This window comes from Thiomicrorhabdus marina (assembly GCF_017571465.1).
In the GTDB taxonomy this organism is placed as follows: Bacteria; Pseudomonadota; Gammaproteobacteria; order Thiomicrospirales; family Thiomicrospiraceae; genus Thiomicrorhabdus; species Thiomicrorhabdus marina.
The window spans coordinates 57,672-115,342 of the sequence record NZ_JAGETV010000006.1 but is presented as its reverse complement, the minus strand read 5'-3'; the positions used below and the strand labels follow the sequence as shown (position 1 = coordinate 115,342).

Here is a 57,671-nt window from a genome sequence, read left to right as displayed (position 1 = left end):
ACGCTTGAACAACCAACTAGCGATATCTGGTTAATTGAATGCTTTAAAGAACAACCCAGCTTACACCAATTTAAACCTTATCTGGATGCGCACTCTGAATTGCGAATCTTGTTGCTCAGCCAATGTTTACCGCAGAAGAATCGACGCCGCAATAACCGTAAATTGCATGAACGCCTATTCCAATCTGACGGCAATGTATTAACTCGTAATCGACTACTGCGTTTTGTCGCCTTAGGTGCGGGTTTAATCGAGCTAAATATGCAAGAATTTACCGAGGCTTCCAATCATCGTGTGATTAATATTCCTAGCCGCGAGGAAGCCATTGCTAGAAACCAGCTTATTCTGGTTGCTGAGGATAACGAAGTAAATCAAAAAGTCATCCAGCGTCAACTCGCCCTATTAGGCTATGCTTCAGACACGGTTGAAAACGGTCTACAGGCATTAGAAAATTGGCAGAGCGGCGACTATTCACTGCTATTAACCGATTTACATATGCCTTCCATGGATGGCATGCAGCTAACCCAAGCGATTCGAGAGCTCGAACGAAACAGCGTAACCGACGCAGAATTACCGATTATCGCTTTGACCGCAAATGCTCTAAAAGGTGAAGCGAAAAGATGCATTGAGATCGGCATGAACGATTATCTAATTAAACCGGCACTGATTTCCGAAATACAACAAGCTTTGCAAAAGTGGCTGCCAACGCCGGTAGACTTTGCACCTCAAGTACAGATCAATAACGCTAACGAAAAGCCAAACCCTACCCACTTTGACAGTAATGCTTTACGTCAACTGGTCGGCGATGACGAACAAGTCATTCGTTCCCTGCTCCAGGATTTCGAGGTCAATGCCAAACAAACCATCAATGAAATTCAAGCGGCGCAAGAACAAGCTAATTACCAACAGATCGGGCTTCTCGCACATCGATTAAAATCTTCCAGTGCCTCGGTAGGCGCACTTAAATTACGTTTAATCTGCATCGAATTACAGCAAAAAGTAGAAAACAATCAGCTGAATCAGATACCGGAATTAACTCGACTACTGGAAGCGGAAGCGATTGAATTACTGGAAGCGATTAACGAATATCTGCAACAAGAACAGCAGAAAGCTTGAGTGCCAAACTCTGATAAAGGGATAAAAATGCTCGATAAAAACCTCAACATTATGGTTCTGGACGACGACCCCTTTATTCTGAAAATGATGCAATTGATGCTGCAACAACGCGGTCTAACGAAAGTACGGACGTTTGAGCTGGCTCGCGATGCCTTAGAGGAATGTAACACAGGAATTCGCCCCGACATTCTGTTTTTAGATATAAATATGCCAGATATCGATGGTATTCAAGTATTGCGATTAATGCATCAGTCTAACTTTTCCGGCAGCATCATTTTCTTAAGCGGAGAAGATGAACTAATGCATAAAACCTTATTCAAACTCGCTAGTTTGCAAGGTTTGAATGTTATTGGTTCGTTACATAAACCCATTCAAGCAGACGCTTTGAATCATCAATTGGCTCGCACGCAAAAACGTTTTCTGCACCACTTACAATCATCGCATCAACGACGCCAAGCACTGAAATTGGATAGCAGACAACTCGTGATGGCTTTACATCATCGCGAACTGACTAATTTTTACCAACCGAAAGTCAGTCTACGAACCGGACTCTGGCTCGGTGTAGAATGCTTGGTACGCTGGCAGCATCCTGAACTGGGCATGATTTCCCCTAAGCAATTCGTTCCACTTGCCGAAGAGTCGAACTTGATTACCGACATCACTCGTCAGGTTATTAAACAAAGCATTGAAGATTTTCACGATTGGGATCCTGAACAAATGCCAAAAATTTCCATCAATCTGTCGATGCAAGATCTGACTGATGTAAATTTCTCGGACTTTCTAATTCAGACCACTCAGATGCAACACTTTTCTCCGCGACAGATCACTTTTGAAATCACCGAAAGCCGTTTGGCAAAAGATTTAGCGCCTGTGCTCGATATATTAGCGCGTCTAAGGCTACATCGTTTCAAACTCTCGATTGACGATTTTGGAACCGGCCATTCATCGCTCCTACAACTTAGAGATTTGCCTTTTGATGAACTGAAAATAGACCAAGGATTTGTCCACGATGCTCATAACGAGCACCGAATGAATGCGATTGTTAAGGCCAGCATTGCACTGGCGAAACATTTAGAAATGGAATCAGTCGCCGAAGGCGTAGAAACGATTGAAGACTGGCGTAACATGCAAACTCTCGGTGCCGACATTGCGCAAGGCTACTTTATCGCAAAGCCGATGCCTTTTGCAGAACTGGAAAACTGGCACCAACAATGGCGGCAACGCATTCAGCAAGAAAACCTGCTCACGCCCCTTATCTGAGAAAACACAGAATAAGCCCACATTGACTTCAGCAAGAAGTTTATCTCTTCAAACGAAGAACTCGACACTCAAAGGGGTAAGTCGAGACAGGGGCTTTGGAAAATTTGGACTTGTTCTACGTTTCCCTAAAAAAATCTTTAACCGCGCGCCGAGATTAGCCACGCTTGGTGAATCTTACTATTGCGCTTAAAATCTTGCGGCATGGTTGCAGCAGTAATATCTTTCACATCAAATTGCATCTCGACCAACTCGTCCATTTTGAACTTACGCAAATTGTTCGAGAAAACCATCACCCCGCCCGGATTCAATAGCTGCATTGCTTTACGAATCATCCAGCCGTGGTCACGCTGAATATCCAACACGCCTTCCATTTTCTTCGATGACGAGAATGACGGCGGATCGATAAAGATAACATCGAATTTTTGTTTCGGTGCTTCGGCCTGCTCAGCCAACCAAGCAATGACATCAGCGCGCTCAACTTGATGCTTCTGTTCGTCAATCTTATTCGCCCAAAAGTTATGCTGCGCCCAGAATAAATAAGTCTTTGACATATCCACGCTCAAACTCGACTTAGCACCGGCCATCGCCGCCTCGGCACTGGCTGTAGCGGTGTAACAGAACAGGTTCAATAGACTCTTACCTTGGCTCAGTTCGGCCACCTTAGCGCGCACATCGCGGTGATCCAAGAACAGACCGGTATCGAGATAATCGGTAAAGTTAACGCGTAACTTGGTGCCGTTTTCGATAATGGTAAAGAACTCTTTCTGTTCGTCCATACGCTCGTACTGCGATGCGCCCTTCTGGCGTTCACGCACTTTGAAGATAATCTTATCGGCGCTGATTTCAAACACTTCCGGCAGTACCGACATCACTTGATACAAACGATTCTTAGACTTACCACGATCAACCGATTTTGGTGGCGCGTATTCATTTACTACCAGCCATTCACCTTCTTCAATGGTGTGGTAATAATCGATAGCAACGGCATATTCCGGCATATCGGCATCATATACACGGTAGGCGTAAACCTTGTTTTTATTGGCCCACTTACGCAATGTCTTCAGATTTTTGCGAATACGGTTAGCCACCATCTGCGCACCGTCACTTTCCGCCATTTGCGGCAGGAATTCTTGCACCTGTGATGCCAGTTCCATACCACCTTTTAAGGTCGGCTCACGATGTGCTTCTTCTGTAATATCGAAGCGCAATAACTTACAGCTTAACGGACCGTTGGCAAAATTATGCGAACGTTTCGCCTTTAGACCAAGATACATTCCTAGCTCAGGGTTACAAGTCAGCAGCGCTGCCTGCCAGCCGTTAAATTCGTTTTTCAGGTAGTCTCCCAGCTCGGCATACAGATGCTTCACTTCATCGATTTCCCCAAGGCGCTCGCCATACGGCGGGTTACAAATTACCAAGCCCGGTTGCCAATCGCCCCAACGACGTCCCTGCTCCACCGTCATCTGTTTAACTTCAATCGAATCCGAATAACCGGCTGAAGCAATCGCTTCTTCGGCAATATCCAAGGATTTATGCGAAGCATCTGAACCGTAAATATCCGGCAGATTACGCAAACCTTCCTCTTCACGGCGTTCGGCTTCTTCAACCAACTGCTTCCACAACGCTTTGTCGTGCTGCTTCCAGAAGTTCAGCTGCATCTCATCGGCTTTAATCAAGCCCGGTGCTAAGTCCGAAGCAATCATCGCCGCTTCCACCAAGAAAGTCCCTGAGCCGCACATCGGGTCATACAAAACACCACCCTGCTTGGCGATTTCCGACCAACCGGCACGCAATAAAATTGCTGCCGCGACATTCTCTTTCAGCGGTGCTGTCACTTGCTGCCCTTGTCGATAACCACGTTGATGCAGGCTATAGCCGATTAAATCGATACTCAGAGTCAATTGGTTACGGTTCAGGTGACCGTGCACTCGGAGCTGAGGATTCTTTTTATCGACAATTGGACGATCATCACAATGCTCACGGAAATAATCGACGATGCCGTCTTTGATTTTCAAAGCACCATAATGCGTATGGTCGATGCCCATGCCTTTACCGGAGAAACTAACCGAGAAAGAACCGAAAGCATCCATATGCTGTTGCCAATCAATCTTGGCCACTTCGGTAGTTAAAGCTTCTTGGTTTTCAAGCTTGGTTTCCAAAATCGTTAAAAAAATACGGTTGGCGGTTCGCGACCACAAACAACAACGGTATAGGGTTTCAATATCGGCAATAAAGGTCACTCCACGCGGTTGCGCCTTAGCATCAGTCGCCCCTAAACTGATAAGTTCTTCACGGCAAAGCTCATTCAAGCCTTCGGCAGTGGTGGCAAAACAGGTAAACTGATCGGCGGTCGTCATAGGAGATTCCTTATCATTCTTAGTGCCGCTCATTTTATCCGCTTTTGGCTTTTCCTTTAGCCTTGTTTGAGTAGAATAGGAAAACAATTTGATAAATATAAAATAGCAATTAGAGGTCTCAATGACTCAAGCGGTAGCAACCTTTCAGAAAGCATGGCATAAATTCACCCAACCGGTTCTTAGCATCGGTAGCATTTTACTCATTAGCAGTGCCTTATTCAGCACTCCTTCGCATGCAGAAACTGAGCCGAGTTTTACTGCCCAGCAACAGCAAGAATTCCAGATTTGGCTACAGGACTTTTCGAAACGCGCTATGGCTGAAGGCATCTCCAAAGCCACACTGGACAAAGCCTTTACCAATATTCAACTGAGCAACAAAATCTTACAGATGGATCGCAAACAGCCGGAGTTTACGCGAACTTTTTTCGAGTATCTTAGTAGAGCCGTATCAAAAACTCGCATCGAAAACGGTCGTGAAAACCATGTGCAAAACATGAAACTGCTTAAAGCGGTCGAAGACAGATATGGCGTGCCAAGCGCCTATCTAGTCGCATTTTGGGGAATGGAAACCAACTACGGTGGCTATACCGGCTACGATCCGATTATTCAGTCATTGGCGACGCTGGCTTTTGACCCTCGTCGCAGCGAATTCTTCAGTAAAGAGCTCATCGCCGCTTTGACTATTCTTGACCGAGGCGATGTCTCTTTAAGCGATATGCAAGGCTCTTGGGCCGGAGCAATGGGACAAGTGCAATTTATGCCAACCAACTATCTGCGTTACGCAGTGGATGGTGATGGAGACGGTAAAGTCAATCTATGGACTAGCACAGCTGACGCACTATTTTCGGCTGGTAATTTCCTCAACCAACTTGGCTGGCAGCGCGGCCAAGAATGGGGCTTGGAAGTTAAACTGCCGAAAGGTTTTGATTTATCCTTAGCCGATAATAAAACCAAACGTTCTATCAACGAATGGCAAGAATTAAACATTAAGACTACCGAAAATCAAACACTCCGCAACGCTATCAACCCTGCAATACAGGATGCAATCTTGGTTTTACCGAGCGATTATCGCGGCCCGACCTTCTTGGTTTTTGATAATTTTAAGGTGATTAAACGCTGGAATAATTCAACGAACTACGCCATTGGTGTTGGCTACCTCGCCGACCAAATTCGTTATAAAGCGCAATTGACTAAAGGTCAGCCTGCTGACGACAAAGGCCTGAACCGTAACCAGGTGATTGAAATTCAATCTCTTCTCAATGAGCTAGGCTTCTCTGTTGGTAAAGCGGACGGAATTGCCGGCGGTATGACTCGATCAGGGCTACGCGCTTTTCAAAAATCAATCTCAATTCCTGCCGATGGTTACCCATCAGTGCGGATGTTGAATTATTTACGCTCTGCATTAAAACAGAGTAATAACGACAGTTAAGGAAGCGCAGAACACGTCCCCATTGACGTCAGCGAGGAGTTTGAAGCTTCGCCCATAGGAGCTTTGCAATAATGAATCGATTACCCGATAGACCGAATAAAACCAAGATAAAGCCGGTGGCTTTTATCTTTTGGTTATTACAGGCACGTCTGCTGATTCTAAGTAATCAAATTCAGCGAGAAAAAACCGAAAAAAAATAAGCAATAAAAAAAGCCTTCAGAATGAAGGCTTGCAAGAAAGAACGATCGTCTTAGATTTGTTGGTAAGGAGAATCGCTCACAACAAAATCGTCATCATCAAGATTAAGCCCAATTTCTAAGGACGAGAGGCTAGCAAAATTTTCTCCGCCACTAGAGAAATGTTTACTCAAATCCATCACTTGTACCAGCTGACCGATTAAACCGTCAAATTCCATTGAATCTTGACTTGTTTCCAAAATATGTACTAAAGCTTCCGTATTCCCTACTGAGAAGGTTGCTTCGGACACATCAGCTTCAGCAGAAGCGGTCAGCTCACCGGTTAATGCTTCCTCTAAGCTCAACTCACTAACTTGCTCGCGTGCAGCATTAAGGCCTTCCGTTAGTAAATCCTGACTTTGCATCTGTTCAGCTTCAACTTCCAAAAACAACGAATGATCCTCCAAAAGTGCAGAATCTACAAACGGTGATGTGTCCATTGATTGATTAAGCAAGCTATTAAGGTTCGTTAAAAGTTGACTTAAAATATGATCTGGATCTGCCAACGCAATCTGCACGACAGCATGCTGAAAACTGGATTGGCTTACTTGCGCTTCAGAGAGAGGATCTACCGACACGCCAAGAACATCCTCGTCAATAAGCAACTTTTGCTGAGCGGCTATCAATACAGATCCGTGCTCACACTCCAGCATACACTCTGAGTTTTCAGCAGCGACAACAACCGCATTCAATGCAACTTCGTCACCGACTTGCGCCAGATATGCTTTACCTTCAGTAACAATGGTCACCGAGCCAGAAATGGATTGTACCGTTGCGGACTGCATGAGCATCTCCTTAATCTCAAACATAGCAAGTAAGCTTTATTTACTGACAATAGTACGCAAAAGACAAACAAATTAATATTGTCCCCAAGTACAGTAAAGATAAAAAACGAGAGCAGATAAGCGCTGATTTATATAGAAAAAATCGTAAGATAAGAAAAGACGTTAAGTTACAAAAAAGGCTCCACAAGGGAGCCTTTTTCAAAATCAAATAGAAATTATTCTATTGATTACAGACCTAGATCTAGCATGCTACCCAGATCAAGTGCATTGCCGCCTAAATCAAGGATTGCCAAAATACCGCCATCAGACGCAGACGCTTCAGCAGATGCGCTTCCAGAACCACCAGTTAGGCCACCTAGAAGACCGTCTAGCGGGTTAGCGCCTCCAAGATCTAGCATATCAGTTAGACCAAGACCGCCTAGATCACCAAGGCCGCCTAAACCTCCAGCAGGAACCATAGAACCAATAATTCCAGTATCGGTATCTAAAAGACCATTGAAAGTAGTATATGCAGGCACTACGTCATGCGCGATACCAGCGATTGCGATTACGTCATCACCAAGCATTTTAGGGAATACACCTGGAATAATTGCACCTTCTGTACCTGTAACGTGGTTGAACAGTTGAACCACTTTATCCACAGAGTCTTCACCAGCACGATCAGCCATTTCTTCTGAACTTAGTGTTGTTCCAGCAGGAACAGTACCTTTAAGCAGGTGGCCACCTAGAGAGATTTCGTGAAGCAGGTTAGTTACTGGGCTAGCAATACCGTCATTAGCAACAAAGTTAGCAATGAAAGCGTTAATAACTGGCTCAGTCAACGGAATAGTTTTCAGATGACCAACAACAGCACCTAGTGCATCACCACCCAATTCAGATTCCGAATTAGCAGGTGCAAGAGCACTAATAAATGCAGCAGCAGTAGGCGAACCTAATAGTTTACCTTTAACAATCTCAACTGGATCAGCAGCAGGAGATAGAGTGTGAGCAAGATCGATAATTGAGGAACCAGCTGGTACATCGTTTTTAACAAAGCCAATGATGTCCATGATGTTAGTCGAATTTTCACCTTCGAAACCGAAAGCAGAATCTTCGAAACCAGTAGGCGCTTTAGTTTTTAGAATATTTACTACTGAGAACAATGCGTCTGAGTTGTCAGACTTATCTTGGTCGATAAGAATATTTAGTGCCATCTTTTATTTACTCCGAATATCTTTTTGAAATAAGAGTTTCATCTGTTTTGTTGTAAAACGAGCTATTTAAGTGCTTTTATGCTCGCTTTCAGATTTAACGGAGGCCATATTAACCAATGAAGTAAATATTCTCTACACCATTTACCGACTTTTTTTACTCACAAAAAATAAATCAAAATAATATTCTTTAATTTCAACAACTTACAACAAAAAAAGCTTAATCATATTTTTTTATAGAAACATTAAAAATGCATTTTTCAGTCAATACTAATATAGACTTTAGGCGCATTAAGTTCTCGATCTTGCAACAAATACGTCTTGATAAGGAAACATAAACTATTCAATATCGAGCAAAATACATCACTAGGTTGCAAAAAAGGATATTCTAGCTCTAAGCAGAAGTTTTATTCTCTTTACGAAAAAAAAGTTCATAAATAATCAATAACACAGCGCCAAGCGAAATGGCTACATCAGCAATATTAAAGGTTGCGTAATGCCATGTACCGATATAAAAGTCGATAAAATCAGTAACACGCCCTTCTAAGATACGATCAATCACATTACCAATTGCCCCGCCGATAACCAAATTCAGCGCTACGACTTCAGTCGTTATTTTTGCCGGTAACTTTTTCAGCCACCATAGCATGAAAGCCGTCATAACAAAGGCAAGCCCGACAAAGAACCAACGCTGCCAACCACCGGAATCCGCCAGAAAACTAAAGGCCGCGCCATAGTTATACGCCAGTGTCCAATTAAGGTGATCAATCACCGGTACCGGCTCACCGAAAGTCAAATTGCTGACTGCAAGATATTTAGTGATGTGGTCGATAACGATTACCAGAACGGCAATCCAAAGGGTTTTTAAAGCAGTCGAAGTCATTATCGTGAGCCTTTAAAAGTTATAAAAAAACCACGCAGATTTCTCTCGTGGCTTTACTAAAATCTTATTTATAGAACATCTATTGTATTCATAATTTTCTATTTAGGTTAGCGGATAGATTGAGGCAATTCTAGGCGGGAAATGTGAGGCTACAAATTGTAGCTGACCATTTTCCAACAACGAAGTGTCCAATCTAGTCCTAAGATAAATCTGAAAATTAAGCGAAATGACGCGTCTCGCCATTACCCTCGGTATTATCAACACAACGCTGACATAAATCTTCATGCCCTTCAATTGATCCCACTTCTTCACGGTGATGCCAACAACGCGCACATTTTGCATGCTTAGTTGCTTCTGCTTTGATGAATACATCGTCACAGTCAGTCCCTTGAACAAAACCAGGTTTTGTAATAGTGGCATCTTCAGCATACGCAACTAGCTTTGCTTCAGAAGTTAACAATACAAAACGTAATTCATCACCTAGTAGCACTAATTTTTCATAAAGAGTTTCATAGCAAGAAAGCGTAACTTTAGCTGTCAAAGACCCTTTAATCACTTTTTCGTTACGAAGTTTTTCGAGCTCTCTTGAAACATCAGAGCGAACTTTCATGATAGTGCTCCAAAACTCTGAATTCATCTCAGCCGATTCATCAAGTAATTGGAAACCATCATTTTCATACCACTTTGTGACAAACACGGTTTTCTCATGTTGACCCGGTAGCTCTGCCCAAATTTCTTCAGCGGTGAAACTTAAGATTGGCGCAATCCAACGCGTCATCGCTTCAACAATGTGATAAAGCGCAGTCTGTGCAGAACGACGTGCCAGGCCATCTGCTTTACAAGTGTATTGGCGGTCTTTAATCACATCCAAGTAGAAAGCACCCAGCTCAATCGAGCAGAAATGCGTGACTTTTTGGTAAATATCCAAGAAGTTATAGCTGTCATAAGCCGCAATAATCTCATCCTGCAATTTAGCGGCAAAACCAATTGCCCACTTGTCCAGCGGTAGCAAATCTTCGTAAGCGACCATATCGGTTGCCGGATTAAAGCCGTTGATATTCGCCAATAAGAAACGCGCAGTGTTACGAATACGGCGGTATGAATCCGCAGTACGGTTAATAATTTCATCAGAAACCGTCATTTCATAACGGTAATCCGCAGCTGAAATCCATAGACGAAGAATGTCCGCACCATATTTATTAGAAATATCTTGCGGTGCAACCACGTTACCTTTCGATTTCGACATTTTCTTACCGTCTTTATCAACGGTAAAACCATGTGTCAGCACCTGCTTGTAAGGCGCTTGACCATCAGTCGCCAACGCCGTTAACAATGAAGACTGGAACCACCCCCGATGCTGATCGGAACCTTCAAGATACAAGTCCGCAGGCGCAGAAAGTTCTGCACGCTCTTTTAATACGGTTTGATGCGAAATCCCTGAGTCAAACCACACATCCAAAATATCCGTCACTTGCTCGTAATCATCGGCTTCGGCGCCCAAGAACGCATCCACATCCAAGTCATACCAAGCATCGATTGATTTCTCTTCAACCAGATCCGCCACTTTTTTCATTAGCTCAACGGTATCAGGATGCATTTCTCCAGTAACTTTATGCACAAAAATTGCAATCGGCACACCCCAGAAACGCTGACGCGAAATACACCAATCAGGACGCCCTTCAATCATGCCTTCAATGCGGTTTTGACCCCATTCAGGAACCCACTGAACAGATGGGATAGCTTTCATAGCGCCATCACGTAAACCGGCTTGTTCCATAGAGATAAACCATTGCGGCGTGGCACGGAAAATCAATGGCGTTTTAGTACGCCAGCAGTGCGGATAGCTGTGCTCGATAATTTCAATATGCACCAAGGCCGCATGTTCTTTTAGTACTTCTAGCACATGATCATCAACCTTAAGCACATTCTCGCCTTCAAAGATTGGCGTGCCGGCAACATAGTTACCGTTATTGTCTACCGGACAATCCACTTCTAGGTCGTATTTCTTACCGACCTCGAAATCCTCAACACCATGCCCCGGTGCAGTATGCACACAGCCAGTACCCGCATCAGTGGTTACGTGCTCACCTAAAATCAGCGGCACGATTCGCTCATAGAACGGATGTTGAAGACGAATCAAATCAAACTGCTCACCACGACCGTAGGCAATCACTTTATATGTATCAAAGCCCCAACGATCCATCGCATCTTTAATCATCGCTTCCGCTAAGAACAGACGCTCCGGACCGTTTTCACCTTCGACCTGAACCACGGAATATTCCAATTCAGGATTGATTGAAACCGCTTGGTTAGCCGGCAAAGTCCAAGGCGTAGTGGTCCAGATAACCACCGACAGCGGCCCTTCACCTGTGTGGTCTTCAACATGATGACAACGCTTAAAGAATTGCTCTTCATCCACCACTTTAAAACGAACATCAATCGATTTAGAGCGTTTGTTTTCGTATTCGACTTCCGCTTCCGCCAGTGCAGAGCGTCCGCCGACAGACCAATAAACCGGTTTGGTGCCTTTGACTAAATGACCGTTTTCGATGATTTTCGCCAAAGCACGGATTTCGTCCGCTTCGAATTTAAAATCTTTGGTCAAATAAGGATTACTCCAATCTGCCATCACACCCAAACGCTGGAAATCAGCCATCTGACCGTCAACTTGCTTTTGCGCGTAGTTACGGCATTCTTGGCGGAATTCAGTCGCGCCAATCTTCTGACCAACCTTACCTTTTTTCTTCTCGACATTCAGTTCAATCGGCAGACCGTGACAATCCCAACCCGGTACAAAAGGCGCATCAAAACCGCTAAAGCCTTTCGACTTAACAATCATGTCTTTGAGCACTTTGTTTACTGCATGACCGATATGGATATTACCGTTCGCATACGGAGGACCATCGTGCAAAATAAATTTTGGTCGCCCAGCCATGTGCTCGCGCACGGTTTGGTATAGATCATCCGCCAACCATTGTTCTACCTGCTTTGGCTCACGATTCGGCAAGTTGCCGCGCATCGGAAAACCGGTTTCCGGTAGGTTCAAAGTTGGTTTATAGTCTTTCTGATTGCTGTCTTTGCTCATGCAATTCACTCTCTAAAACTTAGCGGTCATACCGCGACTCAAAATAATTAAATACTAAAAAACTTGCGCGCTTGTTGCGCATCTTGACGAATCTGAGCAGTCAGCTCGTCAAGACCATTAAATTTCATTTCCGGACGGATAAATTGGCACAGCGTCACATTAATATGGCGGCCATACAAATTCTGATCCCAATCGAAAAGGTGCACTTCAATCGACGGGCGAATACCGTCCACCGTCGGGCGCAAACCTAAATTCGCCACTGCGGGCCAAGGTTTATCGGCAATGCCTTCCACCGTGACCGCAAATACGCCTTGCACCGGCATCTGAATGCGCTTTGGGTTGATATTCAAGGTCGGAAAGCCGATGGTTCTGCCCAGCTTTTGCCCATGAATCACTCGGCCGTTAAAGCCAAACGGCGCGCCCATTAATTTCTCGACGACAGCCAAATTCGGTTTAGCAAGCTCGGCACGAATGCGGGTGCTGCTGATACGCTCTTGTCCTTTGCAATGGGTCGGCATATCGGTAACGCTAAAACCATGTTGCTCACCTTGCGACTGCAAAAACGCATAGTCACCCTTACGCTCTTTGCCAAAGCGAAAATCATCACCGATAACCACATGCTTGACCGATAAGTCTTCGAGCAAAATCTGCTGTACAAATTGCTCGGCACTTAAATTGGCAAACTCAGCATTGAAACGCACACACAATACATAATCGATATGGGTCGAATCGAATGCCTGCAACTTTTCACGCAGGTTCATCAATCTAACCGGCGCTTTTTCCGGCGCAAAAAACTCAATTGGTAGCGGCTCGAACACCATGACCACGCTTGGCAAATTCAAATTTTGTGCCTGTTCGCTCAATGCCTGCAAAACCTGACGGTGCCCTAAATGGATACCGTCAAAATTGCCGATGGTCAGCACGCAGCCTTTCGCAAAAATGTCTTTAAAGCGTTTTAAATTGTGCAGTCCGCGAATCAGTTGCATGGTTTTCTATTCAGTTACGGCGCCGTTCGCCTTGTTACATTGCATCGGCGAAGAATCGATTCATTTTCGCCGGAAAAAGTAAACAGCAGATTATAGCCGATAGCCCCACCTAAGTCAGTGCTAAGTCAGCGGTTTATTTACCTTTTTCAGTCAGTAAGCAATTCACTTAGCTACGCAAAAGACGTTTTGGGTTAACCCCAACCGCAATCAATGCCACAACATAAACAACAATAGAACCGAACACCAATCCCAATAACCAGCCAAGTCGATGCCAAACATCAAACTCCAGCCAAGCACTAACGTCTGGATTGAGCCATAATAAAAAGCCGATTAAGGCAACATTGGCGGCAATAATTTGCACCGTCATTTTCGACCAACCTTGCAATGGTGCAAACACGTCTTGTTTACGCAGATACCAATACAGCAGACCGGCATTAATAAAGGCGGAAATAGACGTTGCTGCCGCCAGACCAACGTGCGCAAAGGGGCCGATAAGTAACAGGTTGAAAATCATATTAGTAACCAAAGCGACAATCGCCACCTTAACCGGTGTTTTCATATCTTTACGCGCATAGAAAGCCGGTGCCAAAATCTTCACTAAAATAAAACCGAGCAGACCGAAAGAATAGGCCATTAAACTGGCTCCTGCCATGGAAACATCATGAGCGGTAAAGGCCCCGTAATAGAACAGACTGATAATCAAGGGTTCGGCCAACAGGAGCAGCCCGAGCATAGCCGGCACGCCAATCAAAAACACCAAACGCAATGCTGAATCCAAATCTTGCTGAAACCCTTGCCAGTTTTCGTTGGCGGCTTTTTTTGACAGTCCCGGCAATACCACCGTCGCTAAAGCGACACCAAACACCCCTAACGGAAATTCCATCAACCGGTCGGAATAGTACAGCCACGAGACCGAACCGGTTACTAAGAACGACGCCAGAATGGTGTCCACCAAAAGATTGATTTGCGCGACAGAAACGCCAAACAATGCTGGAATCATTAAGCGTTTTACTTCGCTCACACCTGGATCGCTTTTGCGGGTCGGGTGCGGCAATAAACCAAGTTTATATAGAAACGGCAGATGAAATAACAGCTGAACCACACCAGCAACCAGAACCCCCCACGCCAGCGCCATAATCGGCACATCCAACAGCGGTGATACAAATATCGCAAATGCAATTAACACCAAATTCAAAAATACCGGCGTAAAAGCGGGCACGGCAAACTGATTATAGGTATTAAGAATCGCCGAAGAGAAGGCAACCAACGAAATCAGTAAAAGATACGGAAAGGTAATTGCCAACATATCCGCAGCGAGCTGAAACTTCTCCGGTTCATCCATAAAGCCCGGGGCAAACACCATCATCCACAAAGAAGAACCAAAAACCCCAAAAGCGGTCAATAACAGCAATATTCCACCGAGCCGATAACTAATGGCATCGACCAATAACTTGACCGCTTCCTTACCGCGCTTCTCTTTGGCTTCCGCCAACACCGGAACAAACGCTTGTGAGAAAGCCCCTTCAGCAAACAGACGGCGGAAAAAGTTGGGAATTTTAAAAGCCACAAAAAACGCATCCGCACCGGCGGTTGCCCCAAAATAGCGAGCGATGACAACATCACGAACAAATCCGAGAATGCGGGAAATCATGGTCATACTGCCGACGGTAGCCGTCGCCTTTAGAATCTTTTTCAACTCAATCGCCTAGAGAATAGTGGTTAATTTTAGGGAATTTTAGCAGAGCTCCGCTCGGCAATTAATGCCATCCTGACATCAATCTAGTTTTTTATTGGATTCAAGCAAAAATTAATCAATATTGAAATCAAAAACTCTTGGGTTTTATGCACTGTCATCTACCCTTAAGTTGTGCCAATATAAAGCCTAAGGAAGTTGTTTCCGACTATGAAAATTTGACTATTCTCTTTGCCGAGATAAAGGAAGTCCTATGAAAGCGGCAGAACTGTTCGTACGTTGTTTGGAAAACGAAGAGGTTGAGTATATTTTTGGCATTCCCGGCGAGGAAAATCTCGACCTGATGGATGCCCTACTCGATAGCGATATCCAATTTATTCTCACTCGCCACGAACAAGGCGCCGCTTTTATGGCAGATGTCTATGGTCGCTTAACCGGAAAAGCCGGTGTCTGCCTGTCAACGCTCGGGCCAGGCGCAACCAACCTGGTTACCGGTGTGGCCGATGCCAATATGGATCGTGCGCCAGTGGTCGCAATTGCCGGTCAAGCAAGCTCCAACCGCCTGCACAAAGAAAGCCATCAAGTATTGGATTTGGTCAACCTGTTTGAACCAATCACCAAATACAGTACGCAGATTCTGACACCGGAAGTCATTCCAGAAGTGGTTCGCAAAGCCTTTAAAGTCGCCGAAGCGGAAAAACCTGGTTGTAGCTTTATCGATTTCCCGGAAAACATTGCCGAAAAACGTCTCCATAAAAAACCGCTTAAACGCCAAAGCCCATTGCCGTCTTTTGCGCACAGCGCCAAAATCACTCAAGCAGCCGAACTTGTCAGCGCGGCTAAGTTCCCGATGATCATCGCCGGTAATGGCGTGATTCGCTCTAACGCCAGTCACGCGCTGGTAGAATTCGCCACCAAGTTAAATATTCCGGTCGCCACTACTTTTATGGCTAAAGGAGCGCTACCTTGCGATAATCCGTTGTCTTTGGGAACCATCGGCCTACAAGCACACGACTATATTTCTTGCGGTATTGACCGCGCCGATGTGGTGATTTGTGTTGGTTACGACATTGTCGAATATCATCCGTACCTATGGAATAAAAACCCAGACCTGAAAATTATTCATATCGACTCCAAGCCGGCCGAGGTAGACGAATTCTATATTGTCGAAGCCGGTCTAATTGGCGATATCGGTAATGCACTGCAAGGCATTGCCGCGCAGAGTAACCGCCACGCCAACAGTCCTTATCTACCAATTAAACGTGAAATTGAACTGCATTTCCACGAGTTCGATAAAGACGACAGCTTCCCGATTAAACCGCAGAAAATTTTGCACGACCTGCGCCAAGCATTGAATGCCGAAGACATTGCTATTTCCGATGTTGGCGCGCATAAAATGTGGATGGCACGGATGTATCAAACGCTGGCACCAAACACCTGCATTATCTCTAACGGCTTCGCATCGATGGGCATTGCGTTGCCTGGCGCGATTGCTGCCAAACTGGCTAAGCCGGAACGCGTTGCACTTGCCGTGACCGGTGACGCCGGCTTTATGATGAATATGCAAGAAATCGAAACCGCGGTGCGATTGCAGATTCCTATTATCGTGCTGATTTGGAATGACGCCAGTTATGGACTGATTAAATGGAAGCAAATGAATCAATTTGGACGCGAGAGCAATATCGCTTTCACCAATCCCGATTTCATCAAATTGGCGGACGCTTTCGGCGCAAAAGGCTATCGTATTGAATCGGCGGAGCAACTGCTGCCGACACTACAGCAGGCTATCGAAGATAACTGCGTGGTATTGATTGATTGTCCGGTTGACTATTCAGAAAACCTTAAGCTAACTGAAGAACTCGGTAATATGACTTGCCCAGTGTAACCATCGATTTTATTACAGGCATAAAAAAACCGAGCATGAGCTCGGTCTTTTTCAAACGCTTGTTAAGCTAGACAATTAAGCCATTGCTTTGATGCGAGCGTTGATACGGCTTTTGAAACGCGCAGCTTTGTTCTTGTGGATGATGCCTTTACGCGCCATACCGTCAAGTTTAGATTGAGCAACACGGAAAAGTTCGTTTGCTTTATCTTTGTTACCAGTTTCGATTTCCGCTAGTACTTTTTTCACTGCAGTACGCATGTCAGAACGCATTGCTACGTTATGGATACGATTCTTTTCTGCTTGGCGAGCGCGCTTAGTCGCTTGTGCTGAGTTTGCCATGTTTTAACTCCATGTGGTTTTACGTGTTAACGATCCGTAGACCTATCAATAACAATTAACACAACATCTAAATCTTATTCGAAGACGCGATTCAGATGACTATTGTGACTGCACAAATAGATCACGTAAATTTGAAGAATCGGATTATCCACTTTCTTAACACAAAGTCAAGAAAATCATAGACACGCTAAATAACGAAGGCGCAAACGCGCGGCAATATGTTTTGTTTTGGTAAAAACTGTTGGAAATCATCTTAACCTTTGCATTTTTCTGCTGTAATCTGAGGACATAATCTCACAGACTTTTGGACAGCAATGAATATCTCGGTCAGCGCATTATTTGGTTTTATTCTAGGCATGGGGCTGTTCGTTGCGGCTGTCATCCTGAATACGGATAACTATCTAATGTTTTTTAGCCTGTCGAGTTTACTAATGGTTGCCGGCGGCACTATTGCCGCAGCCATGATCTCTTACGACGGTCGCTATGTTGCGCTCGCCTTTAAAGAAATGGGATCAACCCTGCTCACTTCCAAGGTCAACCCGGTCAAACTCTACGAAGATGTCGGTATTCTTATCGACTGGTCAAAAATCATCCGCAGCCAAGGCTTAATTCGTCTGGAGCGTGTTATCGAAATGCCCGAAGAAGGCCAAAGTTTTCTTAATCAATCTTTTGTATTTTTACTTTCCGGCTATAAAGGATCCCATCTAAACAACCTTCTGCAACATTCCAGAGCATCGATGTATGAAAGTAATATGCGCCCGGCTAAAGTTTTACTGACTATGGCAGCGACCGCACCGGCTTTCGGCATGGTCGGTACCCTAGTCGGCTTGATTATTATGTTGAATTCAATGGAAGGTGATCCATCAAAAATAGGCGGCGGCTTGGCAGTGGCATTATTAACAACACTATATGGTGTCTTAATGGCACAACTGATTCTAAAACCAGCCGCCAGAAAGCTGGAACACAAACAAGATCTGGAAGCGCAACGCAATCTGATTCTGACCGAAGGTATCGTGCTACTTTCCGAAGGCGCATCGCCAACCTTAATTGAAGACACCATGAACTCCTATCTGCACCCTAGCTTTCAATTCCGACGCGCAGATCGATAGGACCAATAATCATGCGCTATCACGACCACGGCTCCTATAAAACGGCGAAATTGAAAAAGCCGACAGAGGAAGAACAGAGCGACTGGCTCATCACCTATGCCGATGCCATGACCCTGATTTTAGGGTTCTTCGTGCTGATACTGTCGATTTCGATTATCAACCAAGGCAAATTTGAAGAAGTTTCCGAAGCCCTTAATCAAGGCTTGCTAAAAAAAGAGCAGGAAAACCAACCCTTAAAAGACCTTAACGCCAATTTGAAATACACCCTAATAAATCACGATATCGCGCCGGAAGCGGCATTAGAACTTGGTGACAACTACCTGAAAATCAATCTACCGGGAAATGTGCTATTCGCCACCGGCTCAGCCGAACTCGGTAAAGATTCCACACAGCTACTGGCTGATATTGCCAAGAATATCCAAACCTTCGAATTGCCCGACTACAATATCGAAATCGAAGGCCACACCGACAATATTCCGATCAGCACCACTCGTTTTCCATCCAACTGGGAACTTTCCTCCAGTCGTGCCATTAGTGTTTTACGGGTATTTCTAGAGCAAGGCATCGACGGCAATAAACTCAAAGCCATCGGTTATGCAGACACCCGCCCGAAAGTCCCAAATCTCGATAACACCGGCAATGGCATTCCAGCCAATCAACAACAAAACCGCCGCGTAGAAATCAAAATTACTCGTAATTTCTGATTATCAACCACTTGTGATTTTTAACCACGAAGATCACGAAGAGTTTTGAATTGGATTAACTGCCATAAAAAAGGCACAGAGTTGCGGAAACGTAGTCTAAGAAATAAGACTTTTAGCCAAAACATTCAGTGTTAAAACTAGCCACACTAAAAAACGAGATTTTTATTTCAAGGTCAAGGCAAGTTTTAGCAACTATTTATAGCTTAGGTTTTAAGCCAGAATTTTTCTTCAGCATCGCGGCAAATCTAAGCGAGACGCAAGAAAAAACAACCACACAAAGAAATGAGATTTTTGCCTCAAGGTCAAGGCAAGTTTTGGCGACGTGTACAAGTAGTACACGAGCCGAAACTTAACGCAGAGATTGGGTCAAAAAGACATTTCCCCAACTATTCTCTATGATAGGGGTGGTTATTGATTACCGACCACGCTCGATAAATCTGTTCGGCAACCAGAATCCGTACCATCGGATGTGGCATTGTGAGTTTCGACAATCCCCACTTCCACTGCGCTTGTGCTAACAGCGAAGCGTCTAGACCATCCGGCCCGCCGACAATCAAAGCAATGTCTTGTCCGCCGCCAAGCCAGTCTTCCATTTTATCGGCTAAGCCTTTGGTGGTGACTTGCTGACCATGCTCATCGAGCGCAATCAACCTCGCCCCTTTCGGAACGGCATCCAAAATACGTTTGGCTTCTTCCGCTTTCATCTTGTCAACGGAATTAGTCTTACCGCGATTGGCCATTGGCAATTCAACCAGTTTTAAACTGCATGCTTTCGGTAGACGCTTGGCGTATTCGTTATAGCCGTCTTGCACCCATTTCGGCATTTTCTGACCAACGGTAATAAAGTGAATAACCATAATCGAACGTGATTATTCTGCCGAACCGGTTTGCTCTGAAGCAGATGCTTGCGATTTGATATCCCAAAGCTTTTCCAACGCATAATGCGCACGCGCGGCTTCGGTCATGATATGGACAATCACATTACCTAAGTCGACCAGTACCCAATCCGGCTGAGGGCCTCCCTCAACACCTAATGGCGGCTCTTCGGCTTCTTTAAACGCCTTCTCTAAATGTCCGCCCATCGCTCGCACGTGCGTAGTCGAAGTACCGGTACAAACAATCATCAAATCGGCAAACGAACTAACACCTTCGATGTCAATTACTTGAATATCACGACCTTTACTGTCATCCAGAGTGGTCACCGCCAGCTCTTTAACTTGTTCTAACGACATAGCCATTATTATTGTGTTCTCCTTGAACGTTAAGAATCTTTGGCAAGCGCGCCGTAAAGACCCTGTTTCTGAATATATTTACAAACTCGATATGGCGTCAGATAATCCGGTAACACGCCCTGCTCAATATCCGCACGAATCGCCGTCGAACTGATAGCCAACTGAGTTATCGCCAATTCCATTACCTGACCGCACGCTTCGCTAAACTGTTTAACTTCTCTCTCAGCAAATAACTTAGCTTCAGCGCCATGCAAATCGAGCTTTTCGCCCGGACGGTGCATCACGACCAAATTGGCCAAATTGAGAATCTCTTGCCAGTTATGCCACGAGCAAAATTTAGCATAAGCATCAGTGCCCATCATCAATACCAGACTGGTCTGTTCATCGGCAAATTGCTGCTTTAACTGCGCCAAGGTATCGACCATAAACGACGGGCCGCCACGGTCAATTTCAATGCTATCGAGTACAAACTGCGGTTGCGCTTCGATTGCTAATGCAATCATGTCACAACGCTGCCTAGCGGATACACTCGGTGTACCGCGATGTACCGGCTGATAGCAGGGTACAAAACGCACCTGCTCCATACCGACCTTTTGCATTACTTCCAAGGCAGCACGCAGATGACCATAATGAATCGGGTCAAAAGTACCGCCATTAATGCCAATAAAACGCATTTTATTTACGGATGGTTCCATCGCCTAAAACGATATATTTTTGCGAAGTTAGACCTTCCAAGCCAACCGGTCCACGCGCATGGAACTTGTCGGTACTGATACCGATTTCCGCCCCCAAGCCGTACTCAAAACCATCCGCAAAACGCGTTGACGCATTGACCATTACCGAACTGGAATCGACTTCCGCCAAGAAACGACGCGAGGTGCTGAAATTCTCGGTAATAATCGATTCGGTATGCCCTGAGCTGAATTGTGCAATATGATCCATTGCTGCATCGACATCAGTCACCACACGAATCGACAAAATCGGCGCAAGGTATTCGGTTGCCCAATCATCCTCAGTTGCTGCCTTGGCATCGATAATCGCACAAGTCTTTTCACAACCGCGTAGTTCAACCTCTTTAGTCGCATACAGCTCTGCAAGCTTAGGCAGGATTTCTTGAGCACGTGATTCAGCGACCAGTAGCGTTTCCATTGCATTACAGACACCGTAACGATGCGTCTTAGCATTGAACGCCACATCTAGCGCTTTCTGCTCGTTGGCATCAACATCGATATAAACGTGACAGATACCATCCAAATGTTTGATAACCGGCACACGTGCGCCCTGCGAGATACGCTCAATCAGCCCCTTGCCACCGCGAGGAATAATCACATCGACATATTCCGGCATGGCAATCAGATGACCAACCGCTTCACGATCTGTGGTTTCCAAAACCTGAACCGCCGTTGCTGGCAGGCCGGCTTTTTCCAAGCCGGCAGCGATGCATTTTGCCAAAGCTTGGTTAGAGAATTTCGCTTCTGAACCACCGCGCAGAATCGCGGCATTTCCCGATTTCAAGCATAAGGCAGCCGCATCAACCGTTACATTTGGACGTGATTCGTAGATAATCCCAACCACACCCAAAGGCACGCGCATCTTACCGACCTGAATCCCCGAAGGACGGAACGACATATCGGAAATTTCACCGACTGGATCTTGCAAACCGGCAATTTGACGCAAACCTTCAGCCATACCGGCAATCACGCCGTCAGTCAGAGCCAAACGATCCAACATCGCCGCATCCAAACCATTCTCTTTACCGGCCTGTAAATCCTTAGCGTTTTCCGCTTGCAAGGTTTCCGCCTGAGCTTCAATCAACTCCGCAATCGCCAGTAAGGCGCTGTTCTTCATATTGGTATCGGCACGTAATAGTTGACGCGAAGCCGCACGGGCTTGTTGCCCCAAATCGATCATGTACTGTTCAATATTCATCTGTAAACTCTATTTTCTATAATCTCTTAAGAAGCAATCTTAATCACTAAATCTTTTAAGGCCGACCAGACTTCTTGGTCGCTATTATTTGGGTCGATACCTTTGATTTTTAAATCCACTTGCAAAGCCAACTGCAAATACGCCTGCCAAGCTTGATAACCTTGTCGTTGCATAGCTTGACGATATTGCGCTTGGTTAACCTGCCAAACCCCACACTGCTTAAAAGCTTGCGGCAAAGAAACCTGCTGCGCCAACAGTTGTAACTCTGACAAGACGCGCAATTCACGGCTTAACAGCCACAATATAATCGGCGCTTCAATACCTTCTTGCTGCAAACGTTGCAGAATCTGCAAACTGCCGTCACGCTGCCCTTTTAGCATCGCGCCACTCAAAGCGAACAATTGATAATGCGCCTGATCGACCACATTTTGCAGAATCATCTGCGCATCAACCAATTGTAACTGGCCGCTACTCGGCGGCAGTATCAACGACAACTTAATCAACTCTTGGTCAGCCGCCAACAGATTACCTTCGGTACGTTCCGCCAATAAGCTAGCTGCTTCTTGATCAAGCTGTAAGCCCAAAGTCTGCGCTCGCTGCGCGACCCATTTCGGCAGAGCATCTTGTGTTACCGGTTTGGTTTGCACTACCAATCCAGCAGCCTCAATCGCTTGTACCCATTTGCTCTTCACCTGACGGTTATCAAGCTTTTCGCAAAACAGCAAAAGCACCATTTCTGCCGGCAAATTACTTTGGCTATGATACTGGCAAAACTGCTGAATAAAGGCTGCGCCATCTTTACCCGGCGATCCTTTCGGCATATTAACCACTAAAAATTGGCGGTCGGCAAACAGCGAACCCGATTGAGTCTCCATCTGCAAGGCTTGCCAATCGAAACCGGCATCGACTTCAAATATTTCGCCGCTGATAAAACCTTCCTGCTTTAAACGCTGACGAATGGCATCACTGCAATCACGCAAGTACAGCGGCTCTTCACCATAAAACAGGTAGATTGGCGCAAGATTGAACTGTGCACTCTGGACTTGGCTTAGGAAAGCTTGAGCAGGAATCAAACAGCGTTACCTTGGTGTAGCCATAAACTGAATGCGACGCACAATCTGCTCGGCGATTTCAGTCGCCATCTGCTGATTGATTTCATACAGCTCTTGGTTAGCCGCCATCAATCCTTGTGGATCCATCTGACGGTCACGATAAGCAAAGGCTTCATCGCTAAACAGCACTTCACCTTTCAGGTTCAACACTTGGTATGGCTGCACCCAACGGATGAATTCTGCGGTGGTTTCACCGACCACAGAAATCGCAGTACGTTTGTTCTGCTTCTGGGTGCTACTCAATACCAAAAACACTTCTTGAGCCATCTGCTCATTAGAAGCATTTGTTAGCGGCACAACCGTCTGTACACTTTGCAAATCAATGGTTTTAGGCAAAAGTTCGGCGATGCCTGACTTAATACCGCTGTCGGCATCCGGTTCGGCGCGTAACGAAATCAATTGCAACTGAGCGTTGGCAAACTCACCATCGCTACCACGCAATTGAAAACTACAGCCGCTAAGCTGGACACTTAACAAGATTGCCAGAACGGCCAGCAATCCGGTTTTAAATAGGCTTGTTCGCATTTTATTACCCTTTTACCACCAAGTTGACTAAGCGTCCCGGCACATAGATTTCTTTCACGAGATCTTTACCCTCAATGAACTTTTGCACCGCTTCATCGGCTTTCGCTGCCGCAAGAATGCTGTCTTTATCGGCATCGGCCGCCACTTCGATTTTACCGCGTAGCTTACCGTTAACCTGCACCATCAATTCGATTTCCGATTTAACCAGCGCTGATTCATCAACATCCGGCCAGTTAACATCAACCACAAGTCCGTCATTACCTAGCGATTCCCATAGAGACTGTGACATATGCGGAGTCATCGGCGACAGAATCAGCACCAAAATCTCAATCGCTTCTTGCATCAAGGCTCGGTCAGCATCATCATTCACATTAAACTTGCTGATGTCATTCAACAGTTCCATACAGGCAGCAATCGCGGTGTTGAATGTCATACGACGACCCATGTCGTCAGAAACTTTCTTCAAGGTTTCATGCAGTTTCAAACGCAATGCTTTGGCGTCTTTGCCTAGACCTTCCGAGCTCGTACAAGCGGCAACCGGACCGGCTTCAACATGGCTATGCACTTGACGCCAAACACGGTTGATAAAGCGCGAACAGCCTTCCACACCTTTATCCGACCATTCAAGCGTTTGCTCCGGCGGCGCCGCGAACATAATGTACAGGCGCAACGTGTCTGCCCCATATTGTTCAATCAGTGTTTGCGGGTCAATACCGTTGTTCTTCGACTTCGACATTTTAATAATGCCGCCATACTGAACCGCCGTACCGTCTTCTTTCAGCTTACCGCCGATAACTGCACCTTTGTCATCCATTTCCGGCTCGACATCCAGTGGCGAATACCAGGTCTGTTTGCCAGACGCATCTTCTGTGTACCAGCTGCTTGCCAAAACCATTCCTTGCGTCAATAGGTTCTTGAACGGCTCGTCGGTGCTCACCAAACCTTCATCACGCATAACCTTGTGGAAGAAGCGCGCATACAACAAGTGAAGAATCGCGTGCTCAATACCGCCGATATATTGATCAACCGGTAGCCAGTGATCGGCAGCTGCTTTATCCAACATGCCAGTCGTACAATCTCGCGACGTGTAACGTGCGTAGTACCAAGAGGATTCGAAGAAAGTATCGAAAGTATCGGTTTCACGCTTCGCACGACCGCCACACTGCGGACAAGTACAGTTTTTGAATTCTTCCAATTTTGCCAACGGTGAACCAGCACCATCTGGAACCAAATCTTCCGGCAGACGCACCGGCAATTCTTCTTCCGGAACCGGCATGACGCCACACGCCGGGCAGTAAACCGCAGGAATCGGGCAGCCCCAATAACGCTGACGAGAAACCCCCCAATCACGCAGACGGTAGTTGGTTTTCTTCTCGCCCATCTCTTGTTCGTGTAGCACTTTCGCCATCGCTTCCAGCGCGTCGTTTGACTTAAGACCATCAAACTGACCAGAGTTGAACAAGACACCTTTTTCGGTCATCGCGGCTTCTGAAACATCAACCGACTCTTCACCTTCCGGCAGGATTACTGCATTGATTGGCAGATCGTACTTTTTCGCGAATTCATAATCACGCTGGTCGTGCGCCGGAACCGACATGACTGCACCGGTACCATAGCTCATCAAGACAAAGTTAGCCGCCCAAACCGGAATGATTTCGCCGGTAATCGGATGACGAACACGCACGCCGGTATCGACGCCTTTCTTCTCCATAGTCTCGATATCCGCTTCCGCGGTCGAAGTATGGGTACACTCTTCCATAAAGCGCTCTAGCGGCTCGTTATGGATTGAGGCTTTATGCGCTACCGGATGATCCGCAGCAACCGCAAGATAGCTAACGCCCATCAAAGTATCCGGACGAGTGGTATAAACTTTCAAAAACTGGTTTTCTTTGCCTTCAATCGGGAAAGAGATTTCCAAACCGGTCGATTTACCAATCCAGTTTTTCTGCATGGTTTTAACCTGTTCCGGCCATCCTTCAAGCTGGTCGATGTCTTGCAACAGCTCTTCTGCGTAGTCGGTGATTTTCACAAACCACTGCACAATGTCTTTTTTCTCAACCGGCGCGCCTGAACGCCAACCTTTACCGTCGATAACCTGTTCGTTTGCCAGAACACACTGGTCGACCGGATCCCAGTTAACCTGAGACATCTTGCGGTAAACCAACCCTTTCTTCATTAACTGAGTAAACAACCATTGTTCCCAACGGTAGTATTCAGGATGACAGGTCGCCAGTTCACGGCTCCAATCAAAACCAAGACCCAAAGACTTTAGCTGGTTACGCATATAGTCGATATTCGAATAGGTCCACTCCGCTGGCGCACGATTGTTTTGCATCGCCGCATTTTCTGCCGGCAGACCGAATGCATCCCACCCCATCGGCTGTAGAACATTTTTGCCTTGCATACGCTGGAAACGTGAAATTACATCGCCAATCGTGTAGTTACGCACGTGCCCCATATGCAGCTTTCCGCTTGGATACGGAAACATTGATAAACAATAAAATTTCTCTTTGTTATCGTCTTCCTTAGCAACAAAAGTTTCGTTGTCATCCCAGACTTTCTGAATTGCGGCTTCCAAATTTTTAGGTTGATATTGCATGTCTGCCATGGCTTGTCTTGTAGTCCTTTTACCGATTTTATGCTGTTTGGCGGCACTGAAAAAAACATGCGCTCACGCAAACAAATATGTCGTAGCTATGTAAAAATTAATAAGTTCAGTATTATATGGGAATAAGTTCAAAATCTGGGAGAAAAAATGAGCGTCAATAAAATGTTAAAGGCGTACCGTACTCTGTTTAATTACGCCAAAGAAAAAGCAATCATTGCCGAATACCAGACTTGGCAGCATTTAGGGCATGCGATTGAAAAAGCCGAACAGGCCGACCACGATTTGGCGGACTTAACCGACAAAGAATTCAACCAAGTCCAGAAAGACCTGCACGCCGATATGATGCAATTGGCGGAATACTTAACCGATGTTGAACAAGGCGTTAAAGAGTTCTTGTATATGGACTTGCCGGTACTGGAAAAACTGTTAATCGATAAAGCTATGAGCCTTTCCGATCCGACCGCGATAACTGTTTTGCGTATGCGTATCGCCGCAGCGATGGACGAAAACCATCCAATGTTTGATAAACCACATTAAGGATAAAAGCGACTCACGTCATTCCGCGCTTGACGCGGAATCCCGCAAAACTCAGATGCCGGATCAAGTCCGGCATGACGCAACAGTGGCAATCCAACATTCATTTAAACCTTGCAAGATCGCCGTACTTCGCTCGCGATGACGAACACCCGCAATTATCTACGCTTAAAAAGCAATCTTCCACCAAGCGTAAACAGCAATAGCAAACCAACCAGTAATAGAATCGGTAGCCACTTCCATTCTGCATAAGGCGTTAGGCCTTGATAAGGCTGTATTTCACTACGCAAAGCGTCCAATTCATACGGTGGAATTTGCGCTTTGATTTTACCATCGACACCAACTATCGCAGTATAGCCGGTATTGGTTGCACGAGCGATTTCTCGCCCTAATTCCAGCGCACGCATCTGCACATCTTCAAGCTGTTGATGCGGCTCTAAAGTATGCGCAAACCAAGCATCATTGGAAACGGTAATAAAGTAACTTGCTTCCGGCAACTGTCGAGCCAACTCTTCACCAAACGCCATTTCAAAACAGATGCTTAAACCAGCTTTTTGTCCACCGATTAATAATGACGGCTGGTTCGGATCACCGTGCGAGAAGAAAGAAAACGGGATATCAAACAAATTCGCCAAGGGAGCAAACAGATTATGAAACGGGAAATATTCACTAAACGGTACTAGGTGACGTTTGTGATAGCGTTGCTCCAAATTCCCAAGATTAACGATTGCGTTATAGACTTTTTCATCGTCCGGCTCTCCATCAACCACACCGGCAACAATGTCTTTTTTAAACAATTGCGCATCACGGATAAACGTACTGAGCGCACCTCTTTCAACAACAGACAGATAGCTAGCGATAGCGGTTTCCGGCCAAACAATGACATCCGCATCAAGATTGGCTTTAGTCAAAGTCACGTAACGCTCCAAAGAAGGCGTTAGTGCCTTAGAACTCCACTTAATCTGTTGCGGGACATTGCCTTGAATTAACGCAATATCAATCGGCTTGCCCAATGGCTGCACCCATTGAATCTGTTGCAAGAGACCGCCGACCGACCACAACACACAGATTAAAACGCTGCTTAAAATCCAACTACGCTTTACATATAACAGAACCAAAGCGCCGGCTGTCACCGCGACCGCCCAACTCATGCCCCAGACACCAAACACAGGCGCATAGCCATCCAGCCAAGAACCTAAATGACTAACCCCAGCAAGCAAAAACGGGTAACCGCCAAACAGAGAACTGCGTAATAACTCAAACAATACCCATAACACAGGGAAAAGCCCAATTAGAGCGAGGGTTCGACTACGCTTAAGCTTGACAGCCAAATAACCGGCAGCAGTCAAGAATAGCCCGTGATAAACCACCCAACCCAAAGTTAATAACACCGAAACCGGTAGCAACACTTCGGAATAGGAGTACATACTTTTGAACAACCAGCTCAAACCGAAGCCGAAAAAACCAAGCCCGAAGTAAAACCCTATTTTGGCGCCATCACCTGCCGCTGGCGACTGTTGCCATAGATAAAATAAACCGGCTATCGTCAGCAACATCAGCGGCGAGAAATTCAGCGGCGCAAAAGCGGTGACCGATAAAGCACCAAGAAAAAAGGCGATTAAATGCGATTTATTTGGCTTCAGTTTCGAACCCGCTCTAACAATCGGTGCCAGCACACGCTTTAACAATTTCACTGTATCTCTCTTTTCTGAATTTCAAAAAAAACGGCCAGAGATTATCTGACCGTTTTCGACACGAACCAGCTCGGTAATCAAACCGCCTGTTGGACAATATCGTCTTCGCTTTCTTGTTCGGCTTTAGCCGGGCGGACTTCAAACATTTCAACACGACGTTCGCTTGCCTTGGTAACGCGAATCACTATCCCATTCACAGCAAATTCTTCATCAACCATTGGCACATGACCAAACTGGATTGCTAAGAAACCACCAATAGTTTCCGATAACTCTTCGTCCAAATCCAACTGAAAGAACTTATTAAACTCTTCCAAAGTGGTTAAGGCACTAACCGAGTAAATTTCACCGGCACGCTTCTGAATGTTGGCACTCTCTTCTTCATCATGCTCATCTTCAATTTCACCGACAATCTGCTCAATCACATCTTCAATGGTCACCAATCCGGCTAATTCACCGTATTCATCGACCACTAACGCCATGTGATTACGACTCTCTTTAAAATCACGCAGCAAAACATTTAGACGCTTACTTTCCGGCACGAAATTCGGTTCACGATAAATGGATTTCAGGTCATCCTTACTCGCCAGCTCACCTTTAACCACTGCACGAAAAACGTCCTTCGCCAATAGAATACCGACGATTTTGGTATCCAAAATCACCGGATAACGCGAATGCGAGCTTTCCAGCATTTTATCCAGAATCTCTTCCAGCGTTTCTTCCGCATCAATCAATTCAATCTGCGGACGTGGAATCATAATATCGCGAACGCGAGATTCTGAGACTTCCAAAACACCTTGGATCATCGCTAGAGCATCTCCATCGATAATCCCCTGATGATGCGCATCTCGCATCCCTTCCACTAAATCTTCTCGACTCTCCGGTTCATCCGAAAATACTTTACTCAGACGTCCTAACCACGAAGAGCCGCTACTACTGTCACTCATTAATGAATGTCACCTTTTATTAAAAAATTACTTTTATACGCACGACTTTTGGTCTTGCGCATAAGGGTTTTCATACCCTAAATCCTGCATGATTTCGCACTCGAGACTTTCCATCTCATGCGCTTCTTCATCCTCTATATGGTCAAAGCCCTGCAAATGCAAGGTGCCATGTACAATCATATGTGCCCAATGCGATTCCAATGATTTATTTTGCTCTTTTGCTTCATCAATAACGACTTGTGCGCAGACAACTAAATCACCTAAATACGGCAGTTCTTCACCCAATTCCAACAATCCAGGCGGCTGCTCAAATGGGAATGACAACACATTGGTTGGTTTATCTTTACCACGATAATCACGATTCAATTGCTGACTTTCGTTTTCATCAACGATGCGCACCACCATTTCCACTTCCTGATAGGCATTGTCATTTTGCAGAGCAGCTTGCGCCCAACGTTGGCATTGCTCTAATGTCGGCATAGGCTGTTCGTCAATCGCCCACTGCAAATCTATTTCTAACATGACCGCCTCCGTCATTCCGGTGATTTCGCTAAAGAATTTTCTTTCTGCTGTTTGGCTTTACTCTGCTTACGGTCATAACGGTCGTAAGCATGCACAATTTTCTGCACCAGACGATGACGAACAACGTCTTGTGTCTGATAGAACGTAAATCCAATACCTTCTACCCCTTCTAGCACTTCAATTACATGACGCAAACCGGACTTCTGATGTCGTGGTAAATCACACTGGGTAATATCCCCAGTAATCACCGCAGTCGAACCAAAGCCAATCCGCGTCAGAAACATTTTCATCTGCTCTGTGGTAGTATTTTGCGCTTCGTCGAGAATAATAAAGGATTCATTCAACGTTCGGCCACGCATAAAAGCCAAAGGCGCCACTTCAATTACGTTCTTTTCCATCAAACGTTCGACGGTTTCAAAGCCCATCATTTCAAATAAAGCATCAAACAGAGGACGTAAATATGGATCAACTTTTTGCGTTAAATCACCCGGCAAGAAGCCAAGTTTTTCACCGGCTTCAACTGCCGGGCGTGTCAAAATAATACGACGGACTTTTTCGCTTTCTAGCGCTTCAACCGCGCAAGCGACCGCCAAATAGGTTTTCCCGGTACCGGCCGGACCAATGCCGAAATTGACATCGTGCTCCTGAATGGACTCAATGTAGTCGCCTTGATTCTTATTACGGGTCTTAATGGTTTTGCGGCGCGTCTTAATCAAAACCTCATCACCAACCGCTCGCGCATGGTCGTGCCCATGTTCATGTAACACCATATGGACCGCTTCCGGCACCAAGGTCTCTTTTTCAGTAATCTGGAACAACTCGCGAAGCACTTCTTCCGCTTTATGCACGCGCTCTGCCAAACCGGTAATGGCAAAGAGAAATCCACGATTATTAATTTCCACGCCTAAGCGTAATTCAACCTGCGCAAGATGCTCATTTTGCCAACCGCATAAATTTTGCAGGCGCTCGTTGTCTTCAGGTTGAAGCTGAAACTGAATGGTGTGCAGTGCTGTCAAAAACCGACCTCATGGTAATGAAATTCAGAAAAATAAATTTAAAAAGCGTGTAGAAATAAACAACGCCCAAAACTGGGCGCTCAATCATGCAAAACGGGATTCGACTTGCTATGGATTTATTAAATACGTATTTACATCAATTTACAAGGCATGAAATTGTTGAGTTTCGTATTTATCTGCTTCCGGGGTAGCAACAATCTCACCTTTCAACGAGTTGGTGTAGGCTTCAGTGATTTTGACATCGATAAACTGACCGATTAAATCTGGCGAGCCTTCAACATTTACCACTCGATTATTCTCGGTACGGCCGGCAATTTCAGTGAACGAATTACGCGACAGACGCTCTACCAGAATGCGTTGCGTTGTACCAACCATCGACTCGGAAATTTCCGCTGTCTGTTTGTTCAGCAATTCTTGCAAGTGATAGAGACGACGCTTTTTCTTTTCCATCGTCTCCTCATCAGGGAACGCCGCCGCCGGCGTGCCTGGACGTGCAGAATAAATAAAGCTGAAAGAGCGGTCATAATTCAACTCTTCAACCAGCGCTAAGGTTTCTTTAAAATCATCACAAGTCTCACCAGGAAAACCAACAATAAAGTCACCCGACAGGCTTAAATTTGGTCGCAAAGCACGAATTTTACGAATCGTCGATTTATACTCAATCGCCATATGATTACGCTTCATCATCGCTAAAACACGATCCGATCCGGTTTGAATCGGCAAGTGTAAATGTGAAACTAATTCCGGTACCTCGGCATAACAATCAATCAATGACTGGGTCATTTCATTCGGATGCGACGTAGTGTAACGAATACGGTCGATACCGTCGATTTCACGCATCGCATGAATCAATACCGCTAAATCAGCAATCTCACCGTCTTCCATTTCTCCGCGGTAGGCATTCACGTTTTGCCCAAGCAGGTTGATTTCACGCACACCTTGCTGCGCAAGGGTTTCAATTTCTCGCATCACATCTGCGAACGGGCGACTAACTTCTTCACCACGAGTATATGGAACCACACAGAAAGTACAGTATTTAGAACAACCTTCCATCACCGAAACCATTGCTGAAACACCATTCACTTCCGGTTCCGGCAAATTATCAAACTTCTCAATTTCAGGGAAGGTAATGTCGATAACGGCTTTTTTCTTCTTGATGGAATCATCACCACGCACACGCAAGGCTTCATCAATCATTGCCGGTAAACGGTGCAAGGTTTGTGGCCCGAAAATGACATCAACACTCGGCGCTCGCTGACGGATTACATTCCCTTCTTGCGAAGCGACACAACCGCCCACCCCAATGACACGATTCGGTTTTTTCGCCTTCCACTTCGACCAACGACCTAATTCAGAAAATACTTTTTCTTGCGCTTTTTCACGCACTGAACAGGTGTTCATCAAGACAACATCCGCCTCATCCGGACTATCCACCAACTCAAGACCGTAAGTCTTCTGCAATAGACTTGCCATCTTGTCGGAATCATATTCATTCATCTGACAGCCATAAGTAATGACATAAAGACCGCCATCAAAAGGGGTATCGGTTTGAGAAGCGTGCGCCATGAAAAAACTCTCGTAAGTTAGCCAGCCGCCTAATTTCGCTACTAAAAATGCAAACTAGGTGATTGAAATTACACTAAAAATTAAGGACGCGTATTTTAACACAGCGAAAGCGAAATACTAAAAATTAGAAGGGGGTTTTAATTGCCAATAAAAAACCCGCCAAAGCGGGTTCTGAGTTATTTTGATTTAATCAAAATTTAGATCTCTAGACAAATATCCAAATCAACATTAGTACCTGAGCCATAATTATCAAACCTTACAACGCCAGTAGTTCCATCACCATCATCAAGTTTAGAATCCATACCAGTAGCAATTAACTCTGCATCCTCGTCTGTAATATTAGTAATACAAACTTGGTTTTTTCCAGTAATAGTTCCAGATCCATTTGCAGCGCTTGCTACGTAACCAGCTGCAAAAATTCCACCCCACTCTGTAGAAGGATCTTCGGACTTTAAAAAACCTTGTTGTGCTAAATCATAGAAAAAATCAGAACCATCTGTTGAAGCAGCCGTGCCAGCTACAACTGTCGAAAAATTAATTTGCCCGTCTTTACCATTCGTAGCATCACCATCCCCAGGATAATAGCCTGTTCTATCACGATATGCATAGGCTGCGGCCTGGAGCCCTACCAGTGCATCAGTATCAGCTTTAATTTTTGCTGAGTTAATCATTTCCTGCCCCTTTAGAACACCACCGAGTAGCAAACCGATAATTACCAATACAATTGCGATTTCAACAAGTGTAAAACCCTTTTGGGCATTTCTTTTCATCTTCAATGATTCCATTGTCCAATCCTCACTCAATTTATAAGCATTTCCCTTGCTTTGACACCAACCCAATAAAATAACGAAACGCATCTCGGCAAGAAACTTACATTCAATTAAACATAAACAAACGATTTAAAACAAGCACTATTACTTAGACCGTAGCCAAAAGTTAATTCTAGATAACAAACCTAAAAACCACCTGTTTATCTGATCATAGAACTGGACGCTTAAACAGGTAAATTTCTTTTAAAAAACCACAGAAATTCGAACTAAGCTTGCATTTTTGGAAGAGACAGTATGAAACCAAAGTGTTGACTGCCTTGTTGAAACTTAATTTCTCCTGAAACCTGCTTCAACAATTCACGAGCGAGAAACAGTCCCAAACCTAAACCACTTTCACTTGTTGTCCAAAAGGGTTCAAACATACGTTCTGGAAGAAGCGTCACTCCTGGAATATTACGGTTTTGAACTTGAATCTCAACCATATTAGGCTGCGCATTGTCCGCTACATAAACCGTTAAATCATTACCAACATTATGATCACGGAAGTTACCCAATACATTTTTAAAGATTTCAAGCACAAGCTCTTGACGCATAGTCACTTCCGCAGAACCCAAAACTTTACACGGCAAATCATACATATGCACCACTTCGTTCAGAACCTCACTAACATCAAAAGTCGCTTCTTTTTCTTGAGAAAGGCTCGGGTCTTTCATGGTTTGAATCGTTTTTTGTGCGCGCTGAGCCATAGCCGGCAAAGTCTTCTTAAGACGATCTGCTAAGCGGATTTTATCCTTATCTTCTTCGATCCTCTCGACCTGCGTACTGAGTAAATTGATAAACTGGGCAATATTTTTAATTTCATGCTGGACAAACATTTGGTACCGTTCCAAGCGCTTTTGCGTGGAGGTTACTTGTTCTTCTTTCAAAATCATGTCTTGTTCAAGAATATTGAAAAAGGTCTGTAGAACTAAATTTTCCATTGAGCCTTCTCGCAGAACTTTCTTAGGCAAGCGTAAAATAACATCAAACGCCATCTGCCCGTACTCAAGCTGCTTAAACTCCTGCGTGCACTTACATTCAGTAGACTCACCTAAAAGAATTTGCTTATCTTCACCAAACCATCGAATTTTTGCCGCCAATTGGCTCACACCGATGGAATTAAGAATTGGCCATGCTTTGCGAAAGAAATTAATCGAATCATGTTCAAGCTTGTGATTTAAGGAATGAAGTTCACTTAGGGCAAGACTTAAATTACGAATTTTGCGAATATAAAGAAGGCCAAGAACGGCACTGGAAAGGAGAATAGCGGTACCAAGTACCGCGCTTGCAATCTCGACTGAAGTCACTAATTTCGCCCAATGTATAGAAAGGTTTACTGCCCTTCGTATTCAGGGCGCTCGATATTGTATTTCTTGATTAGATAATACACGTTTTCGCGTTTAAGTCCCAGACGTCGCGCAGATTCATGCACATTAAAATTAGTATCTGCCAGAACCTGACGAAGCATTTTTTCCTCCGCCTGATTACGAACAGGCTTAACACCTTCACCCATTGGAGCATTAATCTGCATTTTTTGAATGCCTTCATCACTACGCAATTTTTGATTCTGCTGAAAGAACAGTCTTGCACGCTTAACGGCTAGTACCAAAGCAGACTCACTGATGGGCTTCTCAAGAAAGTCAAAAGCGCCTTCTTTTAACACTTCATAAGAGGTTGCCTGAGCATCCTGGCCAGTCAAAACAATGACTAGCGTCATTGGATGATAAATGCTGATCCAATTAAGAACATCAACGCCCTCTTTGGTCGTATGTTCGTGTGGAGGCATCCCCATATCTAGAATCACAATCGGATATTCAAAATTGTCAAAGGCTGCTTTCGCCGTCGCCTGCGATTCCGCTTCATCGACTTCATAACCTTCTGACTCTAGTGCAAAAGCTACCATGCCGCGCAATGCTGGATCATCATCCACTAATAAAACTTTAATTGATTCGCTCACACGAATTCTCCAAATTTTTAAAATATTTACAACTAAGTAGTTTAACCTAAAACTTTGAGCTTGCTAGCTATTTAATAGCTTGGCCTATGGAATCGAAGAATAAGCTTTTTAGTTTTTCAATTGAATTTCATTGAAGTTTCTAAATTTACCTGAATTATCCGATGCACTTTCACCTATCAGAGTTTCAAACTCTTCTAAAGTCATATTTTCTACCTCTAAGGTGTTGTTACCAGACTCACCATCAATTATCGCATTAACTCCAAAACTTAACTCGCCAGAACTTGCTGTAAAACGCATCGTATCATTACCATCCCCCATATCAATTTCACCGTCCATTACGGAACCATGAAAAGTCAGAGTATCGTTATCGCTTTCTTTGTTATCCTTTCCTCCGGAAGAAACCACGGCACCATCAGAAATAGTTCCGTAAATATCAATCGTATCATTCCCATCACCGGCATCAAATGTACCAGAAACACCTGACTGAATAATAGAAATATCAGACCCCGTTCCCATGGTTACAATTCCAATAATAGAACCTTCCACTGTTAACCGGTCATCACCATCACCTAAGTCGGCATTACCTCCTGTAACGACACTGCCTTCCAAATACAGCCGGTCATCACCATCTTTTAAGTTGACTACAGCCGACAAATCTCCTGCTTCATCCGCTACCCCATCACCATCTACATCCAATATCTCTCCATCTTCACCCTGCTTAGCTCCGATATAAAATGAGTTATCTTCACCATTACCAACATTCAAATCATTTGCATTATCAACATTTCGTAAATAGATGACCTCATAACCTCCATAGTTTGGACCATCCTTACTTTCTAAATTGAAGCTATTAAGACGATCAAGTACTTGCTGCTTAATTTCATAAGCTGAAATTGTGACCATTTGATCATCGTAAACACCATCCGAAAAATAATTTTTTAACAGATAGAGATCATCGTTACAATTTTCCTCTTCCAAAGCTCCCCAATTACTACCATTACATGAGGATAGAGTTATACCGTTGCCATTTTCATTAAAAGCAACAATCACAGCTGGAATATCTTCAACTTCAATATCTACTGCGGGAGAAGCGCTTGAACAAGACACTGCCGTTTTCTTACAAACTACGTAATTTTTATTTGCCGTTGCAGGTGTCTGGCTAGTTGGAGGAGTATCTAACCCAAACAAGGGAAGAATAATTGGAATTTCATAATTACTAGGTTTATTTGTATTTGCTTCCGATGTCACATCCTGATTAGCAAAATAGCTAGGCTCAAATTCACCATACAGTTCATCAGTCGCGATCCCTGTTACAGCGACAATTTGAGCTTGATCAGTGACATCTAAAGTCACTCCATATGCGAAGACATTTCCGTAATCGTCACTAGAATCAGCCAATGACCGACCAATATCAACATAAGGCACTGTTCCTTTCGCTGAACTACAGGCCTTATTGTCTGCGTCACGATTCTCCCGACCATCTCCATCCGTGTCAGGACAAGGCATATGATAATTAACCATCACGAAATCGAGAGTTGCTCTCTTTGTTAACTCAAGGTTATTTTTGGTATGGTTTTGCCTTGCGTTATCTAAATATGCTCCAATTGTTGAAACGCCTCCACCAATAAGCAATCCAACAATCATTAATACAATAGCAATTTCCACCAAGGTAAAACCCAACTGCATTTTTTCTTTAAATTTAAACGAAATCATTTAAACCTCCTTGATGTAATCATTGCTTTTTTAGCTTGATAGATTGTGATCGGGGTTATGTAGTCTCGATTCAAACCTTTTTCATTTTTAATAAAAGCATTGTCATCATTACAATTTTCCACTTCATCGCCAGAACCTCCGATACAACTTGTAACGTTAACTGAATCACCGTTAGCGCCCCAAGAAATAAAAACTGCAAGAACCCCTGCATCTTCAACATCACCATTCTCGGCGACCAAAGACAGTTCATCAGTTAAAGGAGTGTAAATCGTTCCAAAAGGTGCATAGTCACCATTTAAAGATGCCCCTGACCAAGAACCAGAAACTGAGCCTGATGCAGCAACAAGATCGGCACAGTAACCTAAAGTATCACAAGAAAACTCATTAGAAGTGTTACATATTTGCAAACTCGAATCATTGAGAGTACCACTCCTTCCAAAAAAACTGGCTGTTTCGCAGATTGCAGATGTTTTCGTAACATCCGTTGCCGTTGAAATTACTCGGTAATAATAAGAGTTACCCCAGGCATCAACTGATTTTGTCCCCAACTCTTTAAACGGTAAACCGCCACTTTGCACCGTGCAAGCAATACCGCTTGGTGGATCTTCGAATCCATCACCATTAACATCTGGACATGGAAGACGAAAATTCACTGAAATATATGTTTCTAAGGCTCCCTGTATTAGTCTATTTTCATTAATCTGTGCAATACGTTTATCAGTATCAAAAACAAGCTTAAATAAACCATTAAACATGACAATCAGTATGCCGAGGACGACCAGAGCAATAGCAAGCTCAAGTAAAGTAAAACCTCTTTGCCGACTTGATCTTATGGGCATACTGCACTCCATTCATACCAACTATTGGGATTGCCTTCCCAAAAAAACCAATTTTGTGCGTATTTCCAATCATCAACATTAATTACACCATCAACGGGGTCTACATCTAAGCTAAGGTCAACCGAATACCCCTGATAAATGGGGTCTATATCAGTCGTTTCATCATTATCTGAATCAGCATTATCATTATCAATGTAGCCAGCATAATTTCGCGTAAAACGTGCCCGCTCTCGACAAACCCTTCGCGCAACAAGAGGGAGCCAATTTTGTTCATACGTTAATACGACTAGCTTATCGATAGTTGGATCTTCAGAGGTAATACTCGAATTTGGAATACTGTAAAAGAAATTTCCGTCAACTCTAGTAACCTCATTCAATTTATTGTCGCTACCAGGATCAACAAGTATTGCAACAATCCCTGTCGCCCCATTGAGGGTTAGAGAACCCGAACCGCCAATTGCTATCGTTTGAGGTGTTAGAGGAGCAAACCTGCCAGTTTCATCAATTACGCTAGTAGCGTTAGTGGCGGGGAGGCTTTCATTATCACCATAATCCTTACTTGGTAAAACAAACCTTCTATCCACAAAATACAAAAGCTTCCTCTCTGCACCAAAAGCAAATAAATTACCAAGACTAGTATTACTTGCAATTCTTGGCAAATACCCCCATAGCAACATATTTGCATCACCAACAATACTTCCCACTGGATCAGCACCAGTACTGCATGTATCCCAATCAGCGATACCATCGGTTGCGACTGGCTCTGTGACACTACCTCCAACCGCACCATCTGGACAAGGGAAGTAACCTGGTCCAATAATTGGTTCATCAAATCCGGATAATGACTGGAGGTGGTATAACTCTGGAGTCAAGAGGGCGAATTGCATGAGTCGATCTTTTGCCTGCTTCAATTCAATAAATTCTGACTCAATTTCTTTACTCTTAAAATTTCCGATTATTGTCCCATGCTTGGAAGAAATCCATAAAGCGGCAACAATAGCAATCACAGTAACCACTAAAATCACAGCAATGCCGGACTGAGACGTTAGAGACTTACCTTGAATACGTGCGCGCATAAAAATGACCATACAGAAAATAGCGTAATATTCATAAAGTATAGTCCATTTCACAATAAAGCGAAATTGACCTTAAATATCAACTCTGGCATTTTGTAAATTTTCATTCAAATGCGCCGCGTTTTATGAGAGCCATTTTGGCTTGATTGACAGTGATCCATTGAACATAATCTTTGTTTTCACCAGACGGGTTGAAGATAAAAGTTCGGTCGCCATCGCAATTTTCATGCTCTTCGACCGGTTGGCTTTGGCACAATTGGTCATTCATTAAATCTCCATTTTCACCCCAAGAAATAATGACAGCAATAACCCCCTCTTCCACCAAATCGCCATGCTTATCTTCAAGAACAAGATTATAGCTACCAAGCCTTGTACCATATGGCGGAGTATTTAGATGAAAATATGGAGCAAGTGAATTGGGATTACTATCTACGAATAATATTGGTCGAGGATCAATATCATTAACACAAGCTTGCTCACAAACATCATCACAAGTAGAGGACGCCGAATTATCTGCACAGTAAAATTGATGGGAACTGGGGCAAAACCATAGGTCTTCAAAGCCCCGCAAACCATGCCGCCCAAAAACACTGGCTGTTTGACACATTTGATTAATATAAATATCCGATTCCGCTCGTTGGTGCACTCGATAGTAATAAGGTCGACCCCATGCATCTGTCGCCGATAAATCTAAATCCAAGTATGGCAAACTACCTTCCCGATTTGTACAGACTGAAACACCATTACGGATTTGGCGATCTTCACGACCATCACCGTCAACATCAGGGCATGGAAGATGTAAATTAACTCTTAGATAAGTCTCCATCCTCTTTTCAATTGCAATTTGTTTAGCATTTTCAAGACGTGGCGCCTGTAATTTTGCGTCAAACTCAAAACCGCTAACAAGAAATGAAGAGATAACTGACAACAAAAACAAGCTGATCGCTAATTCAATCAAGCTAAAACCGTTAAAACGTTCTACATTCTGCATGAATTTCGCCAGCCTGAACCGCTCGGATTATATAAAGCATGGTAGTCATTCAGCCAATGCTTTTGATCATTCGCCAACTCTGGATAGTTATTTACCGTCTCGTTTCGACGCATCAAACTGGAACATACTCTGGCAGACATCAAAGTATTCCACTCATCTAATGTAATACCTATTATCCGATCTACCTCCTTATTTCCATTCAGCATATATTTTGGAGAAACAAAATTAAAATCCCCATCGGAGTTTCTAACATCCAGCCCATCACTACCTGCATCGATAATCAATAGAACATATCCAACCACACCGTTTAACGTTAATCTCGGTCGATCTTGTAGCAATATAGATTTATTCAATGGAGCAAAGCGCTTTAATCCATTATTTACATAATAGCCATTTTGAAAACTAAACCTTTCATCAAGAACGTAAAAGTAACGTTGTGCAGGTGCAAAGTAGAATTGACGACTGACAATTTTCTGCGGCACATATCCCATACAAACAGATGAACCATTGCAACTTTCACCACCGCTATTATTAAGAGGGTCAGGTACAAACCCGGTTTGATGTGAATTGCTCACGAGAGGTAAGTAAACATTACCGCAACTCGTCTCACCGCCCAGCAATATTCCATCTCCATCTAAATCAGGACAAGGAAAATACCCAGGAGCAGGAATTTCCGAAGAATCAAGTAACTGAGAAGCGCTATTAGTGAGATAAATTTCAGGCTGGAGAACGGCAAAGCGTAAAAGTCGTTCTTTTACTTGCTTGAGTTGATACAACTCATGTTTAAGCTGCTTACTAGAATAATAGGAAATTGCGCTTTTGAAATAGTTAGTAGAAACCAGTCCAGCGACAATCACCAATACAGCAACAATGAGTAATAGCCCATAACCTTTTTGCTTCAAACAACGCATAACAAAACCCGAATCAAAACTTTAATACAGTTATAACACGCGTTTTATAAACAAATAATTAGAGTTTTTTATTCATAAAAGGATATAAAAATTTATATTAGTTTTTAATGAGAAAATGAAATAATGCCAAGCAACTTACATAAAGACTTCTGAACATTTCAATCTAGATACCCTTAGCCAGACAATCATCAAATAAAAGATCGCCGCGCTACGCTCGCAATGACTCTGCCTCGTCTATATTTCAGGCAATAAAAAACCCCGCAAGGAAAACCTTACGGGGTTTTAGCACTAGGCTAATTTAACCTTGCTACTGCAAGTAATTAAATTAGAACTTGTGAACCATACCGATAATATATTCAGCATTAGCGCGACCCATGTCTTCACTATCTACAGTATAGATATAGGCAGTCGTTTTCTTACCTAGAGAGTAATTAAGACCAACTGCTAGAGCAGATTCGTCGTCTGAAGCATTAACGTTTCCGGCAACAGCGTATTTGATTTTTGGCATGAATTTACCGATTTTATAGCCCAATTGACCATGCGCAAAGCTACCTGAAGTTCCGGCAATTTTAGCGTCATCACCAGAAACTTCTTGATACATTGCAGAAGCAATTAAACCACCAGTTTTATATTGCGCAGATACACGAATAACATCCATGTCCATATCTTGAGCATCTTGCCATGCAGCACCTAAGTACAAACCTTTTTTAGTTGAACCATAAGTCGCAGCAATGTTAATCCAATCATCATTACCCGCACCCGCACCTTCTCCAGGCTCTTCATCAATTACTGCAGCCGCAAGGATTTTGACCCCGCCAAAAGATGGAGAAACATAAGCTAGTACATCATCTGCACGCGTTTCACCATCATAAACACCATTTGTTAATTTATTAACATCAGCCGCGCCATCATTGAATAAATCAGTTGGCTGAATCATTTTAGTCGGCGTGTCATGACGACCCATAAGCACTGTACCGAAACCGCCAGCAAGACCTAGATATGCATTACGCTGTGAAAGGATATTATCGCCTTTACCGTCAGAATTGTTATCAGCAATAGCATCTAAACCAAATTCAATACCGTAAACCGCTTTAAGACCGTTACCTAAATCTTCAGAACCTTTAATACCAAGACGTGAAGCGGTCGAGTTAATGGAACCATCAACATTATCTGTTTTATTGTAGTTTAGATTTAGTTGACCATAAAGAATTGGAGCACCAGCCATTGCTGATGGAGCAGCAACTGCGCTAGCAACGGCTAAAGCAAGAATATTTTTTTTCATTTTTAATTCCTTAAATTTAATTCAAAACGCGCTTTAAAGTAAAAATTGAATTTACATAGATTGTAATATAAAAAGATTAAAACCTTCTCGCAAGTCCGTTTGCCTTGATTTACAACAAAAAAGTTAAAAAGTTGTTTTTTTGCACTAAACCGAACTAAAGCATAACTTCCATAAATAACTTCTAGCCATCTTTGGCAGAAAGTAAAAAAACTTCTGGATGAACCCATAATGCAATGACGCCTGTTTTAGATTATTGAATCTAGAGGTTTGTCATTGCGAGGCCGTTAGGCCGCAGCAATCTTTTGGATTTTTCTAGTGTGTTTTTTAGATTGCGTCACTGCGTTCGCAATGACAGGTGTTTTGTCATCGCGAGCGAAGCGTGGCGATCTTTATTTGTGTAAATCCGCTAATGAGATTGCCACGTCGCGTTGCTCCTCGCAATGATTCTGCCCCGTTTTTATTTCAGACAATAAAAAACCCCGCAAGGCGAACCTTACGGGGTTTTGGCACTAGGCTAATTTATGCTTGCTAATGCAAGCAATGAAATTAGAACTTGTGAACCATACCGATAATATATTCAGCGTTACCTTTAGTATTAATATCTTCACGATCTACAGTATAGATATAAGCAGTGGTTTTCTTACCTAGAGAATAGTTAAGACCAACTGCGAAACCAGTTTCCTTATCAGCACCATCTTTATCAGTCATAGCATATTTAACTTTAGGCATGAATTTACCGATTTTGTAACCAGCTTGGAAGTGAGTAAAATTACCAGAAGTTCCTGCTAGTTCTGCAGTATCACCAGAAACGTCTTGGTGCATTACAGAGGCAACTAAACCACCTGCTTTATATTGTGCAGATGCACGAATTACAGTCATATCGTCATCCTGTGCATCTTGCCATGCAGCAGCAAGGTATAAACCTTTTTTAGTCGAACCATAAGTCGCAGCAAGGTTAACCCAATCATCATTACCTTCACCAGCACCTTCACCAGCTTCTTCATCAATTACTGCAGCCGCAAGGATTTTAACACCACCAAAAGAAGGAGAAACATAAGCTAGAACGTCATCGGCACGAACCTCACCGTTATCAATTCCGTTTGTCATTTGGTTAACGTCAGCAGCACCGTCGTTGAAAAGATCAGAAGGCTGAATCATTTTAGTCGGCGTGTCGTGACGACCCATAAGAACCGTACCAAAACCACCAGCAAGACCTAAGAAAGCATTACGCTGAGATAGGATGTTATCGCCTTTACCATCCGAATTATTATCAGCGATTGCATCTAGACCGAATTCAACACCATAAACTGCTTTAAGACCGTTACCTAGATCTTCAGAACCTTTAATACCTAGACGAGAAGCAGTAGAGTTAATAGAACCATCAACATCTGCAGTCTTATTGTAGTTTAGGTTTAATTGACCGTAAACAGTTGGCGCATCAGCCATTGCTACTGGAGCTGCAACTGCAGAAGCGATTGCTAGAGCAATAATATTCTTTTTCATTTTTGAATCCTTAAATTATTTTTTTGTTTACGCTAACGGACTAGGTCGCGTTTGCTTGGAAGCTAATATTAGGGATTTCAAAAACTGACCGCAACCATTGTTTTGTTTTTTTACAACAAAGATTTTATGTGTTGTTTTTTTGCAACACCCAACTAAAAAGAAATAGATTGTCACGGGCTAGCGCCTTAACAATGACAATGCCACTACTTTTTCTTGAGGCACAAAAAAACCCGCACAGGGCGGGTTTTCGATTCCAGAACGGTAATAAAAATATTAACGTTTTGAGAACTGTGGACGACGACGTGCTTTGCGTAGACCAACTTTTTTACGTTCAACCTGACGTGCATCACGAGTCAATAGACCGCGTGTACGCAGTGATGGACGATTTTCTTCGCTGAATGCAACTAGCGCACGTGCAAGACCGTGACGGACCGCACCAGCTTGACCAGTCGTACCACCACCAACAACAGTGATGTATGCATCGAACTTTTCAACGCTTTCAGTTGCTTCAAGAGGTTGGTTGATAACCATTAGGTCTGTTTCACGAGCGAAGTACTCATTAATATCACGACCGTTAACAGTCATTTTGCCAGAACCCGCTTTTAAGAATACGCGAGCTACTGAGCTTTTACGACGACCAGTTCCGTAGTATTGTTCTGCTGCCATTTTCCTACCCCTTAAATATCAAGCGCTTTTGGTTGTTGAGCAGTATGCGGATGTTCAGTACCTGCATACACTTTTAGCTTTTTGAACATTGCGCGTCCTAGTGGACCACGTGGCAACATCCCTTTAACCGCAAACTCGATAGGACGGTTAGGTGCCTTATCAATCAACTTCTCGAAATTAGTTGATTTTAGGTTACCTACATAACCAGTAACGTGATGGTACATTTTGTCTTTACGCTTGTTACCAGTTACAGCAACTTTCTCAGCGTTTACAACAACAATGTAGTCACCGCAGTCAGCGTGAGGAGTGTACTCAGGCTTATGCTTACCACGTAGACGAGTAGCGATTTCCGCCGCTAGACGACCCAAAGTTTTACCTTCAGCATCAACAACATACCAGTCGCGTTTAATTTCAGCTGGTTTTGCAACAAATGTTTTCATAATTTGTTCCTAAATAATTAAATGTAATCCAAATCCAAAGGAATGAAACCGCGTTTCAAACCACTTACTGTTTAACGGGCAATAAGGGGAAGGATTAATTAGGTGCGCGATTATACAAGTATCGCAAGGTATCTGCAATGCTTTTATCAAAAGAATTTGCAGCTCAAGTATTTGAAATTTCAAATAAATTTGAGTCAACGGTGTAATAACAAAAAAATGGTGGGCCCTCACGGACTTGAACCGTGGACCTGCCGATTATGAGTCGGATGCTCTAACCAACTGAGCTAAGGGCCCCAAAGACAGGGATTTAGGCGAATAAGCCTAGAAAATTTGCGCGCTATTATAACGATAATCGAAACGGGATGGGAATTGATTTATTGATTTAGATTCAGCAACAGCATGGAATAAAAATTCACCTAGCCTACCTTAAAAACACAAAAGGCACGATAAACGCGCCTTTTCTGACTAACACCTTATTGCCATAGCAAATAGATTAGTGATCCAAGAAACTCTTCAGACGTTCAGCACGGCTTGGGTGACGAAGCTTACGCAACGCTTTCGCTTCAATCTGACGAATACGCTCACGAGTAACATCAAACTGCTTACCTACCTCTTCCAAGGTATGGTCTGTGTTCATACTTAAACCAAAACGCATACGCAGAACTTTCGCCTCACGCGGCGTCAATGTCGCCAGCATCTCGGTAACCGTTTCATTCATACCAACCGAGTCGGCCGCTTCTTGTGGGGAAAGAATATTTGAATCCTCGATGAAATCCCCTAGCGATGAATCTTCATCATCACCAATCGGCGTTTCCATAGAAATCGGTTCTTTAGCGATTTTCATCACCTTACGAATCTTATCTTCCGGCATTTCCATCTCAATCGCTAACTCTTCCGGTGTCGGTTCACGCCCCATTTTTTGTAGCAATTGACGCTGAATACGATTCAGCTTATTGATGGTTTCAATCATATGTACCGGAATACGGATGGTACGCGCTTGGTCAGCAATCGAACGGGTAATTGCCTGACGAATCCACCAAGTTGCATAAGTCGAGAACTTGTAACCACGGCGATATTCAAACTTATCAACCGCCTTCATCAGGCCAATATTCCCTTCCTGAATCAAGTCAAGGAATTGCAGACCACGGTTGGTGTATTTCTTAGCAATCGAAATAACTAGACGCAAGTTCGCCTCAATCATTTCTCGCTTGGCCTTACGAGTTTTGTTTTCCGCTTTACTTAAATCTTTATAAACCGATTTATAAAGAGAAATCGGCATACGCTCTGATTTTTCAATCATCGCCAAACGCTTTTGCGCACGTTTAATGTCCTGACGATATTCTTCAAGCTTGGCTTTTAAATCCGGCGCCAAAACCTGTAGACGATCAATTAAATCCACTTCGGTTTCACGACCAACAAATTCATCTAAGAAAAGTTTACGCGGCACACGAATACGGCGCTGGATCAAATCAACAATCACACGCTCTTGCTCGCGGATCGAGGTAATGCGACCTTTAATATCTCGAATCACCGCATTTGAGAACAACGGTGTAATCTTAATGCCTTTCAGGTGTTCCACGATTTCATCACGCTTGGCAATAACCTTACCGTCATCACCGCCGAGTTTCTGCTCTAGCTTTAAGGCATCTGCCTGCAACTTCTGCAGCTTCTCAACAAAGGTTGCCAGTTCTTCTTCATCAATACCATCTTCTTTAACATCACTGTTATCGCTATCTGGAGATAATTCCTCAACCGGCACGTCAATCAGATCTTCAGGGCGGATAAAACCTTGCACAACATCGGCAACCTTGCCTTCGCCCTGCTCCATACGATCAAAAGTATCAAGAATTTTTTTCGAGAACGTAGGGTATTTGGCCAGAGCATCCAGCATATCGCGGATACCCCATTCAATACGTTTGGCGATATCAATTTCACCGTGACGCGTCAGAAGATCGACCGAGCCCATTTCACGCATGTACATACGAACCGGATCGGTAGTACGACCAAATTCACTATCCACTTCTGCCAAAGCTGCAATTGCTGCTTCTGCAGCGGCATCATCGAAAGCTCCGCCGTCACCAGACATCAATTCATCTTCATCCGGCGCACTTTCGAACATGCGAATACCAAAGTCTTTCAGAATGGTTAGAACCTGTCCTAGCTGATCTTCCTCGATGTCATCCGGTAAAACATCATTTACATCCGCAAAAGTCAGGTAACCTAACTCTTTTGCGCGCTCGATCAAATCAATTAACTGCTGCTTTCTTTCGACTTTGGTCATGTTTTGTCCCGAATTTAAATTCTTTGTAACGAGAAAAAGCTTTTACCAAGCACCTGGTAAAAGCCGAACTCACTATTATATCAATTTTTTCAATGTTTTAGAATGCGTATTTACACCAAGACTTGCATAACCATTTTCCCGATTAAACATCTATCCCAGTGACTTGAATTCACATCCCTTACTTATTCTGTTTAAGTTGATTTAAGCGCTGCATTTCTTGGGAATTCCAGCCCTGTTGCCCGAGTCGTAATTCATCCAATTTTTTAGCTAAATCCAGCGCTAACTCCCGTAGCTCATTGGTCAAAAACTCATTATCGTTCGGCAAATCGCTGTTCAATACCTGAGGAATTAACTCACTGAATCCGTACTTCTGCATCAACGGCTGTATTTGCTCAGGCTGTTCTGCGGTTATCGACAAATTACGCATTTGCTGAAGCGTCTCCGCCAATAACAGATAATCTGCCTGTCGTTGTTGCGCCAAAGTTTGTACAAGCTCATTAGTAAATATTTGGCTCCACTGCGAGTTTTTCAAGAGCAAACGAATAATTTTTAATGGCACACTCAACACTTTAATGCTGCTAGCGGCATTTTGTTGGCGCGGCGTAAAGTTTTTCGCATTCTTTTTCGAACCGGCATGCACGCCGATTTCTCGACCTAACTTCCAGTCTTGCATGCCGACTAAATCGGCGACCGCTTCCAATAATCCAATTTGAAAAACACCGCGCGCTTTTTGCAGATAAGGTGCCGCCAAAGCCACATAACGCTGCCGCCCTTCAACACCGCGAATTTCGCCACCCAACTTCGCTTGCAAGCCCTGCAATAAGAAATCTGATAAAGACAAAGCCCCTGCAATGCGACGATTAAAACCCTCATCACCTTCTTTACGCACCGTAGAATCAGGATCTTCGCCTTGCGGTAAAAACAAGAACTTAACCAAGCGCTCACCTTCCATCATAGGTAAAGCAATATCCAACGCCTTCCATGCCGCCTTAGTTCCTGCCTCATCACCATCAAAACAGAACACAACCTGATTGACTTGGCGAAACAATAATTCCAAATGCTCCTGTGTGGTAGCCGTTCCCAAAGTCGCAACGGTATTACGAATCCCAAACTGGGCCAACGCCACCACATCCATATAGCCCTCAACCACCAGAATATGCTCAACCTGAACACGACTCTGACGCATTTCATATAGGCCGTACAGCGTGTTACTTTTATGGAAAACCGGGGTTTCCGGCGAGTTCAGGTATTTGGGCTGTCCTTGATCCAAAATGCGCCCGCCAAACGCGATATAACGGCCACGACCATCACGAATCGGAAACATAATACGCTCACGAAAGCGATCATAAATCTTGCCGCCCTCTTTGCTAATCAACATTCCCGATTCAATTAGCTGCCTCTGCAATCCGGCATCAGCACGCAATCCCTTGCTTAAACTATCCCAACCCGGCGGCGCATAACCGATTTTGAATTCCTTAGCAATTTCTGCCGTCAAACCACGTTTTTTCAAATAAGCTTTGGCCTGTTGCGATTGCGGATGATCTCGTAGTTGCAGACGATAAAAACGCGCCGCCATTTTCATCACTTCATACAAATCACGCTGCTGCTGTTGGCGCTCTTGCTGCTGACGCTGTTTTTGCGGATTCATCTGCTCACGCGGCACTTCCATACCATACATCGCCGCTAGCGATTCAATCGCCTCGACAAAACTCAAACCATCGTATTCCATCAAAAACGTTACCGCATCGCCGGAAGCACCACAACCAAAGCAATGGTAGAACTGTTTTTGCGGATTAACATTAAAGGAAGGGGTTTTCTCGTCATGAAACGGACAACATGCTTTATAGGTCGCACCGGCTTTCTTTAACGGCACGCGCTGACTAATGACCTGTACCAAATCGGCACGTGCCAATAGCGAATCAATAAAGGGTTTAGGAATACTGCCGCTTTGCGCCATATGAGAGTATTAATCCAAAAAGAGAGGGGGACAAGGAAACAATAATAGGTAAAAACAAAAAAGCCCGCAATAATTTATGCGGGCTTTTCAGTCGAGGCAACTTTGGGAGAATTAAGAAAGTTTCGCTTTAATCAGCTTACTAACTTCACCCATATCGGCACGACCTTGCATCTTCGGCTTTAATAAACCCATGACTTTTCCCATGTCCTGCATTGACGCAGCGCCAGTATCACTCATCGCTTGGTCAATTAGAGCAGAAATTTCATCTTCGCTTAGCGGTTGCGGCATGAAATCCTGAATAACAGACATCTCATAGGCTTCTTGCTCAGCCAGATCCGGACGCTCAGCGTCCACAAACTGTTGATGAGAATCTTTGCGCTGTTTCATTGCTTTATCAAGGATAGCAAGAATATCAGCGTCATCTTCCAATGTAGTCTGATTATCAATCTCAACCTGTTTGATGGCTGCCAAAAGACCACGAACAACGCCTAAACGCTGCTTGTCTTTCGCCTTCATGCAGGCTTTCATTTCAGCCGTTAACTGCTCTTTCATCGACACGGTAACAAGTCCTTTGGATTAGTAAAGACGACGAGTACGACGGTTTTCGCGAGAAAGACGCTTAGCTAGACGCTTAACCGCCGCAGCTTTCATGCGCTTACGAGCCCAAGTTGGCTTCTCGTAGAATTCACGCTTACGAGTTTCGGTTAGGACACCGGCTTTCTCACAAGCACGTTTGAAACGACGTAGAGCTACGTCAAATGGTTCTGTATCACGGATTTTTACGCTTGGCATAATAATTACCTTTTAAAATTCTTTAAATTCTATCGCTCAGGGCCGTGATCATTGCACATATCTCTACATTCTATTCGAGACGCCCTTTCTTTCCCTCGCAAGAGTGGGAAATAGCTGAAAACGCAGAATTATAATTTTACCGCGTTTGTTTTGCAAACTTTTTTGATAGTGTTCTTTAGTGAAATTTTGTTAAAATTCAGCCACTTTTTCACCATTAGAGAATTAATAAATGCTTGTATTGGGAATTGAAAGCTCCTGCGACGAAACCGGAATTGCTCTTTACGACACCGAATACGGTCTTTTGGCACACGAACTCTATAGCCAAGTCGAACTGCACGCACTGTACGGCGGCGTCGTTCCTGAACTGGCTTCACGCGACCATATCCGTCGTTTAATTCCACTCATTCAAGCAACGCTTAAAAAAGCCGACCGTCAACAGAGCGATATCGACGGCATTGCCTACACGGCTGGCCCGGGCTTGATTGGCGCATTATTGACTGGTGCATCGGTGGCGCGCAGTTTGGCCTTTGCATTGAATATTCCTGCGGTTGGCGTTCATCATATGGAAGGCCACTTGCTCGCGCCAATGCTAGAAGAACAACAGCCGGAATTCCCGTTTATCTGTCTACTGGTTTCCGGCGGTCACTCAATGATTATTCGCGTTGACGGCATCGGTCGCTACAAATTACTTGGCGATACCTTGGATGACGCGGCCGGCGAAGCTTTCGACAAAACCGCCAAGCTTTTGGACTTAGGTTATCCGGGTGGACCGAGAGTTTCCAATCTAGCATTACAAGGCACCACCGACCGTTATAAATTCCCGCGCCCGATGGTCGACCGTCCGGGCTTGGACATGAGTTTCAGCGGTTTAAAAACCTTCACATTGAATACTTGGCAAAAGGCCGTCAAAGAAAATGATGCCACCGAACAGACTAAAGCCGATATCTGCCGCGCTTTCGAACTGGCAGTCGCTGACACCTTAGCGATTAAATGTAAACGCGCTCTGGAACAAGAAGGCTTAAACCGTCTGGTGGTTTCCGGCGGCGTTAGCGCCAACCGTGAAATTCGTGAGAAGCTGCAAGCGCTAATGAAAAAACGTCGCGGTGAAGTCTTTTTCCCGCGCTTAGAATTCTGCACTGACAATGGCGCGATGATTGCCTATGCCGGAGCACAACGGCTATTAGCAAGCGAAGAACAAGGTCTGGACTTTGCCGCCACGCCGCGCTGGTCTCTTGAAGAACTCGCACCGATAAGTTTATAACCTCTCCACAAACAAAAAACGCCCAAATCAATGGGCGTTTTTCATTTCTGGAAACCAACTAAAAATCAGTCTTTTTTAATCAAACTCTCTTCGCCATTCAACAAACGTTGGATATTAGTGCGGTGACGCCAGAACAAGATGACGGTAATAACGACTGAACCATAAATCCAACTCACTTCACCACTGACAAAATAAATATAGACCGGCGCTAAGAAGGCCGCAACCAAAGCAGATAAAGACGAGATTTTAAGCACCTTGGCAACAAATAACCAAGTCGCAACAATCGCCAGACCAATTGGCAGAGACAACGCCAACATCATACCCAACATGGTCGCCACACCCTTGCCGCCACGGAAGCCAAAAAACACCGGATACAAGTGACCGATAAAGGCCGCAAAACCGATAATAAACACTTCGGTATTGTTAAAGCCGTATTGATAAGCCGCCAAAACCGGAATCACACCTTTAAGCAAATCACCGAACAGGGTAATCGCCGCCGCTTTATTTCCGTACAAACGCTTAACATTAGTCGCCCCCGGATTACCGGAACCGCCTTCGCGCGGATCGCCTAAGCCCATCAAACGACAGACAATAATCGCGGTCGAAATCGAACCCAGTAGATACGCCAGTAACACCGCGATAGAAATTTCTACACCCATTTTGCTCTCCAGAAAATGCCGCCCTTTGCTTCGCGACACAAATAAAATTGACGGCAATTTTACTGGCAAACCGACTAAATTGAAAATGCACTTTCGCGGCGGCGATTTTATTTACAATACCGGTAACAGAGAATTTTCAACGGAAAACAAGCCATGCACGACATTATTTATATTGAACAACTAGCGACCGATGCCATTATCGGCATCTATGATTGGGAGCGCCAACAAACACAGCCGCTGCTTTTTGATATTGAAATGGAAGTGCCCATTTTCAGTGCCGCGCAGAGCGATGCTATCGGCGACACCGTCGACTATGCAGTCGTTAGTGATTTTATTTGTGAATATGTCGAGGAAAGCCGTGTCGAACTTCTTGAGACTTTATTGGAAAGCTTATCTAGCGAGTTATTTGCCCGTTTCAAAGGAATTCAGCATTTAAAAATCAAAGTCAGCAAACCACAAGCAGTAAAGAAAGCGAAAACTGTCGGCCTGATAATCCAACGTAGCCGACCGCTTTAAAATCAACTTTTCTGAGCGTGCAGATTTTTCTGCTCTTGTGCCGCTTGCTTAATAAACGGAATCAACTGCTCCATATACAGACAGGCTTGCGCTTCGGTAATTTTATCCATCGCTGCATAATCCTCTTCAAACTGGCGTTGATTCTGCTTCGAAAGATTCCGAACCACTTTGTTATACAAGACTTCGCCAGAAGCCAAACGGGTAATGGTCACCAACTGTTCCGGTGATACTTGCGGGGCAAATTTCTGCACCACCATATCATCGACCTGAGCCATTTTATTTGCTAATTCCCTAAACGTTTTAAGCTTTTTCTGTAGCACCTGATGGCTGCTGCTCTCGCCTTCCCCTAAACGTTCGGTAATCACATTACTCAAGGCTTCAACCACCTCATGCGGCAAATTAAAAGTGACCGGCCCCATCTCCAGAATCAGTTCACCAGAATGATCGTGCTGTGCTTTAATTTCCATGTAAATACTCCGGTGCCACTTTAAATATATCGAGTCTCTTCATTGGTGAATTCGATTTTGCCAAGCGCCTGTAACTCAAACGTTTTTTCAACAATGCGGCGGATCGCATTTTTCGCCGATTCTTCGTCAGCCATTGGTGCTTCCTGTAAATCGCGGGAAATCTGCTTACTGATAATCGCCCCGCTGTTTTCCAAGACTAAGTTAATAAAAGTCTCATCTTCAGCTAAACGCAACAGCACGACTAAGTCACTACTATTCAAAACCCGCAATAGTGTTTGCAGGTGATTTTGTGACAGCTTCTTCATGCGCATACCGAGTTTAATGTAACTCTGTAGAGTCGAATGTTTTTCACCGCGCTCAAGCGCCAAAAGATGCTCCAAGGTAATCTGCAATAGTGCAAGACTGAAACGATCAATCTTGATTGCCGCGAAGCCGATATGCACCTGCCACTCGTTTTCGTGAATTTTCTTAATTCCAACTTGCATTTAAATCACCGCATTCTGTAAAAATCGACGTTATCTGAAGCATAGCAAATTCTTAGCCAAGACAATGACCATTAATCATGATAACAATCAAACTAACCAGAAAAATATTCCGCCTAACGAAAGCAAGTCACTGATATTTCACTAGAGGCGCACTGCTATCTATTGCATAATAATCACAGTTCTCAAAATCCTACAATTTTAAATCCGATGCCTAGCCATAAAAACCTCCCTCAACCATCCGAAGAAGCCAAGCAAATTAGCGATAAACTAAGTCGGCAAATTCGCAATTACCTACAACGCCATAACAGCATGAGTTTCTCGCAGTTTATGCAAAAAGCGCTGTATACACCGGAGTTGGGCTATTACAGTAACAGCTTGCCGAAAATCGGCCAGAGCGGCGATTTCATTACCGCGCCGGAAGTATCGCCGATTTTTTCGCGTTGCCTTGCCCGTCAGGCACAACAGGTTCTGGAGCAACTTGAGCATAAGAACATTATCGAATTCGGTGCAGGTCGCGGCATTATGGCAGGCGACATTCTGTTGGAGCTGGAACATAACCAACAAGAATTAGAGCGCTACTATATCGTTGAAGTCAGTGCCGATTTAAAGCAGCGTCAGAAAGAGCATCTACAAACAACACTTTCCGAAGCGTGGTTCAATAAAGTAGTGTGGCTTGAACAACTACCAAGCAAGCCGATTAGCGCAGTCATCCTTGCCAATGAAGTGCTCGACGCCATGCCAATAGAGCGCCTACGTATTGAACCAGAAAACGCCCTACAAGCTTATGTTTGCTGGAACGAAGAGAAACAGACTTTCGACTGGGATTATCAACGCATCACCGACAAAGGACTGCAACGATTCGCCAATCAGTTAATTGAACATATCGGCAAGGTCTCCGATTTGGGTTATGAAACCGAAATTAACCTAAATATCGGCCCGTGGCTGCAATCACTGAGCAACATTCTTTCAAAAGGTCTGGTACTCTTGGTTGACTATGGCTATCACCGTGAAGAGTTTTACCAGCCGGCACGTGTCATGGGAACCTTACGCTGCCACTATCAACACCGCGCGCATCAAAATCCGTTTTTCTATCCGGGCTTACAAGATATTACCGCGCATGTCGATTTCACTGCAGTGGCCGAAGCCGGATTTGATGCGGGGTTTAAAATTGCCGGTTACACCACCCAAGCCAATTTTTTGATGGGCAGCGGCTTACTGGAAATGTCGGTCGATGCGGAAGCTGACATAAGCAAACAGATAAAAACGGCACAGCAAATTAAAACCTTGACCATGCCGGACGAAATGGGCGAGAACTTTAAAGTTATCGCCTTAACCAAGCAGATTGATAACGGCTTGATCGGCTTTAAAGTCCGCGACCTACGCCACCAACTATAGAAAAGATTATGGAACCGATTTTAGACTGGCTACAAATTACCGTCCTCGCTTTAATTCAAGGACTTACCGAGTTTCTACCGATTTCCAGTTCTGGTCACTTGGTACTGGTACCGCAATTGTTTGACTGGCCGGACCAAGGCCTCGCGTTTGATGTCGCCGTTCACGTCGGCACCTTAACGGCAGTGGTTCTCTATTTTCGCAAAGACATCTGGTTAATGTCGCGCGATTGGACAAGCTCTTTAATTACCCGCCAACCGACTTCCAACAGCCGCCTCGCTTGGTGGGTGATTTTTGCCACTATTCCGGCGGTAGCTTTTGGCTTTATCATCAATAACGGCATTGAAGAGAGTCTACGCAATCCATTGATTATTGCCGCCACGACCATCGGTTTTGGCGTTTTGCTGTGGTGGTCAGACATCAAAGGTGAAAAGGTTCGAGACGAATACAGTCTAAGTTTCAAGGACATTATGATTATCGGCTTCGCCCAGGCCTTAGCGTTGATTCCAGGCACATCGCGTTCCGGCATAACCATTACTGCCGCACTGATGATTGGCCTTACGCCGCAAGCCGCAGCGCGCTTCTCTTTCTTACTCTCCATTCCAATTATCCTTGGCGCCGGCCTATTAAAACTAAAAGATCTATTGGAAAGCACTGCGCCGGTTCAATGGGAAGCGATGATTGGCGGCGCCCTAATCTCATTTATCAGTGCCTATATTGTGATTGCATTATTCTTAAAATGGATTAACCAAATCGGCATGGCACCGTTCGCACTATATCGCTTTGCACTCGGCGCTTTACTAATTTATCTGTTTATTTAGAGAACTCCATTTATGCGAATCGCTTGGTTATTAATCGGTTGGTCAGTCATTGGTGCCATCTTCTATCTTTCAGTGTTGGCACCTTATGTTGCACCGAATCTCGGCGACTTTGAGCACCAAGATAAGATTTATCACTTTATTGCTTACTTCGGCTTAATGTACTGGTTCGCACAACTCTACCCGAGCCAAAAGCGCGGGTTGCTGGCTGTGGTAATTTTTATTTTTGGCATAGCAATCGAGTTCGTACAACCCTACACCGGCCGTGATTTTGACCCAATGGATATGCTCGCCAACGGTTTCGGCATCATTACCGCTTGGCTCATTACTCTCAAAGGCGGTGATTTCGCTTATCGTCGTTGGTTCTTAAAACCGGCATCAAACAAAGCCTGCAATCACTAGTCGAAACAATTCCAAGGAGTTCTGCATGTTGTCTCAACCCATTTCCCCGACCACAACGCAAGATTCCATTCGCCTCTATTCAGCCGAGCAAAGCAAACAGCTCGACCAAACCGCAATTCATCAACACGCTATTCCTAGCTTGCTGTTAATGAAACGCGCCGCTTGGTTTAGCTGGCAAGTGATTCAACAACAGACCCCGAATATCGATAAAATCATTATCCTATGCGGCACAGGCAACAATGGCGGTGACGGTTTTATGATTGCCCAATATGCCAAATTGGCCGGCCTAGAAACCACCGTCTACTTATATGGCGCGGAAGATAAAATCGCCAATGACGCCAAACAGACCTATCGCGAATGGCAAGCTATCCACGGCCTGACCTTGCCACTGGAAACGTTAGATGCCAATGAAGCCGATCAACACACTTTAATCGTTGATGCACTTTTTGGAACCGGCCTAACCCGCAAACTAAAACCAAGCTTGGTCAAAATTTTAAAAAAACTTGCCCATACTGACGCCGCGGTATGTGCGGTCGATATTCCAAGCGGACTGCAAACTGACAGCGGCCTGATTTTAGGTTACGCGCTTCCTGCTGACTTTACTTGCACTTTTATCACTCATAAATTCGGCTTCTATTGTCAACAAGGACCGGATGTTTGTGGCGAAATATTTTTCAGCGATTTAAACCTAAGCAGCAAAGCACCGGAAGTCTTTGGTGAAGTCCCGCAACTGGCGCACAGCCATAGCCTTAAACATTGGAGCCAACAGCTCGGCAAACGAACTAGCGCCAGCCACAAAGGAATTCAAGGTAGCGCCTTATTGCTGGGCGGCAACCATTCCATGCTCGGTGCCATACAACTCGCCGCCGGCGCCGCCATAAAAAGCGGTTGTGGACTTTGCAAAGTTATTAGCCGAAGCGAGCATTTAGCCATCATCACCGGACAGCAACCGGAAATCATGAGTTATCACGACGCAAACAGTGAAGCCTTGATTCAACAAGCTAGCGCCGTCGGCATTGGCCCTGGGCTCGGCACTGATGAATGGGCACAAAACCTGTTCCGACATAGTCTGCACAAACCGCAACAGACGCCGCTGGTTATCGATGCCGACGCGCTGAATCTATTACTTGAACACAGCAGTTGGCAGAAACAAGACAATATCGTCTATACGCCGCATCTCGGCGAAGCGGCGCGCTTATTGGAATGCACTGTAGAAGAGATCCAGCAAGACAGAGTGGTGGCAATTAAAAGCCTGCAACAGAAATATGGCGGCATTTTTATTTTGAAAGGCAACGGCACTTTGATTTTCGACGGCGAAAACTTGGAGCTCTGCCGTGCCGGAAATCCGGGCATGGCAATTGGTGGCATGGGCGATGTTTTGACCGGTACCATTACCGCCTTATTAGCTCAGGGATTGACACCATTCAGCGCCGCTTGTCTCGGCGTAAACCTACATGCCGGCGCCGCTGACCGAATCGCCCAACAAAAAGGCCAAGTCGGACTATTACCGTCCGAACTTGGCCTTGTGTACTCGAAACTTTTAGCTGACTCAATTACAACGGCAAAAAGTCGTTCAAGCTTTTAATGTCCGCAAACAAATTATCTTGGGTATCGCTAAGAATGGTTATGTGACCTAACTTGCGACCCGTTCGCTCTGCTTTATCATATAGATGCAGATGCGCGTTCTCTTTCTGCAATACCTTTTCGACCGGACCGGT

Annotated in this window: 53 protein-coding genes, 1 tRNA gene and 1 pseudogene (2 of these 55 cut by a window edge); 14 read left to right on the top strand and 41 right to left on the bottom strand. The window is 44.4% G+C overall.

What is annotated here, in order from left to right; all coding sequences use genetic code 11:
- Together J3998_RS05300 and J3998_RS05295 are read left to right on the top strand one after the other, a co-directional pair.
- A protein-coding gene (locus tag J3998_RS05300) for a CHASE domain-containing protein (RefSeq protein WP_208148430.1) crosses the window boundary here: on the top strand, positions 1-1,113 show its end. It extends 1,962 nt beyond the left edge of the window; the window shows 1,113 of its 3,075 coding nt (coding positions 1,963-3,075); its start codon lies beyond the left edge, outside the window; the stop codon is at positions 1,111-1,113.
- Between the two features lie 27 nt (positions 1,114-1,140).
- The gene (locus J3998_RS05295; RefSeq protein ID WP_208148429.1) at positions 1,141-2,373 is read left to right on the top strand and encodes an EAL domain-containing response regulator; all 1,233 of its coding nucleotides are present in this window, start codon (positions 1,141-1,143) and stop codon (positions 2,371-2,373) included.
- Between the two features lie 137 nt (positions 2,374-2,510).
- On the opposite strand, the gene rlmKL is transcribed toward J3998_RS05295, so the two are convergent.
- Positions 2,511-4,730, bottom strand: a complete 2,220-nt coding sequence (gene rlmKL, locus J3998_RS05290) for a bifunctional 23S rRNA (guanine(2069)-N(7))-methyltransferase RlmK/23S rRNA (guanine(2445)-N(2))-methyltransferase RlmL (RefSeq protein ID WP_208148428.1) — start codon at positions 4,728-4,730, stop codon at positions 2,511-2,513.
- Between the two features lie 121 nt (positions 4,731-4,851).
- Here rlmKL and J3998_RS05285 point away from each other — a divergent pair, with 121 nt between their 5' ends.
- On the top strand, positions 4,852-6,159 hold the full coding sequence (locus J3998_RS05285; RefSeq protein WP_208148427.1) for a lytic murein transglycosylase: 1,308 nt from the start codon (positions 4,852-4,854) through the stop codon (positions 6,157-6,159).
- A gap of 71 nt (positions 6,160-6,230) precedes the next feature.
- Positions 6,231-6,359 carry a hypothetical protein gene (locus J3998_RS13375; protein WP_279576220.1) on the top strand — a complete coding sequence of 43 codons (129 nt, stop codon included), beginning with the start codon at positions 6,231-6,233 and terminating at the stop codon, positions 6,357-6,359.
- Positions 6,360-6,409: 50 nt separating this feature from the next.
- Here J3998_RS13375 and J3998_RS05280 read toward each other — a convergent pair whose 3' ends face one another.
- The 6 genes from J3998_RS05280 to murJ form a co-directional block, all read right to left on the bottom strand.
- Positions 6,410-7,180 carry a hypothetical protein gene (locus J3998_RS05280; protein WP_208148426.1) on the bottom strand — a complete coding sequence of 257 codons (771 nt, stop codon included), beginning with the start codon at positions 7,178-7,180 and terminating at the stop codon, positions 6,410-6,412.
- Between the two features lie 227 nt (positions 7,181-7,407).
- Positions 7,408-8,373: a hypothetical protein gene (locus J3998_RS05275; RefSeq protein WP_208148425.1), complete on the bottom strand. Its 966-nt coding sequence runs from the start codon at positions 8,371-8,373 to the stop codon at positions 7,408-7,410.
- 391 nt (positions 8,374-8,764) lie between these two features.
- Positions 8,765-9,253, bottom strand: coding sequence for a signal peptidase II (gene lspA, locus J3998_RS05270; protein ID WP_208148424.1), 489 nt, complete (start codon positions 9,251-9,253; stop codon positions 8,765-8,767).
- Between the two features lie 217 nt (positions 9,254-9,470).
- On the bottom strand, positions 9,471-12,338 hold the full coding sequence (gene ileS / locus J3998_RS05265; RefSeq protein WP_208148423.1) for an isoleucine--tRNA ligase: 2,868 nt from the start codon (positions 12,336-12,338) through the stop codon (positions 9,471-9,473).
- A 47-nt stretch (positions 12,339-12,385) separates the two neighbouring features.
- A complete protein-coding gene (gene ribF, locus J3998_RS05260; protein WP_208148422.1) occupies positions 12,386-13,324 on the bottom strand; it encodes a bifunctional riboflavin kinase/FAD synthetase in 939 nt (312 codons plus the stop codon).
- A gap of 166 nt (positions 13,325-13,490) precedes the next feature.
- Positions 13,491-15,020: a murein biosynthesis integral membrane protein MurJ gene (gene murJ / locus J3998_RS05255; protein ID WP_208148421.1), complete on the bottom strand. Its 1,530-nt coding sequence runs from the start codon at positions 15,018-15,020 to the stop codon at positions 13,491-13,493.
- A 250-nt stretch (positions 15,021-15,270) separates the two neighbouring features.
- On the opposite strand from murJ, the gene J3998_RS05250 reads away from it, so the two are divergent.
- Positions 15,271-16,902, top strand: a complete 1,632-nt coding sequence (locus J3998_RS05250) for an acetolactate synthase large subunit (RefSeq protein WP_208148420.1) — start codon at positions 15,271-15,273, stop codon at positions 16,900-16,902.
- A 75-nt stretch (positions 16,903-16,977) separates the two neighbouring features.
- Here the strand turns inward: J3998_RS05250 and rpsT are convergent, their stop codons facing one another.
- Entirely contained in the window at positions 16,978-17,241 is a 264-nt protein-coding gene (rpsT, locus tag J3998_RS05245; protein ID WP_208148419.1) for a 30S ribosomal protein S20, read from the bottom strand.
- 314 nt (positions 17,242-17,555) lie between these two features.
- On the opposite strand from rpsT, the gene J3998_RS05240 reads away from it, so the two are divergent.
- Entirely contained in the window at positions 17,556-18,350 is a 795-nt protein-coding gene (locus J3998_RS05240; RefSeq protein ID WP_208148418.1) for a motility protein A, read from the top strand.
- Between the two features lie 11 nt (positions 18,351-18,361).
- Positions 18,362-19,054, top strand: coding sequence for an OmpA/MotB family protein (locus J3998_RS05235; RefSeq protein WP_208148417.1), 693 nt, complete (start codon positions 18,362-18,364; stop codon positions 19,052-19,054).
- Positions 19,055-19,440: 386 nt separating this feature from the next.
- Here J3998_RS05235 and rlmH read toward each other — a convergent pair whose 3' ends face one another.
- From rlmH to leuS, 7 genes are read right to left on the bottom strand one after another with little or no spacing between them, the layout of a single operon-like run.
- A complete protein-coding gene (gene rlmH / locus J3998_RS05230) occupies positions 19,441-19,911 on the bottom strand; it encodes a 23S rRNA (pseudouridine(1915)-N(3))-methyltransferase RlmH (RefSeq protein ID WP_208148416.1) in 471 nt (156 codons plus the stop codon).
- A 12-nt stretch (positions 19,912-19,923) separates the two neighbouring features.
- A complete protein-coding gene (gene rsfS, locus J3998_RS05225; protein WP_341829249.1) occupies positions 19,924-20,292 on the bottom strand; it encodes a ribosome silencing factor in 369 nt (122 codons plus the stop codon).
- 23 nt (positions 20,293-20,315) lie between these two features.
- On the bottom strand, positions 20,316-20,981 hold the full coding sequence (gene nadD, locus J3998_RS05220) for a nicotinate-nucleotide adenylyltransferase (RefSeq protein ID WP_243750604.1): 666 nt from the start codon (positions 20,979-20,981) through the stop codon (positions 20,316-20,318).
- On the bottom strand, positions 20,962-22,215 hold the full coding sequence (locus J3998_RS05215; protein WP_208148415.1) for a glutamate-5-semialdehyde dehydrogenase: 1,254 nt from the start codon (positions 22,213-22,215) through the stop codon (positions 20,962-20,964). The genes nadD and J3998_RS05215 overlap by 20 nt, the downstream gene beginning before the upstream one ends.
- 26 nt (positions 22,216-22,241) lie before the next feature.
- On the bottom strand, positions 22,242-23,288 hold the full coding sequence (gene holA, locus J3998_RS05210) for a DNA polymerase III subunit delta (RefSeq protein ID WP_208148414.1): 1,047 nt from the start codon (positions 23,286-23,288) through the stop codon (positions 22,242-22,244).
- A gap of 6 nt (positions 23,289-23,294) precedes the next feature.
- Positions 23,295-23,852, bottom strand: coding sequence for an LPS-assembly lipoprotein LptE (locus J3998_RS05205; RefSeq protein ID WP_208148413.1), 558 nt, complete (start codon positions 23,850-23,852; stop codon positions 23,295-23,297).
- 4 nt (positions 23,853-23,856) lie between these two features.
- The gene (leuS, locus tag J3998_RS05200; protein WP_208148412.1) at positions 23,857-26,460 is read right to left on the bottom strand and encodes a leucine--tRNA ligase; all 2,604 of its coding nucleotides are present in this window, start codon (positions 26,458-26,460) and stop codon (positions 23,857-23,859) included.
- A gap of 147 nt (positions 26,461-26,607) precedes the next feature.
- Between leuS and J3998_RS05195 the strand changes: the two genes are divergently transcribed.
- Positions 26,608-26,997, top strand: a complete 390-nt coding sequence (locus tag J3998_RS05195) for a zinc ribbon-containing protein (RefSeq protein WP_208148411.1) — start codon at positions 26,608-26,610, stop codon at positions 26,995-26,997.
- Positions 26,998-27,152: 155 nt separating this feature from the next.
- Here J3998_RS05195 and lnt read toward each other — a convergent pair whose 3' ends face one another.
- The 22 genes and pseudogenes from lnt to rpsU form a co-directional block, all read right to left on the bottom strand.
- On the bottom strand, positions 27,153-28,688 hold the full coding sequence (gene lnt, locus J3998_RS05190) for an apolipoprotein N-acyltransferase (protein ID WP_341829248.1): 1,536 nt from the start codon (positions 28,686-28,688) through the stop codon (positions 27,153-27,155).
- Positions 28,689-28,765: 77 nt separating this feature from the next.
- Positions 28,766-29,632, bottom strand: a complete 867-nt coding sequence (locus tag J3998_RS05185) for an HlyC/CorC family transporter (protein WP_208148410.1) — start codon at positions 29,630-29,632, stop codon at positions 28,766-28,768.
- 33 nt (positions 29,633-29,665) lie between these two features.
- Positions 29,666-30,154 carry an rRNA maturation RNase YbeY gene (ybeY, locus tag J3998_RS05180; protein WP_243750603.1) on the bottom strand — a complete coding sequence of 163 codons (489 nt, stop codon included), beginning with the start codon at positions 30,152-30,154 and terminating at the stop codon, positions 29,666-29,668.
- An 11-nt stretch (positions 30,155-30,165) separates the two neighbouring features.
- Complete coding sequence (locus J3998_RS05175) at positions 30,166-31,170, bottom strand: PhoH family protein (RefSeq protein ID WP_208148408.1); 1,005 nt, start codon at positions 31,168-31,170, stop codon at positions 30,166-30,168.
- Positions 31,171-31,311: 141 nt separating this feature from the next.
- The gene (gene miaB / locus J3998_RS05170) at positions 31,312-32,736 is read right to left on the bottom strand and encodes a tRNA (N6-isopentenyl adenosine(37)-C2)-methylthiotransferase MiaB (protein WP_208148407.1); all 1,425 of its coding nucleotides are present in this window, start codon (positions 32,734-32,736) and stop codon (positions 31,312-31,314) included.
- A 197-nt stretch (positions 32,737-32,933) separates the two neighbouring features.
- Positions 32,934-33,521, bottom strand: a complete 588-nt coding sequence (locus tag J3998_RS05165; protein ID WP_208148406.1) for a prepilin-type N-terminal cleavage/methylation domain-containing protein — start codon at positions 33,519-33,521, stop codon at positions 32,934-32,936.
- A 251-nt stretch (positions 33,522-33,772) separates the two neighbouring features.
- Positions 33,773-34,852 carry an ATP-binding protein gene (locus tag J3998_RS13480; RefSeq protein ID WP_208148405.1) on the bottom strand — a complete coding sequence of 360 codons (1,080 nt, stop codon included), beginning with the start codon at positions 34,850-34,852 and terminating at the stop codon, positions 33,773-33,775.
- 26 nt (positions 34,853-34,878) lie between these two features.
- Complete coding sequence (locus J3998_RS13475; protein WP_208148404.1) at positions 34,879-35,502, bottom strand: response regulator; 624 nt, start codon at positions 35,500-35,502, stop codon at positions 34,879-34,881.
- Positions 35,503-35,610: 108 nt separating this feature from the next.
- Entirely contained in the window at positions 35,611-37,215 is a 1,605-nt protein-coding gene (locus tag J3998_RS05150) for a type II secretion system protein (RefSeq protein ID WP_208148403.1), read from the bottom strand.
- Complete coding sequence (locus tag J3998_RS05145) at positions 37,212-38,054, bottom strand: type II secretion system protein (RefSeq protein ID WP_208148402.1); 843 nt, start codon at positions 38,052-38,054, stop codon at positions 37,212-37,214. Before J3998_RS05145 ends, J3998_RS05150 begins: the two co-directional genes overlap by 4 nt.
- Complete coding sequence (locus tag J3998_RS05140; protein ID WP_208148401.1) at positions 38,045-39,130, bottom strand: hypothetical protein; 1,086 nt, start codon at positions 39,128-39,130, stop codon at positions 38,045-38,047. The genes J3998_RS05145 and J3998_RS05140 overlap by 10 nt, the downstream gene beginning before the upstream one ends.
- 103 nt (positions 39,131-39,233) lie before the next feature.
- Positions 39,234-40,121 (bottom strand): type II secretion system protein, encoded by an 888-nt coding sequence (locus J3998_RS05135; protein ID WP_208148400.1) that lies wholly within the window; start codon positions 40,119-40,121, stop codon positions 39,234-39,236.
- Positions 40,109-41,032 carry a hypothetical protein gene (locus tag J3998_RS05130; RefSeq protein ID WP_208148399.1) on the bottom strand — a complete coding sequence of 308 codons (924 nt, stop codon included), beginning with the start codon at positions 41,030-41,032 and terminating at the stop codon, positions 40,109-40,111. Before J3998_RS05130 ends, J3998_RS05135 begins: the two co-directional genes overlap by 13 nt.
- A gap of 325 nt (positions 41,033-41,357) precedes the next feature.
- A complete protein-coding gene (locus J3998_RS05125) occupies positions 41,358-42,314 on the bottom strand; it encodes a porin (protein ID WP_208148398.1) in 957 nt (318 codons plus the stop codon).
- Between the two features lie 546 nt (positions 42,315-42,860).
- A complete protein-coding gene (locus tag J3998_RS05120; protein ID WP_208148397.1) occupies positions 42,861-43,817 on the bottom strand; it encodes a porin in 957 nt (318 codons plus the stop codon).
- 273 nt (positions 43,818-44,090) lie between these two features.
- A complete protein-coding gene (gene rpsI / locus J3998_RS05115; protein WP_208148396.1) occupies positions 44,091-44,483 on the bottom strand; it encodes a 30S ribosomal protein S9 in 393 nt (130 codons plus the stop codon).
- A gap of 11 nt (positions 44,484-44,494) precedes the next feature.
- Positions 44,495-44,923, bottom strand: coding sequence for a 50S ribosomal protein L13 (gene rplM / locus J3998_RS05110; RefSeq protein ID WP_208148395.1), 429 nt, complete (start codon positions 44,921-44,923; stop codon positions 44,495-44,497).
- A gap of 217 nt (positions 44,924-45,140) precedes the next feature.
- Positions 45,141-45,217, bottom strand: a tRNA-Ile gene (locus tag J3998_RS05105).
- A 199-nt stretch (positions 45,218-45,416) separates the two neighbouring features.
- Positions 45,417-47,207, bottom strand: a pseudogene (rpoD, locus tag J3998_RS05100) (RNA polymerase sigma factor RpoD); the annotation flags it as partial.
- A gap of 175 nt (positions 47,208-47,382) precedes the next feature.
- Entirely contained in the window at positions 47,383-49,161 is a 1,779-nt protein-coding gene (gene dnaG / locus J3998_RS05095; protein WP_208148393.1) for a DNA primase, read from the bottom strand.
- A 111-nt stretch (positions 49,162-49,272) separates the two neighbouring features.
- Positions 49,273-49,713 (bottom strand): GatB/YqeY domain-containing protein, encoded by a 441-nt coding sequence (locus J3998_RS05090; protein WP_243750607.1) that lies wholly within the window; start codon positions 49,711-49,713, stop codon positions 49,273-49,275.
- A gap of 24 nt (positions 49,714-49,737) precedes the next feature.
- Complete coding sequence (gene rpsU / locus J3998_RS05085) at positions 49,738-49,953, bottom strand: 30S ribosomal protein S21 (RefSeq protein WP_208148391.1); 216 nt, start codon at positions 49,951-49,953, stop codon at positions 49,738-49,740.
- Between the two features lie 229 nt (positions 49,954-50,182).
- Between rpsU and tsaD the strand changes: the two genes are divergently transcribed.
- A complete protein-coding gene (gene tsaD / locus J3998_RS05080; RefSeq protein ID WP_208148390.1) occupies positions 50,183-51,214 on the top strand; it encodes a tRNA (adenosine(37)-N6)-threonylcarbamoyltransferase complex transferase subunit TsaD in 1,032 nt (343 codons plus the stop codon).
- Between the two features lie 65 nt (positions 51,215-51,279).
- On the opposite strand, the gene plsY is transcribed toward tsaD, so the two are convergent.
- The gene (gene plsY, locus J3998_RS05075; protein ID WP_208148389.1) at positions 51,280-51,873 is read right to left on the bottom strand and encodes a glycerol-3-phosphate 1-O-acyltransferase PlsY; all 594 of its coding nucleotides are present in this window, start codon (positions 51,871-51,873) and stop codon (positions 51,280-51,282) included.
- Positions 51,874-52,026: 153 nt separating this feature from the next.
- Between plsY and folB the strand changes: the two genes are divergently transcribed.
- Entirely contained in the window at positions 52,027-52,389 is a 363-nt protein-coding gene (folB, locus tag J3998_RS05070; protein WP_208148388.1) for a dihydroneopterin aldolase, read from the top strand.
- Positions 52,390-52,391: 2 nt separating this feature from the next.
- On the opposite strand, the gene J3998_RS05065 is transcribed toward folB, so the two are convergent.
- Positions 52,392-52,856 carry a FliG C-terminal domain-containing protein gene (locus J3998_RS05065; protein ID WP_208148387.1) on the bottom strand — a complete coding sequence of 155 codons (465 nt, stop codon included), beginning with the start codon at positions 52,854-52,856 and terminating at the stop codon, positions 52,392-52,394.
- A gap of 20 nt (positions 52,857-52,876) precedes the next feature.
- The gene (locus J3998_RS05060) at positions 52,877-53,341 is read right to left on the bottom strand and encodes a FliG C-terminal domain-containing protein (protein ID WP_208148386.1); all 465 of its coding nucleotides are present in this window, start codon (positions 53,339-53,341) and stop codon (positions 52,877-52,879) included.
- Between the two features lie 207 nt (positions 53,342-53,548).
- Here J3998_RS05060 and J3998_RS05055 point away from each other — a divergent pair, with 207 nt between their 5' ends.
- From J3998_RS05055 to J3998_RS05040, 4 genes are read left to right on the top strand one after another with little or no spacing between them, the layout of a single operon-like run.
- On the top strand, positions 53,549-54,736 hold the full coding sequence (locus J3998_RS05055) for a class I SAM-dependent methyltransferase (RefSeq protein ID WP_208148385.1): 1,188 nt from the start codon (positions 53,549-53,551) through the stop codon (positions 54,734-54,736).
- A gap of 8 nt (positions 54,737-54,744) precedes the next feature.
- Positions 54,745-55,554 (top strand): undecaprenyl-diphosphate phosphatase, encoded by an 810-nt coding sequence (locus tag J3998_RS05050; RefSeq protein WP_208148384.1) that lies wholly within the window; start codon positions 54,745-54,747, stop codon positions 55,552-55,554.
- Between the two features lie 12 nt (positions 55,555-55,566).
- The gene (locus J3998_RS05045) at positions 55,567-55,953 is read left to right on the top strand and encodes a VanZ family protein (RefSeq protein ID WP_208148383.1); all 387 of its coding nucleotides are present in this window, start codon (positions 55,567-55,569) and stop codon (positions 55,951-55,953) included.
- 25 nt (positions 55,954-55,978) lie between these two features.
- On the top strand, positions 55,979-57,538 hold the full coding sequence (locus J3998_RS05040; RefSeq protein ID WP_208148382.1) for an NAD(P)H-hydrate dehydratase: 1,560 nt from the start codon (positions 55,979-55,981) through the stop codon (positions 57,536-57,538).
- Here J3998_RS05040 and J3998_RS05035 read toward each other — a convergent pair.
- Positions 57,507-57,671: the 3' end of a 5-(carboxyamino)imidazole ribonucleotide synthase gene (locus J3998_RS05035; protein ID WP_208148381.1), read on the bottom strand. It continues 942 nt past the right edge of the window; 165 of the gene's 1,107 nt are visible here — the last part of the coding sequence; the start codon falls outside the window, past its right edge; the stop codon is at positions 57,507-57,509. The two genes, J3998_RS05040 and J3998_RS05035, sit on opposite strands and share 32 nt — an antisense overlap.

Coding starts and splice junctions, on each gene's coding strand:
- dnaG (WP_208148393.1), bottom strand. CDS start 49,161: ATGGCGCAAAGCGGCAGTATTCCTAAACCCTTTATTGATTCGCTATTG.
- J3998_RS05275 (WP_208148425.1), bottom strand. CDS start 8,373: ATGGCACTAAATATTCTTATCGACCAAGATAAGTCTGACAACTCAGAC.
- J3998_RS05125 (WP_208148398.1), bottom strand. CDS start 42,314: ATGAAAAAAAATATTCTTGCTTTAGCCGTTGCTAGCGCAGTTGCTGCT.
- J3998_RS05140 (WP_208148401.1), bottom strand. CDS start 39,130: ATGCGCGCACGTATTCAAGGTAAGTCTCTAACGTCTCAGTCCGGCATT.
- lspA (WP_208148424.1), bottom strand. CDS start 9,253: ATGACTTCGACTGCTTTAAAAACCCTTTGGATTGCCGTTCTGGTAATC.
- ribF (WP_208148422.1), bottom strand. CDS start 13,324: ATGCAACTGATTCGCGGACTGCACAATTTAAAACGCTTTAAAGACATT.
- leuS (WP_208148412.1), bottom strand. CDS start 26,460: ATGGCAGACATGCAATATCAACCTAAAAATTTGGAAGCCGCAATTCAG.
- rpsI (WP_208148396.1), bottom strand. CDS start 44,483: ATGGCAGCAGAACAATACTACGGAACTGGTCGTCGTAAAAGCTCAGTA.
- miaB (WP_208148407.1), bottom strand. CDS start 32,736: ATGGCGCACGCTTCTCAAACCGATACCCCTTTTGATGGCGGTCTTTAT.
- J3998_RS05240 (WP_208148418.1), top strand. CDS start 17,556: ATGAATATCTCGGTCAGCGCATTATTTGGTTTTATTCTAGGCATGGGG.
- J3998_RS05090 (WP_243750607.1), bottom strand. CDS start 49,713: ATGAAAGAGCAGTTAACGGCTGAAATGAAAGCCTGCATGAAGGCGAAA.
- J3998_RS05060 (WP_208148386.1), bottom strand. CDS start 53,341: ATGCAAGTTGGAATTAAGAAAATTCACGAAAACGAGTGGCAGGTGCAT.
- J3998_RS05250 (WP_208148420.1), top strand. CDS start 15,271: ATGAAAGCGGCAGAACTGTTCGTACGTTGTTTGGAAAACGAAGAGGTT.
- J3998_RS05295 (WP_208148429.1), top strand. CDS start 1,141: ATGCTCGATAAAAACCTCAACATTATGGTTCTGGACGACGACCCCTTT.
- tsaD (WP_208148390.1), top strand. CDS start 50,183: ATGCTTGTATTGGGAATTGAAAGCTCCTGCGACGAAACCGGAATTGCT.
- J3998_RS05135 (WP_208148400.1), bottom strand. CDS start 40,121: ATGCAGAATGTAGAACGTTTTAACGGTTTTAGCTTGATTGAATTAGCG.
- J3998_RS05055 (WP_208148385.1), top strand. CDS start 53,549: ATGCCTAGCCATAAAAACCTCCCTCAACCATCCGAAGAAGCCAAGCAA.
- J3998_RS05040 (WP_208148382.1), top strand. CDS start 55,979: ATGTTGTCTCAACCCATTTCCCCGACCACAACGCAAGATTCCATTCGC.
- rlmKL (WP_208148428.1), bottom strand. CDS start 4,730: ATGACGACCGCCGATCAGTTTACCTGTTTTGCCACCACTGCCGAAGGC.
- rplM (WP_208148395.1), bottom strand. CDS start 44,923: ATGAAAACATTTGTTGCAAAACCAGCTGAAATTAAACGCGACTGGTAT.
- ileS (WP_208148423.1), bottom strand. CDS start 12,338: ATGAGCAAAGACAGCAATCAGAAAGACTATAAACCAACTTTGAACCTA.
- rsfS (WP_341829249.1), bottom strand. CDS start 20,292: ATGGCTATGTCGTTAGAACAAGTTAAAGAGCTGGCGGTGACCACTCTG.
- J3998_RS05065 (WP_208148387.1), bottom strand. CDS start 52,856: ATGGAAATTAAAGCACAGCACGATCATTCTGGTGAACTGATTCTGGAG.
- ybeY (WP_243750603.1), bottom strand. CDS start 30,154: ATGTTAGAAATAGATTTGCAGTGGGCGATTGACGAACAGCCTATGCCG.
- J3998_RS05195 (WP_208148411.1), top strand. CDS start 26,608: ATGAGCGTCAATAAAATGTTAAAGGCGTACCGTACTCTGTTTAATTAC.
- J3998_RS05150 (WP_208148403.1), bottom strand. CDS start 37,215: ATGATTTCGTTTAAATTTAAAGAAAAAATGCAGTTGGGTTTTACCTTG.
- rpsT (WP_208148419.1), bottom strand. CDS start 17,241: ATGGCAAACTCAGCACAAGCGACTAAGCGCGCTCGCCAAGCAGAAAAG.
- J3998_RS05280 (WP_208148426.1), bottom strand. CDS start 7,180: ATGCAGTCCGCAACGGTACAATCCATTTCTGGCTCGGTGACCATTGTT.
- J3998_RS05205 (WP_208148413.1), bottom strand. CDS start 23,852: ATGCGAACAAGCCTATTTAAAACCGGATTGCTGGCCGTTCTGGCAATC.
- J3998_RS05185 (WP_208148410.1), bottom strand. CDS start 29,632: ATGAGTGACAGTAGTAGCGGCTCTTCGTGGTTAGGACGTCTGAGTAAA.
- J3998_RS05050 (WP_208148384.1), top strand. CDS start 54,745: ATGGAACCGATTTTAGACTGGCTACAAATTACCGTCCTCGCTTTAATT.
- J3998_RS05145 (WP_208148402.1), bottom strand. CDS start 38,054: ATGCCCATAAGATCAAGTCGGCAAAGAGGTTTTACTTTACTTGAGCTT.
- J3998_RS05215 (WP_208148415.1), bottom strand. CDS start 22,215: ATGAATATTGAACAGTACATGATCGATTTGGGGCAACAAGCCCGTGCG.
- J3998_RS05235 (WP_208148417.1), top strand. CDS start 18,362: ATGCGCTATCACGACCACGGCTCCTATAAAACGGCGAAATTGAAAAAG.
- J3998_RS05120 (WP_208148397.1), bottom strand. CDS start 43,817: ATGAAAAAGAATATTATTGCTCTAGCAATCGCTTCTGCAGTTGCAGCT.
- J3998_RS05130 (WP_208148399.1), bottom strand. CDS start 41,032: ATGCGTTGTTTGAAGCAAAAAGGTTATGGGCTATTACTCATTGTTGCT.
- J3998_RS13375 (WP_279576220.1), top strand. CDS start 6,231: ATGAATCGATTACCCGATAGACCGAATAAAACCAAGATAAAGCCGGTG.
- folB (WP_208148388.1), top strand. CDS start 52,027: ATGCACGACATTATTTATATTGAACAACTAGCGACCGATGCCATTATC.
- J3998_RS05165 (WP_208148406.1), bottom strand. CDS start 33,521: ATGGAATCATTGAAGATGAAAAGAAATGCCCAAAAGGGTTTTACACTT.
- rpsU (WP_208148391.1), bottom strand. CDS start 49,953: ATGCCAAGCGTAAAAATCCGTGATACAGAACCATTTGACGTAGCTCTA.
- plsY (WP_208148389.1), bottom strand. CDS start 51,873: ATGGGTGTAGAAATTTCTATCGCGGTGTTACTGGCGTATCTACTGGGT.
- J3998_RS05045 (WP_208148383.1), top strand. CDS start 55,567: ATGCGAATCGCTTGGTTATTAATCGGTTGGTCAGTCATTGGTGCCATC.
- rlmH (WP_208148416.1), bottom strand. CDS start 19,911: ATGGTTATTCACTTTATTACCGTTGGTCAGAAAATGCCGAAATGGGTG.
- nadD (WP_243750604.1), bottom strand. CDS start 20,981: ATGGAACCATCCGTAAATAAAATGCGTTTTATTGGCATTAATGGCGGT.
- J3998_RS05285 (WP_208148427.1), top strand. CDS start 4,852: ATGACTCAAGCGGTAGCAACCTTTCAGAAAGCATGGCATAAATTCACC.